50 protein-coding genes (2 of these 50 running past the window's edge) are annotated in these 56,475 nt (G+C 73.7%); 22 read left to right on the top strand and 28 right to left on the bottom strand.

Annotation, left to right across the window (positions count from 1 at the left end; translation table 11 throughout):
• On the top strand, positions 1-93 hold the 3' portion of the coding sequence (locus ABTY15_RS09310; protein ID WP_350578662.1) for an AAA family ATPase. Its footprint begins 2,955 nt before the window's first position; 93 of the gene's 3,048 nt are visible here — the last part of the coding sequence; its start codon lies beyond the left edge, outside the window; the stop codon is at positions 91-93.
• A 220-nt stretch (positions 94-313) separates the two neighbouring features.
• Here ABTY15_RS09310 and ABTY15_RS09305 read toward each other — a convergent pair whose 3' ends face one another.
• Positions 314-712, bottom strand: a complete 399-nt coding sequence (locus tag ABTY15_RS09305; protein ID WP_350578733.1) for a VOC family protein — start codon at positions 710-712, stop codon at positions 314-316.
• 93 nt (positions 713-805) lie between these two features.
• Here ABTY15_RS09305 and ABTY15_RS09300 point away from each other — a divergent pair, with 93 nt between their 5' ends.
• A complete protein-coding gene (locus tag ABTY15_RS09300) occupies positions 806-1,816 on the top strand; it encodes a helix-turn-helix transcriptional regulator (RefSeq protein WP_350578659.1) in 1,011 nt (336 codons plus the stop codon).
• A gap of 109 nt (positions 1,817-1,925) precedes the next feature.
• On the opposite strand, the gene ABTY15_RS09295 is transcribed toward ABTY15_RS09300, so the two are convergent.
• The gene (locus ABTY15_RS09295) at positions 1,926-2,153 is read right to left on the bottom strand and encodes a hypothetical protein (RefSeq protein ID WP_350578656.1); all 228 of its coding nucleotides are present in this window, start codon (positions 2,151-2,153) and stop codon (positions 1,926-1,928) included.
• Positions 2,154-2,162: 9 nt separating this feature from the next.
• Positions 2,163-3,284 carry a TetR/AcrR family transcriptional regulator C-terminal domain-containing protein gene (locus ABTY15_RS09290; protein ID WP_350578653.1) on the bottom strand — a complete coding sequence of 374 codons (1,122 nt, stop codon included), beginning with the start codon at positions 3,282-3,284 and terminating at the stop codon, positions 2,163-2,165.
• Positions 3,285-3,493: 209 nt separating this feature from the next.
• Here ABTY15_RS09290 and ABTY15_RS09285 point away from each other — a divergent pair, with 209 nt between their 5' ends.
• Together ABTY15_RS09285 and ABTY15_RS09280 are read left to right on the top strand one after the other, a co-directional pair.
• Positions 3,494-4,633, top strand: a complete 1,140-nt coding sequence (locus tag ABTY15_RS09285) for an FAD-dependent monooxygenase (protein ID WP_350578650.1) — start codon at positions 3,494-3,496, stop codon at positions 4,631-4,633.
• A gap of 108 nt (positions 4,634-4,741) precedes the next feature.
• The gene (locus tag ABTY15_RS09280) at positions 4,742-5,305 is read left to right on the top strand and encodes a DUF1990 domain-containing protein (RefSeq protein ID WP_350578647.1); all 564 of its coding nucleotides are present in this window, start codon (positions 4,742-4,744) and stop codon (positions 5,303-5,305) included.
• Between the two features lie 108 nt (positions 5,306-5,413).
• Here the strand turns inward: ABTY15_RS09280 and ABTY15_RS09275 are convergent, their stop codons facing one another.
• The gene (locus ABTY15_RS09275) at positions 5,414-5,860 is read right to left on the bottom strand and encodes a YjbQ family protein (protein WP_350578644.1); all 447 of its coding nucleotides are present in this window, start codon (positions 5,858-5,860) and stop codon (positions 5,414-5,416) included.
• Positions 5,861-6,110: 250 nt separating this feature from the next.
• Entirely contained in the window at positions 6,111-6,377 is a 267-nt protein-coding gene (locus tag ABTY15_RS09270) for a hypothetical protein (protein ID WP_350578641.1), read from the bottom strand.
• A gap of 823 nt (positions 6,378-7,200) precedes the next feature.
• Here ABTY15_RS09270 and ABTY15_RS09265 point away from each other — a divergent pair.
• The gene (locus tag ABTY15_RS09265) at positions 7,201-9,399 is read left to right on the top strand and encodes a bifunctional glycosyltransferase/CDP-glycerol:glycerophosphate glycerophosphotransferase (protein ID WP_350578638.1); all 2,199 of its coding nucleotides are present in this window, start codon (positions 7,201-7,203) and stop codon (positions 9,397-9,399) included.
• 88 nt (positions 9,400-9,487) lie between these two features.
• Here ABTY15_RS09265 and ABTY15_RS09260 read toward each other — a convergent pair whose 3' ends face one another.
• A complete protein-coding gene (locus tag ABTY15_RS09260; protein WP_350578635.1) occupies positions 9,488-9,700 on the bottom strand; it encodes an EF-hand domain-containing protein in 213 nt (70 codons plus the stop codon).
• Between the two features lie 174 nt (positions 9,701-9,874).
• Here ABTY15_RS09260 and ABTY15_RS09255 point away from each other — a divergent pair, with 174 nt between their 5' ends.
• Positions 9,875-10,543: a lysophospholipid acyltransferase family protein gene (locus ABTY15_RS09255; RefSeq protein WP_350578632.1), complete on the top strand. Its 669-nt coding sequence runs from the start codon at positions 9,875-9,877 to the stop codon at positions 10,541-10,543.
• Between the two features lie 99 nt (positions 10,544-10,642).
• Here ABTY15_RS09255 and ABTY15_RS09250 read toward each other — a convergent pair whose 3' ends face one another.
• From ABTY15_RS09250 to ABTY15_RS09240, 3 genes are all read right to left on the bottom strand, one after another.
• A complete protein-coding gene (locus tag ABTY15_RS09250) occupies positions 10,643-12,466 on the bottom strand; it encodes an ABC transporter ATP-binding protein (protein WP_350578629.1) in 1,824 nt (607 codons plus the stop codon).
• A 192-nt stretch (positions 12,467-12,658) separates the two neighbouring features.
• Positions 12,659-13,432, bottom strand: a complete 774-nt coding sequence (locus ABTY15_RS09245; RefSeq protein ID WP_350578626.1) for an SDR family NAD(P)-dependent oxidoreductase — start codon at positions 13,430-13,432, stop codon at positions 12,659-12,661.
• A 127-nt stretch (positions 13,433-13,559) separates the two neighbouring features.
• On the bottom strand, positions 13,560-14,222 hold the full coding sequence (locus tag ABTY15_RS09240; RefSeq protein WP_350578623.1) for a LysE family translocator: 663 nt from the start codon (positions 14,220-14,222) through the stop codon (positions 13,560-13,562).
• Between the two features lie 158 nt (positions 14,223-14,380).
• Here ABTY15_RS09240 and ABTY15_RS09235 point away from each other — a divergent pair, with 158 nt between their 5' ends.
• Positions 14,381-15,736 carry an aminotransferase-like domain-containing protein gene (locus ABTY15_RS09235; RefSeq protein ID WP_350578620.1) on the top strand — a complete coding sequence of 452 codons (1,356 nt, stop codon included), beginning with the start codon at positions 14,381-14,383 and terminating at the stop codon, positions 15,734-15,736.
• Positions 15,737-15,822: 86 nt separating this feature from the next.
• On the opposite strand, the gene ABTY15_RS09230 is transcribed toward ABTY15_RS09235, so the two are convergent.
• The 3 genes from ABTY15_RS09230 to ABTY15_RS09220 are packed head-to-tail and all read right to left on the bottom strand — an operon-like array spanning position 15,823 to position 19,393.
• Positions 15,823-16,734, bottom strand: a complete 912-nt coding sequence (locus tag ABTY15_RS09230) for an SDR family oxidoreductase (protein ID WP_350578617.1) — start codon at positions 16,732-16,734, stop codon at positions 15,823-15,825.
• Positions 16,731-17,708 (bottom strand): alpha/beta fold hydrolase, encoded by a 978-nt coding sequence (locus ABTY15_RS09225; RefSeq protein ID WP_350578614.1) that lies wholly within the window; start codon positions 17,706-17,708, stop codon positions 16,731-16,733. Before ABTY15_RS09225 ends, ABTY15_RS09230 begins: the two co-directional genes overlap by 4 nt.
• Entirely contained in the window at positions 17,705-19,393 is a 1,689-nt protein-coding gene (locus ABTY15_RS09220; protein ID WP_350578611.1) for a flavin-containing monooxygenase, read from the bottom strand. Before ABTY15_RS09220 ends, ABTY15_RS09225 begins: the two co-directional genes overlap by 4 nt.
• Before the next feature lie 164 nt (positions 19,394-19,557).
• Here ABTY15_RS09220 and ABTY15_RS09215 point away from each other — a divergent pair, with 164 nt between their 5' ends.
• Together ABTY15_RS09215 and ABTY15_RS09210 are read left to right on the top strand one after the other, a co-directional pair.
• Positions 19,558-20,337: a MerR family transcriptional regulator gene (locus ABTY15_RS09215; RefSeq protein WP_350578608.1), complete on the top strand. Its 780-nt coding sequence runs from the start codon at positions 19,558-19,560 to the stop codon at positions 20,335-20,337.
• Between the two features lie 263 nt (positions 20,338-20,600).
• On the top strand, positions 20,601-21,878 hold the full coding sequence (locus ABTY15_RS09210; RefSeq protein ID WP_350578605.1) for an MFS transporter: 1,278 nt from the start codon (positions 20,601-20,603) through the stop codon (positions 21,876-21,878).
• A 79-nt stretch (positions 21,879-21,957) separates the two neighbouring features.
• Here ABTY15_RS09210 and ABTY15_RS09205 read toward each other — a convergent pair whose 3' ends face one another.
• The gene (locus tag ABTY15_RS09205) at positions 21,958-22,617 is read right to left on the bottom strand and encodes an NADPH-dependent F420 reductase (RefSeq protein ID WP_350578602.1); all 660 of its coding nucleotides are present in this window, start codon (positions 22,615-22,617) and stop codon (positions 21,958-21,960) included.
• 122 nt (positions 22,618-22,739) lie between these two features.
• Between ABTY15_RS09205 and ABTY15_RS09200 the strand changes: the two genes are divergently transcribed.
• Complete coding sequence (locus ABTY15_RS09200) at positions 22,740-23,177, top strand: winged helix-turn-helix transcriptional regulator (RefSeq protein WP_350578595.1); 438 nt, start codon at positions 22,740-22,742, stop codon at positions 23,175-23,177.
• A 106-nt stretch (positions 23,178-23,283) separates the two neighbouring features.
• Complete coding sequence (locus ABTY15_RS09195; RefSeq protein WP_350578592.1) at positions 23,284-23,676, top strand: VOC family protein; 393 nt, start codon at positions 23,284-23,286, stop codon at positions 23,674-23,676.
• A 219-nt stretch (positions 23,677-23,895) separates the two neighbouring features.
• Here the strand turns inward: ABTY15_RS09195 and ABTY15_RS09190 are convergent, their stop codons facing one another.
• The 8 genes from ABTY15_RS09190 to ABTY15_RS09155 form a co-directional block, all read right to left on the bottom strand.
• Entirely contained in the window at positions 23,896-25,536 is a 1,641-nt protein-coding gene (locus ABTY15_RS09190) for a M4 family metallopeptidase (protein WP_350578589.1), read from the bottom strand.
• A gap of 506 nt (positions 25,537-26,042) precedes the next feature.
• The gene (locus tag ABTY15_RS09185) at positions 26,043-26,693 is read right to left on the bottom strand and encodes a GNAT family N-acetyltransferase (RefSeq protein WP_350578586.1); all 651 of its coding nucleotides are present in this window, start codon (positions 26,691-26,693) and stop codon (positions 26,043-26,045) included.
• Positions 26,694-26,807: 114 nt separating this feature from the next.
• Complete coding sequence (locus ABTY15_RS09180; protein WP_350578584.1) at positions 26,808-27,098, bottom strand: glutaredoxin domain-containing protein; 291 nt, start codon at positions 27,096-27,098, stop codon at positions 26,808-26,810.
• Positions 27,095-29,287, bottom strand: a complete 2,193-nt coding sequence (locus tag ABTY15_RS09175) for a serine/threonine-protein kinase (protein WP_350578583.1) — start codon at positions 29,285-29,287, stop codon at positions 27,095-27,097. Before ABTY15_RS09175 ends, ABTY15_RS09180 begins: the two co-directional genes overlap by 4 nt.
• Positions 29,288-29,558: 271 nt before the next feature.
• Positions 29,559-30,527, bottom strand: coding sequence for an alpha/beta fold hydrolase (locus ABTY15_RS09170; protein WP_350578580.1), 969 nt, complete (start codon positions 30,525-30,527; stop codon positions 29,559-29,561).
• Positions 30,528-30,866: 339 nt separating this feature from the next.
• Positions 30,867-31,625 carry a dienelactone hydrolase family protein gene (locus ABTY15_RS09165; RefSeq protein WP_350578577.1) on the bottom strand — a complete coding sequence of 253 codons (759 nt, stop codon included), beginning with the start codon at positions 31,623-31,625 and terminating at the stop codon, positions 30,867-30,869.
• An 85-nt stretch (positions 31,626-31,710) separates the two neighbouring features.
• On the bottom strand, positions 31,711-32,112 hold the full coding sequence (locus ABTY15_RS09160) for a VOC family protein (protein ID WP_350578574.1): 402 nt from the start codon (positions 32,110-32,112) through the stop codon (positions 31,711-31,713).
• 89 nt (positions 32,113-32,201) lie between these two features.
• Positions 32,202-33,062, bottom strand: coding sequence for a (2Fe-2S)-binding protein (locus ABTY15_RS09155; RefSeq protein ID WP_350578571.1), 861 nt, complete (start codon positions 33,060-33,062; stop codon positions 32,202-32,204).
• A 266-nt stretch (positions 33,063-33,328) separates the two neighbouring features.
• On the opposite strand from ABTY15_RS09155, the gene ABTY15_RS09150 reads away from it, so the two are divergent.
• From ABTY15_RS09150 to ABTY15_RS09105, 10 genes are all read left to right on the top strand, one after another.
• Positions 33,329-34,306: a FecCD family ABC transporter permease gene (locus ABTY15_RS09150; RefSeq protein ID WP_350578569.1), complete on the top strand. Its 978-nt coding sequence runs from the start codon at positions 33,329-33,331 to the stop codon at positions 34,304-34,306.
• Positions 34,303-35,337 (top strand): FecCD family ABC transporter permease, encoded by a 1,035-nt coding sequence (locus ABTY15_RS09145; RefSeq protein ID WP_350578566.1) that lies wholly within the window; start codon positions 34,303-34,305, stop codon positions 35,335-35,337. The genes ABTY15_RS09150 and ABTY15_RS09145 overlap by 4 nt, the downstream gene beginning before the upstream one ends.
• On the top strand, positions 35,337-36,266 hold the full coding sequence (locus tag ABTY15_RS09140; RefSeq protein WP_350578563.1) for an ABC transporter ATP-binding protein: 930 nt from the start codon (positions 35,337-35,339) through the stop codon (positions 36,264-36,266). Before ABTY15_RS09145 ends, ABTY15_RS09140 begins: the two co-directional genes overlap by 1 nt.
• A gap of 88 nt (positions 36,267-36,354) precedes the next feature.
• Entirely contained in the window at positions 36,355-37,356 is a 1,002-nt protein-coding gene (locus ABTY15_RS09135; protein WP_350578560.1) for an ABC transporter substrate-binding protein, read from the top strand.
• A 145-nt stretch (positions 37,357-37,501) separates the two neighbouring features.
• The gene (locus ABTY15_RS09130; RefSeq protein ID WP_350578557.1) at positions 37,502-38,710 is read left to right on the top strand and encodes an ATP-grasp domain-containing protein; all 1,209 of its coding nucleotides are present in this window, start codon (positions 37,502-37,504) and stop codon (positions 38,708-38,710) included.
• Positions 38,707-40,482: an IucA/IucC family protein gene (locus ABTY15_RS09125; RefSeq protein WP_350578554.1), complete on the top strand. Its 1,776-nt coding sequence runs from the start codon at positions 38,707-38,709 to the stop codon at positions 40,480-40,482. The genes ABTY15_RS09130 and ABTY15_RS09125 overlap by 4 nt, the downstream gene beginning before the upstream one ends.
• Complete coding sequence (locus tag ABTY15_RS09120; RefSeq protein ID WP_350578551.1) at positions 40,479-41,702, top strand: MFS transporter; 1,224 nt, start codon at positions 40,479-40,481, stop codon at positions 41,700-41,702. The genes ABTY15_RS09125 and ABTY15_RS09120 overlap by 4 nt, the downstream gene beginning before the upstream one ends.
• The gene (locus ABTY15_RS09115; RefSeq protein WP_350578548.1) at positions 41,699-43,420 is read left to right on the top strand and encodes an IucA/IucC family protein; all 1,722 of its coding nucleotides are present in this window, start codon (positions 41,699-41,701) and stop codon (positions 43,418-43,420) included. Before ABTY15_RS09120 ends, ABTY15_RS09115 begins: the two co-directional genes overlap by 4 nt.
• The gene (locus tag ABTY15_RS09110) at positions 43,417-44,625 is read left to right on the top strand and encodes a type III PLP-dependent enzyme (RefSeq protein WP_350578547.1); all 1,209 of its coding nucleotides are present in this window, start codon (positions 43,417-43,419) and stop codon (positions 44,623-44,625) included. Before ABTY15_RS09115 ends, ABTY15_RS09110 begins: the two co-directional genes overlap by 4 nt.
• 194 nt (positions 44,626-44,819) lie before the next feature.
• On the top strand, positions 44,820-45,617 hold the full coding sequence (locus ABTY15_RS09105; protein WP_350578730.1) for an inositol monophosphatase family protein: 798 nt from the start codon (positions 44,820-44,822) through the stop codon (positions 45,615-45,617).
• A gap of 71 nt (positions 45,618-45,688) precedes the next feature.
• Here the strand turns inward: ABTY15_RS09105 and ABTY15_RS09100 are convergent, their stop codons facing one another.
• The 6 genes from ABTY15_RS09100 to ABTY15_RS09075 form a co-directional block, all read right to left on the bottom strand.
• Positions 45,689-46,891, bottom strand: a complete 1,203-nt coding sequence (locus ABTY15_RS09100) for a cytochrome P450 (RefSeq protein ID WP_350578544.1) — start codon at positions 46,889-46,891, stop codon at positions 45,689-45,691.
• A gap of 41 nt (positions 46,892-46,932) precedes the next feature.
• Positions 46,933-47,727: a tRNA-dependent cyclodipeptide synthase gene (locus ABTY15_RS09095; RefSeq protein WP_350578541.1), complete on the bottom strand. Its 795-nt coding sequence runs from the start codon at positions 47,725-47,727 to the stop codon at positions 46,933-46,935.
• A 451-nt stretch (positions 47,728-48,178) separates the two neighbouring features.
• Positions 48,179-49,774, bottom strand: coding sequence for a pyridoxal phosphate-dependent decarboxylase family protein (locus tag ABTY15_RS09090; RefSeq protein WP_502893455.1), 1,596 nt, complete (start codon positions 49,772-49,774; stop codon positions 48,179-48,181).
• A gap of 128 nt (positions 49,775-49,902) precedes the next feature.
• Entirely contained in the window at positions 49,903-51,270 is a 1,368-nt protein-coding gene (locus ABTY15_RS09085; RefSeq protein WP_350578728.1) for a diaminobutyrate--2-oxoglutarate transaminase family protein, read from the bottom strand.
• Between the two features lie 364 nt (positions 51,271-51,634).
• Positions 51,635-52,333 carry a response regulator gene (locus ABTY15_RS09080; protein WP_350578725.1) on the bottom strand — a complete coding sequence of 233 codons (699 nt, stop codon included), beginning with the start codon at positions 52,331-52,333 and terminating at the stop codon, positions 51,635-51,637.
• Positions 52,334-52,437: 104 nt separating this feature from the next.
• Positions 52,438-54,168 (bottom strand): sensor histidine kinase, encoded by a 1,731-nt coding sequence (locus ABTY15_RS09075; protein ID WP_350578536.1) that lies wholly within the window; start codon positions 54,166-54,168, stop codon positions 52,438-52,440.
• Positions 54,169-54,380: 212 nt separating this feature from the next.
• Here ABTY15_RS09075 and ABTY15_RS09070 point away from each other — a divergent pair, with 212 nt between their 5' ends.
• The gene (locus ABTY15_RS09070; RefSeq protein WP_350578528.1) at positions 54,381-55,796 is read left to right on the top strand and encodes a cation:dicarboxylate symporter family transporter; all 1,416 of its coding nucleotides are present in this window, start codon (positions 54,381-54,383) and stop codon (positions 55,794-55,796) included.
• A 230-nt stretch (positions 55,797-56,026) separates the two neighbouring features.
• On the opposite strand, the gene ABTY15_RS09065 is transcribed toward ABTY15_RS09070, so the two are convergent.
• Positions 56,027-56,475, bottom strand: the 3' portion of a protein-coding gene (locus tag ABTY15_RS09065) for a hypothetical protein (RefSeq protein WP_350578521.1). It continues 529 nt past the right edge of the window; the window shows 449 of its 978 coding nt (coding positions 530-978); its start codon lies beyond the right edge, outside the window; its stop codon occupies positions 56,027-56,029.

The raw sequence follows: 56,475 nt of genomic DNA, 5'->3' as shown, positions 1-56,475 counted from the left end.
GCCGACCTGCGCAGCCGCATCCCCGCCCAGCTACTGGTCCACAAGGGCCGGCGCGGCTCGACCCTGGCCCTGGCCGGACGGGAGGACGCCTAAGGAGTGGTGTCTCAGGACCTCGGTCACGCGAAGTCCTCGAAGGTGAGCTGCTGCGAGATGTCGCGGCGAGGGCGTCAGCCCAGGTTGTGGACCGGTGGCACGCGCCGTTGTCGGTGAGGCAGCGCCGGATCGGTTGCCGGCGCCGGGACGGGTGCGTTTGTGCCGCGTCACCGGGAGCCCTGCGGTCTCAGGGCTCCCGCATGAGCGGCTGTGCGTGGCGTCAGCGGGCGAACTTTTCGATGGCCGCCGGGGTCACGGGGGTGAAGAAGTTGACGAGGTTGCCGTCGGGGTCACGGAACAACAGCGACCGGTTGCCCCAGGGCATCGTGGTGGGCTCGGTGACGAAGTCGGTGACGAAGCCGGTCAGGTTCTGGTGAACGCGGTCCACGTCGTCGACGAGGAACTCGGTGATCACGCTGTGGTTGTCCGCCGGGCGGGCGGAGCCCGGAGCGAACAGCGGGACCGTACGCGTGCCGGCGATCGCGAGAGTGGCGCCCGCAGTCCTGAGTTCGGCGAAGTCTTCGGTGAACCACGTCGCCCGCGCCCCGGTGGCTCGCTCGTAGAACTCGACGAGGCGCGCTACGTCGCCGGTGATGATGCGGATCGAGACGAAGTCCATGGGAATCTCCTTGGCTGTGCTGGTGGCGTGCACGTCGCAGGCTAGGAGAGATAGTGGACAGAATCGGTCCGGTATTCGCACTAGGCTGCGGACATGTCTCGACCCACCGGCCGCGTGCTGACACTCCTGGAGCTGTTGCAGTCGGGCGGCACCCGGACGGTGGCCGAACTCGCCGACCGGCTCGGCGTCGAAGGGCGCACCGTGCGCCGGTACGTGGACCAGCTGATCGACCTCGACGTGCCCGTGGAATCGGTGCGCGGCCGCTACGGCGGGTACCGGCTCGCCCCCGGGTACCGCGTGCCGCCGCTCATGTTCAGCGACGACGAGGCGCTGGCCGTCCTGCTCGGCCTGGTCGCCGGCCGCCGGGCAGGGCTGACGACGGCGGAGCGCACGGCGAACGAGACGGCATCGGCGAAGATCCGGCGGGTGCTGCCCAAGCACATCGCCCGCCGGCTCGACACACTCCTGGAAGCTCTCGCGTTCACGGATCAGCCCGGCGAGTTCGACACGCCGGACGCCGGGGTCCTGCTCACGATCGCCGATGCGGTGCGCCACCGCCGACCGGTCTCGATCCGCTACACCGACCGCGACGGACGGCGCAGCGAACGCACCCTGCACGCGTACGGGATCGTCGCCCATTCGGGCCGGTGGTACGTCACGGGCAAGGACGCCCGGATCGGCGAGGACCGAACCTTCCGGCTCGATCGCATCGAGGACGCGAGGGCCCTGCCCGGCTCGTTCGAAACGCCCGAGGGTCCCGGTCCGGCACAGCGCGTGTTGTCAGGATTCGCCACGGCCGAGTACCGGCATGAGGTGACCTTGCGGATCCACGGGACAGTTGAGCAGATCCGCGCCCACCTTCCCCTCAGTGTCGCGAACGTGGAGGAGCACGAGTCCGCGGCCGGCGAGGACCGCGCGACCGAGCGCTGGCTGCGCGTCGAGCTACGGGCGGAGCAACTCGACTGGTTGCCTCCGGTACTCGCCTCACTCAACCGGCCGTTCGTCATCGAGCGCCCCGATGAACTCCGCGACCTCGTCCTCGCGCTCGCCGATCGCCTCACGTCCTACGCCGCCGAGCCTGACCTCGAGGAGCCGCCTTCATGAGATGGCACACCTTGGACAGGAGCTGAGCCAGAGGGAGGACCTGACCGGGAGGACCTGACCCTGGAGGACCTGATCCACCCGGAGAGCGCCTGGCCGAGCTGAGGGGATCTCAGCCCGAGCAGGCGATGCGCTGGGCCTGCTGCCAGGCGCAGACGGGGCACAGCGTCGTGCCCGGGTGGTCGGCGGGCAGCTCGGTCGGCTCGCCGCACAGCACGCAGTCGGCCCGCGGCCCGGTCGCCGCCGGGTCGTGCGCCAGTGCGGCCTCGGCCCCGCCGTCGTGGGCCAGCTCGCAGACCGTCGTGCCCTCGTCAGACTCCGTCACGCCGTCGCCGCTCATGCCGCCTTCCTACTCCGTGCCAGGGCCCGGCCGCAAGGCGGCCGCAGCGGGGGTGCCGGTGCGGGCGGGACCGCGGGCGGGACCGGCCTCGTCGATCATGACGGCCACCCCGTCGAGGAGCGGGCGCAACCCGAACGCGAACAGCGCGTCCAGGTCCATGTCGTAGCCGTCGCGCAGACCGGCGGTGACCCGGGCGAACACCGGGTGCCGGGTGGTCCCGACGAGCGCCGCGAGGGCGGGTGCCCGGCGGTCCATCCACTCCTGCTCGGTCAGTCCCGTCCTGGCCTCGGCCTGCGTCTCCCGCTCCAGATGAACAGCGATGCCCTGGACGTAGCTGTAGAGCAGCACGTGCAGATCGAGCATGGTCACCGGGTCGAGCCCGTGGCCGTCGAGCGCGGCGAGCGCCCACTCGGCGTGGTCCAGCAGGGCGGGCACCATCAGCGGGCGGGTGAGCGCGCCGACCTGGGCGAGCCAGGGGTGCCGGCGGTAGGTCCGCCACAGCGTGTGCGCACCGAGTTCGAGCCTGGCCCGCCACTGCTCCGGTGAGCGGCCCCCCGCCGGCTCGGCCGGATAGCCCTCCTCGCCGAAGGCCGCGTCCGCCATCAGCAGCACCAGCTCCTCCTTGCCGGCGACGTACCGGTAGGGGGACATCGCGGCGACGCCGAGCCGGGCGGCGACGCTGCGCATGGAGAGCCCGGCCAGCCCCTCGCCGTCGGCGATCTCGACGGCGGCCCGGACGATCCGGTCCCGGGTCAGCTCGGCGGCGGCGGGGTCGGTGGGCGCAGCGGTGGCGGGTACCGCCGGCCCGGCTGGTCCGACCGGTCCCGGCGGGACTGCGCCGGGCGCCCGACGGCGGGGCGCCGCCCGGGGCGGCGTCGCTGCGGGCGTCACCGCGGACGTCACCCGGGTGGCCACCACGGTGCCCACCCGAGGCCGGGCCTCGACCAGCCCCTCCAGCCGCAGCGTGGCGAGCACCTTGGTGGCCGTGGCGAGCGCGACCTTCCACTCCCGGGCGATCTGCCGCGTCGAGGGCACCCGTTCCCCGGGGGCGAGCGAGCCGTCGGCGATGCGCCGCGCGAGCTCGTCGGCGATGCGGCGGTACGGCGGATCGGGCTGGGGGTTCGAGGCCATGCTGCCGGCTCCCTCGCGTCCTTCGGAGAATTTTTACGGCCGTAATTCTGTACTAGCTCAGACCCTATCAGCGCCGACCCGCCCGAAGCGCCCGCTGTACTAGTTCACGACCTCTGCAACAGCACTTTTCAAGGCTGCGCGTACACCGTACATTCAGGGCGCGTACGGCGTACGGACACAGCTGTCACCCACCCACGAAGGAGCATCCGATGCGGACCGTCCTCATCTCCGGCGGCGGAATCGCGGGCTGCGCGCTCGCGTACCAACTGGGCCGGCGCGGCTTCACCCCGACGGTGGTGGAGCTCGCGCCCGGTCCGCGCGGCGGCGGCCAGGCCGTCGACGTCCGGGGGGTGGCCCTCGACGTGGTCGAGCGGATGGGCCTGCTGGAGCAGGTCCGCGCGCACCGGACCCGGATGCGCGGGATGTCCGTGCTGGACGGCGACGGCCGGGAGGTCCACCGCTCCACCGAGAGCACGATCAGCGGTGGACGGCTGGACAACGGCGACGTCGAGCTGCCGCGCGACGACCTGCTCCGGCTGCTGTACGAACGGGCGGCCACCGAGGCCGAGTTCGTGTTCGGGGACGCCGTGACCGGGCTCGACCAGGACGAACACGGCGTCCGGGCCACCTTCGAACGCGGCGCCCCCCGGCGCTTCGACCTCGTCGTCGGGGCCGACGGCCTGCACTCGGCGGTGCGACGCCTCGTGTTCGGGCCCGAGGAGCGCTTCGTCCACCACCTCGGCATGCACCTGGCGATCTTCAGCGCGGACAACTTCCTGGCCTTGGAGGACTGGCAGGTGTGGCTGCGCGACGGCGACGCCGGCTACGGCGTCTACCCGGTGCGCGGCAACACCGAGCTGCGGATCAACCTCGGCTTCGCGGGCGGTTCGCTCAACGCCGACCAGCGCGACCCCGAGGCGCAGCGGCGACTCGTCGCCGACCGGATCGCCACCCTGCGCTGGGAGACCCCGAGGATGCTGAAGGCCCTGCACGAGGCCCCCGACCTCTACGTCGACTCGATGGCGCAGATCCACCTGGACCGCTGGTCGCACGGCCGGGCCGTACTCCTCGGGGACGCCGGCTACTGCGCCTCCCCACTGTCGGGCCAGGGCACCAGCCTGGCCCTGGTCGGCGCCCACGTCCTCGCCGACGCCCTCGCCGACGCCCGTGGCCATGGCCATGGCCGCGCCGGCTCCGGTGGCGATCACCGGGCCGCCTTCGCCGCCTACGAGCGGCGGCTGCGCCCGTTCGTCGCGCTCAACCAGGCGCTGGCGACGGAGAATCCGGGTGGACCGGCCGCCGAGGCCTCGGTCGAGCGCGCCAAGAACGCGATCTCGCTCGACGCCTGAACCGATCGGGGCGGCGCGCAGCTACGCGAGGCCCGCGCCCACCCAGGACCGGACGGGCCGCCCGGGCCCGCCGCCGGGCCGACCCGTAGGCCCGGCTACCGTGGCGGCATGCGTCCCGACCTCCACCAGCGCCTGCTCGCCGCCCGTGCCACCACCCCCTCCTACCCCGAGGTGGGTGCCACCCGGGGCGGCCGACTGCCCGAGGGCTACGCACACCTGCGGCGGCGGGTGCACCTCGGGCGGGGACCGGAGGTGCTGGAGCGGGCCGGGCGGTACGTCCTGGGCTGGGGCAGCCAGTTGGGCACCGGCTTCGCCGTCCACCCGTACGCCCCGGCCGAGGAGGGCGCGACGGTGCTGCTGCGACTGAGCCTGCCCGGCAGTCGGTGGCCGCGGCTGGTGATCCCGTGCCGGGTGGTGTGGACGGTCGACGAGCCTGACCGGATCGGTTTCGCGTACGGGACGCTGCCCGGGCATCCGGAGTGCGGCGAGGAGGCGTTCCTGGTCTCGATGGACGCCGACGGCGAGGTGTGGTTCGAGGTGGTCGCGTTCTCCCGGCTGGCCGCCTGGTACGCGCGCCTGGGCCGTCCGGTCGCCGCGCTCTGCCAGTACCTGGCGATCGAGCGCTACCTCGCCGCGGTGGCCGCCGCCGTTGCCGGCCCCGCCGCGGGGTGAGCCCTGACTGAGCCCGGGTGGTCCCGGACGAGAAGTCCGGTCGGTGAGCCAGTGAGTCGGTGAGTCGGTGAGCCAGTGAGTCATTGAGCCAATGGGTCAGCCAGCCGGTCAGCCGAGGAAGGACAGCCGGACGGTGCGGCGCGGGTTGTCCCCGTTGGTGTCCACGAGGACCACGGACTGCCAGACGCCGAGCGCCAGTTGGCCGCCGATCACGGGCAGGGTGGCGTGCGGGGCGACCAGGCCGGGCACCACGTGGTCCCGCCCGTGGCCGGGGCTGCCGTGCCGGTGGCGCCAGCGGTCGTCGGCGGGGAGCAGGTCGCGCAGCGTGGCGAGGAGGTCGTCGTCGCTGCCGGATCCGGTCTCCAGGACGGCGATGCCGGCGGTGGCGTGCGGGACGAAGACGTTGAGCAGGCCGTCGCGCCCGGCCGCCTTCTCGTTGAGGAACTCGGCGCAGCGGTCGGTGATGTCGAGCGCGACCTCGCGACTGCCGGTGGTGATCTCAAGGGTGGTGGTCTGGAAGGGGCTGATGGGGGTGGAGTGGATGTTGTCCGCCATGGCGCCATCCTGACCCACCCCGACGGGCCGGGCGCACCGCCTCGCCGACTCCGCTTGCCAGGGAGGCAATCTGGCATAGGCTTGCAGGTTCAGACCACTGGGGCAGCCACAGTCACGGCCACAGCCAAAGTCACGGCCCCCGTCCTGGACTCGAGCCCAGGCCCGGACCCAGCCCCCGGATACGCCGAAGACCCGACGGTCCGTGTGGTCCGCCGGGTCGGGTCGCGGTGCGCGGGGCAGGCCGGAGGCCCTAGCCGCGTCCGCCGAAGAGGCTTCGCCGCAGCCGACGCAGTGGCGCCAGCAGCGAGACCCGTGCGTGGCGACGCCGGGCCGCCGGGGCGCCGGCGCCGCGCGGCGTCAGCTCCCTTATCAGCCCGAGCGCCTCGGCGGTGTCCACCGCCGAGAGTGCGGGCGCGCCGAGCACGGCCAGGTGTCGGTCGATCCGGCGGCCGGTCGCGCCGACACCGCACTGGATCGCCGGCACGCGGGGCCGAGTCCGCACTTGCATGTGTTCCATCAGTTTTCCCACCCCTACGAGGCGCCAGGGCCGTGAGGCGAAGACTATCCGTGACGGACGGCCTTCGCGCAACCGTCCTGGTGTTGTGCCACCGTACCGTGCGGCGTCAACTGACGATGCACCAGGGGCCACCCGGTCGATCACGACTAGGCATCAATGATGGTGCACGACCGGCCGTCCGTCAGGAGGGTTCGGAGGTGCGGACCCGGCGCCCGGATGCGGCCTCCACGCCCCGTACACGCCGGGCGCACGGGATCACCTCAGGGACCGCTCCGCAGCAGCCTCGGCGGCAGCCGTGGAGGGGGCCATAGAAGAAAGGGGACGACCCGGTGGAGACCCACGTCACTCGGAGCCCCGCGATCTTTCGGGAAGTGAACGCGAAAGAGGGATTGACTCGGGAGTAAGCTCCAAGCACTATCTCTTCAACACGGCTGGGCCCGCTCGTCGCCCGGCCGCGTGTTCGAGTGGTGAAGAACTCCGGCTCCCCCGAGCCACTGCCCGGCCGCCTCGACGCTGCGGCGGCCAGGCTCGGGCGGGTGCCCGGACCGGCGGCCGGCCGTAGAGGGTCGGCCGGGCCGCCACCAGGCTGCCGGTGCCGCCCCGCACGGGGCCCGGCACCGGCGGCTCCGGCCCCGCACCGGCCGACGATCCACCCTCGCTCCCGCATCGGGCCGGCATTCCGGCCCCGCACCGGCCACCCGCCGACGGCCCCACCCGCGGCCACCCCCGACGGCCCCACCCGCGGCCCGGGCCCACGGCCCCGCCCGTACCCGGCAGCCCGCCCGCACCGGCGGCACCCGGGCCATCGGTAGACTCGGCCAGCGTGTCCCTCCTCCTCAGCATCGTGCTCCCGGTCCACGGCGTGGAGCGGTACCTGCCGCGCTGCCTCGACTCGATCCTCGGCGACACCCCCGCCACGGAGTCCCGCTTCGAGGTGATCGCCGTCGACGACCGCTCCCCCGACGGCTGCGGCGCGATCCTGGACGAGTACGCGGCCCGCGACCCCCGGCTGCGGGTGCTCCACCTCACCGAGAACCAGGGCCTCGGCGGCGCCCGCGCCGCCGCCCTGCCGCAGGTGCGCGGCGAGTACGTCTGGTTCGTGGACAGCGACGACTGGCTGCCCGAGCGGACCGTCGGCGTGATCCTCGACGAGCTGACGCAGGAACGCCGCCGCGAGACGCCCGCCGACGTCCTGCTCACCGACTTCACGCACGTCTACCCCGACGGCGGCAGCGAGCCCAACCCGTGGCGCCACGTGCTGCTGGGCTCCCCGCTCGTCGAGGGCTGCACGCTGGCCGAGCACCCGGCGCTGTTCCAGACCGTGATGTCGGTGTGGAACAAGGTGTTCCGCCGCGCCTTCCTGGAGGGCCTCGGCGTCACCTTCGGGCGCGGCTACTACGAGGACATCTCGGTCACCTACCCGGCGCTGCTGGCCGCCGAGCGGCTGCGCTACCTCGACCGCCCCTGCTACTTCTACCGGCGCGGCCGCGACGGCGCGATCACCGCCACCGCCTCCCCCAAGCACGCCGACGTGTTCGCCCAGTACGACGCGATCTTCGCCTTCCTGGACCGCCCGGACCGCCCCGGCCGGCCCGTCCCGGACGCGCTGCGCACCCTGGTCTTCGACCGGACCGTCCGGCAGGCGCTCAACGTGTACGACACCCCCGGGCTCGTCCCGGTCGACCGGCGCAAGGACTTCTTCCGCCGGATCGCCCAGCACTTCGCCCGGCACCGCCCGGCCGACTACCGCTTCCCCGGCGGCGTGCGCGGGGTGCAGTACCGGCTGGCCGCGCGGGGCGCGCGCGTCGCGTACGCGGAGCTGCGGCGCACCGGGCGGCTTCCGCGCGACCTCAAGCGCGGGGCGCGGGCGGTGGCTCCGGCGGTGAAGAAGGGCGTGCGCAGCAGCGCCCGGTTCACCGCGTACAACGCCTTCCGGCGGCTGCCGCTGGACGAGCACCTGGCGGTCTACGCGGCGTACTGGCACCGGGGTTACGCGTGCAGCCCGGCCGCGATCTACGAGAAGGCGAAGGAACTCGCCCCGCAGATCCGGGGCGTGTGGGTGGTGGAGAACCGCAAGCAGGCCGCCACCATGCCGCCCGGGGTCCCGTACGTGATCGTCAACACCCCCGCCTACCTCAAGGCGATGGCGACCGCCAAGTACTTCGTCAACAACGTCAACTTCCCGCGCACGATGGCGAAGCGGCCCGGCACGGTGCACGTCCAGACCCAGCACGGCACACCGCTCAAGGCGATGGGCATGGACCTGCGCGAGCGCCCCGAGGCGGCGGCCGGGATGGACTTCGACCGGCTCCAGGAGGCCATCGACCGCTGGGACTTCCTGGTCTCCTCCAACCCGCACACCAGCGAGCACTTCGCCCGCGCCTTCCCCGGCCGGTACGAGATGCTGGACACCGGCTACCCGCGCAACGACCGGCTCGCCAACGCCACCCCGACCGAGGTGCGCGCCATGCGCGAGCGGCTCGGGCTGCGCCCGGGCACCACCGCGGTGCTGTACGCGCCGACCCACCGGGGCGACGGGCGCGGATACGTGGCGCTGCTGGACGTGGCGGAGCTGGCCCGGCGGCTCGGCCCCGGCTTCACCCTGCTGGTGCGCACGCACTACTTCCACACCGGCGGGCCGGGCGACCTGACGGCGGGCGAGGACGCCGCCGAGATCGTGGACGTCTCGGCGCACCCGACCGTGGAGGACCTGTACCTCGCGGCGGACGCGCTGGTGACGGACTACTCCTCGATGATGTTCGACTACGCGGTGCTGGACCGGCCGGTGGTGGTCTTCGCCCCGGACTGGGAGGAGTACCAGCGCGAACGCGGGGTCTACTTCGACCTGTTCGCCGAGCCGCCGGGCGCGGTCACGGTGGACGCGGAGGGGCTGGCGAAGGCGCTGCTGGCGGGCGATCCGGAGCCGGCGGCGCGGGCGCGGTTCCGGGCGCGGTTCTGCGTCTGGGACGACGGCGGGGCGGCGGAGCGGGTGGTGCGCCGGGTGTTCCCGGTGCGGGACTGACGCCGGGGCGGCGCAACGGGCCCTCAGAGCCCGTCCGGACGGGGCCGGGACCGCCGGTGCGGCGGCCGGCCCCGTCCGGCGCGCGGGCTCAGCGGCGGCGGGCGGCCAGGAACTCCGCGAAGGTCAGCACACCGTCGTGGTCGGTGTCCATGGTGTGGATCAGCGCCTCGGCCATCGATATGGTCACGTCGTGGTCGCCCATCTCGTTGGCGACCAGCGCGTACTCAGCCGCGGTGATCTTGCCGTCGCCGTCCTTGTCGAACCGGTCGAACATGGCCTTGATGTCCTCGGTGCTCTCCATGCTTTCCCTCCTGGTACTGCGGGTTGTGCGCTGTTCGGACGGCCGTACCCTACCCGGCCGTGGTGCGCGCCACGGTGGCCGGGAGTGGACGGGCGCGGGGGTGGGTGTCGTAGTCTGCGGATCTGATTGCGGGCCCGGGCACCTCCCGGGCGGTCGTTCGTCCAGGGAGGGAACATGCTCGATCTCGTCACCAGGCTGGTGCTGAAACCCGTCTCGCGCGGTATCTGGCGGCCGGTCATCGAAGGTGCCGAGAACGTGCCGCGCAAGGGTGGGGTCATCCTGGCCAGCAACCACCTCTCGTTCATCGACAGCGTGGTGATCCCGCTGACCGCGCCGCGCCGGGTGCACTTCCTGGCCAAGGCCGAGTACTGGACCGCCCCCGGGCTCCGGGGCAAGGTCTCCAAGGGCTTCTTCGAGGCGATCGGCGCGGTGCCGGTCGAGCGCGGCACCTACCGTTCCGCTCAGGCCTCGCTGGAGTCGGCGCTCGAGATCCTGGAGGACGGCAAGGCGTTCGGCATCTACCCCGAGGGCACCCGGTCGCTGGACGGCCGGCTCTACCGGGGCAAGACCGGCGTCGCCTGGCTGGCGCTCACCGCGGGCGTACCAGTGGTGCCGGTGGCGCTCGAGGGGCCGGAGCAGATCCTGCCGGTGGGCAAGCGGGTGCCGCGGGTCAAGAAGGTGACGGTGCGCTTCGGCGAGCCGCTGCACTTCGACGAGCTGCACGGGCAGGCCCGTTCGCTGAAGGCCCGTCGGCAGGTGACCGACGAGGTGATGGCGGCGATCCAGCGGCTGTCCGGCCAGGAGGTCGTGGGGAGCTACAACGAGGTGCCGAAGGCGGCGTAGGGCTTCGCTGCCCTGGTTGACCCGCTGCCGCCGACCCGCCGTCCTGGTCGACCCGCTGCCGTGGTCGACCCGCTGCCGTGGTCGACCCGCCGTCCTCGGTCACACGTGCCCGAGGACGGCGGCCGCCTCCGGCGCCTCCCGGCGCAGCAGCGCCGCGTACCGGCCGTTCAGCTCCACCAGGTCGTCGTGGGTGCCGAGCTCGACGACCTCGCCGTGGTCCAGGACCGCGATCTGGTCGGCGGCGCGGACGGTGGAGAGCCGGTGCGCGATGGTGATGGTGGTGCGGTCGGCCGCGAGGGTGTCGACGGCCTGCTGGACGGCGCGTTCGGTGCGGTTGTCGAGCGCGCTGGTGGCCTCGTCGAGGATGAGCACCGGCGGGTTGCGCAGGATCGTGCGGGCGAGGGCGAGGCGCTGCTTCTCGCCGCCGGAGAAGCGGTAGCCGCGTTCGCCGACCAGGGTGTCGTAGCCGTCCGGCAGCGCGGCGATGGTGTCGTGGATCTGCGCGGCCCGGGCGGCCGCGACCAGTTCGTCGTCGGTGGCCCCGGGCTTGGCGAAGCGCAGGTTCTCGGCGACCGAGGCGTGGAAGAGGTAGGTCTCCTGGGAGACCACGCCGACCGCGCGGGCGAGGGTGTCGAAGGAGAGCTCGCGCACGTCCACGCCGTCGATGGTGACCCGGCCACCGGTGACGTCGTAGAGCCGGGGCACCAGGTAGCTGAGCGTCGTCTTGCCGGAGCCGGTCTCGCCGACCACGGCCAGCGAACTCCCGGCCGGGACCTTGAGTTCGACGCCGGACAGGGTCGGGCGCTCCTGCTCCGGGTCGTAGCGGAAGTCGACGCCCTCGAACCGGACCTCGCCGCGGATCCCGGTGAGGTTGACCGGCCGGGGCTGCTCGGCGATCTCCACCGGCAGGTCGAGGTACTCGAAGATCCGCTGGAAGAGCGCGAGCGAGGTCTGTACCTGCACCCCGGTGGAGAGCAGGCTGACGGTCGGGCGGAACAGGCCCTGCTGGAGCGAGACGAAGGCGACCAGGGTGCCGACCGAGACGATCGGCGCGCCGTCGGCGGCGGCCAGCCCGGCGGCCCAGTAGATCACCGCCGGCATCGCCGCCATCACGATCTGGATGGTGTTCATCCGCCAGCGCCCGGCCATGCTGGCCCGCACTTCGAGGTCGGCGAGCTGGTCGGACTGCTCGGTGAACTCCCGGGCCAGCGAGTCGGAGCGGCCCATCGTGCGGCCGAGCAGGATGCCGCTGACCGAGAGCGACTCCTGGACCGCCGAGCTCATCGCGGCCAACTGCTTCTGCCGCTCGGTGGTGATCTTCTTGCGCTCACTGCCGACCCGGCGGCTGATCCAGACGAACAGCGGGAGCAGCAGCAGCGAGACGACGGTGAGCCGCCAGTCCAGGGCGACCATGGCGACCACGGAGGCGATCACGGCGGTGAAGTTGGAGACCAGGCTGGTGGCGGTGGAGGTCACCGTGGACTGCATGCCGCCGATGTCGTTGGCGATCCGCGACTGCACCTCGCCGGTGCGGGTGCGGGTGAAGAAGGCCAGCGACATCCGCTGGAGGTGGCCGTAGACGGCGGTGCGCAGGTCGTGCATGACGCGCTGGCCGACGGTGGTGGAGATCAGCGTCTGGAGGACGTTGAAGATGCTGTTCACCACGGCGGCGGCGACCATGCCGAGGGCGAGCACGCTCAGCAGCCCGGTCCGGCCCTGCGGGATGGCGGTGTCCAGCACGGCCTTCAGCAGGAACGGCGAGACGACGGACACCACGGCGGAGGCGGCGACCAGCAGGCCGACCACGGTGAGGCGGCCCGTGTACGGGCGGAACAGCGCCAGGATGCGCCGCCACTGGGCCGGCGGGCGGGGCTCGCCCTCGGCGCGCGCGGGCGGGGTCCAGTCGATGGCGTCGGGCCTCAAGGGCGGGCCTCCCAGGGTCGGACGGTCGGGTGGCCGCCAGCATAGCGAGAAAAGCTCATAGTTAGACAAGCTAATAGTGAGATACGCTCTATTCCCGCGGGTGGGGAGCGACTCCCGCCCTGCGAGGACCCGACCGACCGCCCGACCCTTCCGCTGCGTCCGACCCCCTTTTGCTCCGTCCGCCCCTTTCGCTCAGTCCGCCCGGTACGTGCGGGCCGCCTTGGAGGAAAGACCGCCGAGCTTGCCGGACGGCAGCAGACGGGCGACCGCGACCGCGATCTTGTAGCGCTTACCCGGGACGGACAACGAGCGGCCGCGGGCCAGGTCGCGCATCGCCTCGTCCACCACCCGCTCAGCCGAGAGCCAGGACCAGGCCGGGATGTTGCCGGTGCCCATGCCGGCCCGCTCGTGGAACTCGGTCCGGGTGAAGCCCGGGCACAGCGCCATCATCCGCACCCCGGTGCCGCCGAGGTCGCGCAGCACGCCCTGGGTGAAGCTCACCACCCACGCCTTGCTCGCGCCGTACGTGCCGCGCGGCAGGAACGCCGCCACCGAGGCCACGTTGACGATCGCGCCCCGGCGGCGCTCGCGCATCCCCGGCAGCGCGGCCGTCGTCAGCCGCAGGATCGCCTCGACGTGCACCTTCAGCATGTCCAGCTCGTCCTGGAGCGGGACGGTCAGGAACGCGCCCTTGTTGCCGAAGCCCGCGTTGTTGACGAGCAGGTCCACCGGGCGGGCGGAGTCGGCGAGCCGGGCCTCGACGGCACCGATGCCCTCCTCGGTCGCGAGGTCGGCGGTCAGCACCTCCGCCTCCACTCCGTACTTCGCGCTCAGGTCGGCGGCGGCGCGCTCCAGGCGCTCGGTGTCACGGGCCACCAGGACGAGCCGGTAGCCGCTGCGGGCGAGCCGGCGGGCGAACGCGGCTCCGATGCCGGCGGTCGCGCCGGTGATCAAGGCTGTGGTCATGCCCCTGACGGTACCGACTCGCCGCAGCCGCGCCCACACCGAGTGCAACCTCCCTGCTCACGCAACGTGTACGCCGAGGCCGTCGAGCGCGTGGCGGCGCGGATGCTCGGAGCTCCCGGGTGCCCGGTCAGGCCGCGACGGCCTTGGCGCGGTCGGCAGCGATGTGCACGGCGAGGCCGCCGAGAACGGTGCCCATGGCGTAGCGCTGGATCCGCAGCCAGCCGGGGCGGCGGTTGAGGAAGGACGCGATGCTGCCCGCGCTCATCGCGATCAGACCGTTGAAGGTCACCGCCACGGCGATCTGGGTCAGGCCCAGCACCAGACTCTGCACGGCGAGGTGACCGCGCTCCGGCGCCACGAACTGGGGCAGCAGGGAGATGTACATGATCGCGATCTTGGGGTTGAGCAGGCAGGTCAGGAACCCCATCGCGAACAGGCGGCGCGGCGGGTCCGGCGGCAGCTGCTGCGGGGCGAAGACCGCCGCACCGCCCGGCTTCACGGCCTTCCAGGCCAGCCAGAGCAGGTACCCGGCGCCAGCCAGCTTGATCGCGGTGTAGAGGACGGGCACCACCGAGAACACGGCCGCGACGCCCGCCGTGACCGCGGCGAGGTAGACCAGGAAGCCGACCGCGACGCCGATCAGGGACACCAGCCCGGCGCGGCGGCCCTGGGCGATCGAGCGCGAGACCAGGTAGATCATGTTGGGCCCCGGCGTCAGCACCATGCCCAGCGCCACGGCGGCGATTCCGAGCACGGCGTGCGGGTCCACGGCGGATATGAGCACGTCCATGCGAGGAGGCTAGGCCGTGTGACGATCTCGATGCAATGATGACTTTGCGCTCGGTGCAATTTAGGGCCCGCCTGGCCCGGGCGGCCGGAGCCCTGCCCGACCGGGCCCGCGGGATGCCCGCCGAACCGCCGAGCCGCCGACCGTACGGGGGGACACCGATGGACGACTACCGCCTGATCGCCGACGAGATCGCCGCCGCCATCACCGACGGGCAACTACGACCGGGCCAGCAACTGCCCACCCAGCGCGCCTTCGCCCGCAGCCGGGGCATCGCGCCCTCAACAGCGGGGCGTGTCTACCGGGAACTGGTCCGGCGCGGGCTCACCAGCGGCGAGGTCGGGCGCGGCACCTTCGTCCGGGCCGCCGCCGGCCCCGGCACGGGCGGCGGCCCGCACGTGCCACTGACCGAGCCCACCGGGGCGCCGGTCGACCTGGAGCTCAACTATCCGGTGGTGCCCGAACAGTCCGCGCTGCTGGCCGGCGGACTCGCCCCGCTGCTGCGGGCCGACGCACTGGGCGCCGCGCTGCGGCCGGTCGGGGCCGCCGGGACGGACGCGGCACGGCAGGCCTTCGCGGCGCTGGCGTCCGACGGCTCCGCCGGGTGGGACGTGGCCGCCGAGGACGTGCTGTTCGCCGGGAACGGGCGCCAGGCCCTCGGGGCGGCGCTCGCCGCCCTGGTGCCGCCCGGGCGCCGGCTGGGGGTCGAGGCGCTCACCTACCCGGTGGTCAAGGCCCTCGCGCAGCGCCTGGGCATCACGCTCGTCCCGCTGGCGGTGGACGAGTCGGGCGTGCTGCCCGACGCCCTCGCCCACGCCCAGCGCAGCGCGCCGCTGCACGCCGTCTACCTCCAGCCGCGGCTGCAGAACCCGCTCGGCGGCAGCCTGCCGTTCGAGCGGACGGCGGCCCTGGCGCAGGAGCTGCGCCGCCTGGACCTGCCGGCCGTCGAGGACGCGATCTGGTCCTTCCTGCGCCCCGGGCTCACCCCGCTGGCGGCCCTGGCACCGGAGCGCACCGTCCTGGTCGACAGCCTCTCCAAGCGGCTCGCCCCCGGGCTGACCACCGGATTCGCGGTGGCCCCCGCGCCGCTGCGCGACCGGGTGGCCGCGGCGCTGCGCTCGGGCGGCTGGGCGCCGGGCGGTTTCGCGCTGGAGGCCGCCGTGCGCTGGATCGGGGACGGCACGGTCGCCGCCGTGGCGACCGCCAAGCGTGCCGACGCGACGGCGCGCCAGCTGCTGGCCCGCGAAATCCTGACGGGGCAGCGGGTGCGGGCCGACCCGTGTTCGTACTACCTGTGGTGGGAGTTGCCGTCGCCCTGGCGGGCGGAGACCTTCGTCGCCGCCGCGGCGCGCGCCAGCATCGCCGTCACGCCGGCGGCGGCGTTCGCCGTCGACCCGCGCCGCTCCCCCTCCGCCGTCCGGGTCGGACTGGCCTCGCCGTCGATGGCCGTGCTGGGTCGGGCGCTGGAGACGCTCATGGGGATCGCGGGGGGTGAGCCGGAGGTGGTGCTGGGGTGACAGATGACAGCAAACAGATAACAGATTTCGAAATCTGTTATCTGTTCGCTGTCGATTGTCAGCTGCTACCTGTCAGCGGTCGACTGTCAGGCGTTCGCCCCGCTCCCGCTCCCGGTACCGCGCACCGCCGTGTCGGCGGCTCCGCCGGCGCCGACGGCACGCAGACGGGAGGCCGCGGTGGCGGCGAGCTGGGGGGCGATCCGGGCCACGTCGCGGGAACCCACGGCCGCGATCAGGCTCGGCAGGATCCAGCGGACCGGCTGCATGCCGCGCAGCCAGGCCTGGGCGTAGACGTGCGCGGAGCGACGGGCGATGCCGGCGACGATCCGGTCGACCGCCGGCTCCAGCGGGTACGTCTTGTTGGCCGGCCACGGCAGCCTGGTGCGCATCTGCCGGAGCACGGTGTCCTCGTCCGCCCCGCGCACCATGTCGGTGTCGGTCCAACTCAGGTACCCGACACCCACCTTGACGCCCTGGTACGCGACCTCGGCGCGGAGCGAGTGGGCGAACGCCTCCACTCCGGACTTGCTGGCGCAGTACGCGCTCATCAGCGGCGCGGGCGTCAGTGCCGCGAGCGAGGCGATCTGGAGCAGATACCCGCGGCTCTCGGTGAGCGCAGGCAGGAAGGCCCGCGCGGTGGCGACACTGCCGAGCAGGTTGACCTCGATGACCCGGCTGAACGCCCGGTGATCGCTGTCCGTCAGCGGACCGCCGATGGCGATCCCGGCGTTGGCGACGACGGTGTCGATCCGGCCGTAGTGGTCCTTGATCCGGCGGGCGGCGTCGGTGAGCGCGTCGAGGTCGGTGACGTCGACCTCCCAGCTGGTCGCGCCGGCGCCGCACTGCGCCGCGACGGCCTTGAGCTCCTCCGGTTCCAGCCCCAGCAGGGCGACCTTGGCCCCGCGCCCGGAAAGCTTGCGGGCGAGCGACGCACCGACCCCGCGCGCGGCCCCGGTGATGACGACGACCTGTGCGGACAACGGTGGAATGGCGTTCATGCGACGGCGGTCCTCTCGTCAGCGGGGGCGGGGACGGGTACGGGAGCGAGGGCGGGGGCGGGCGCGTCGGACAGGTACGCGACGGCCATCCGGTGGATCTCGGCGGCGACCTCGGCGGGCCGCTCCAACGGCGACATGTGACCGACCCCGGGCAGCATCAACAGTCCCTGGGGGTCGGCCAGTTCGGCGACGATGCGGTGCGCGTGGACCGGCGGGGTCAGCCGGTCGGCGGTACCGACGACGACGGAGGTGGGCGCGGCGAGCCGGGCGAGCCCGGCGTGGACGTCCAGCCGGTCGAGAACACCGGCCCAGTGCGCGCGGACGGCCGTCGGACAGGCGTGCACGATCCGGGCCGTCGCCTCGACCTGCCCCGCCGGCGAACTCGGCCCCATGGTGGCGTACTTGAGCGCGACACGGGTGACCGGCGAGACCGGACCGAGCGGCAACCGGGAGCGCAGCAGCCGCCGGTGCAGGAAGCGGCGCAGGCCCGGGGCCCGCACCGCGTCCGGCAGGACGGCGAGTTCGGCGACCAGCTCACCCGGACCGGTGGAGATCAGCACGGCGGCGGCGGTTCGTTCGGCGACCTCGGGGCGGCCGCCGGCGGCCATGATGGTCATCCCACCCATGCTGTGACCGGCCAGGACGGCCCGCTCCCCCGCCGGGACGGTCCGGGCGAGCACGGCGGACAGGTCCTCGGCGAGCGCCCGGGTGGAGTACCGGGCGCGGCTCGGTGGGATCTCGCTCCGTCCGTGGCCGCGCTGGTCGTAGGCCACCACCCGGTAGCGGTCGGCGAGTTCGCGGATCACCGGCGCCCAGAAGGGGGTTGAGCAGGTCCAGCCGTGCGAGAGGACCACGGTCGGCGCGCCGGGCTGACCGTGGATCTCGACGTGCAGCCGGACCCCGTCGGCCGAGCGGACGCTCAACTCCTCGACGGGCGTGGGCTGGACGTAGTCGGCGGGCAGATGGCGGCTCACCCGGAAACCTCCTCGGCGGTCGGGGTGGCGGCCCCGGCGTCGGCCCGGGCCGACGGGGCACGCATGATCAGCTCGTACTCGCCGAGGTCGACCTTGCGGGTCGCGCGACGGAACGCGCTGGTGGAACCGGGCCAGAGCACGGTGTTCCGGCCGCTCGGGTCCAGGTACCAGCTGCGGCAGCCGCCGGTGGTCCAGACGGTGCGGTCCATCCGGTGCTGGAGTTCGAGGTTCCACTGGCGCTGGGCGCGGACGGTCGGCTGCATCGCGGTGGCGCCGATCGAGCCGAGCGTGGTGAGCGCGTCGATCACGTAGTTGAGCTGGGACTCGATCATCAGGATCATCGAGCTGTTGCCGAGGCCGGTGTTGGGGCCGATGACGAAGAACAGGTTCGGGAAGCCGTGCACGGTCGAGCCGCGCAGCGCCTCCATGCCGTCCTTCCACTCCTCGGCCAGGCTGGTGCCGTTGGCGCCGAACACCCGGGAGCCGATGGGCATGTCGGTGACGTGGAAGCCGGTGCCGAAGACGATGGCGTCGACCTCGTGCTCGCTGCCGTCGGCGGCGACCAGGGTGGAGCCGCGCAGTTCGCGCAGGCCGGCGGAGACGACCTCGGTGTTGGCCGCGGCCAGGGCCGGGTAGTACGTGTTGCTGAGCAGGATGCGCTTGCAGCCGATCCGGTAGTCCGGGGTGAGCCTGGCGCGCAGGGCCGGGTCAGCGACGCCCTGGGCGAGGTGGCGTTCGGCGAGTCGCTGCACCACACGCAGCAGCCCGGGGCGGCGGACGAAGGCGTCGACCTGGATCTCGCGCAGCGCGAACAGCGTGCCGCGGCGGATCTTCCCGGTGATCGGGAGCCGGTCGTGCAGCCACTTCTCGAGCTGGCTGATCTCGCGGTCGCGGCGCGGCAGCACCCAGGCCGGGGTTCGCTGAAAGACCGTCAACTTGCTGGCCTGCGGCTGGATCGACGGAATGATCTGGGCGGCGGAGGCGCCGGTGCCGACCATCGCGACGCGCTTGCCGGTCAGGTCGTAGTCGTGGTCCCAGCGGGAGGAGTGGAACACCTTGCCGGGGAAGGTGTTCAGCCCGGGCAGGTCGGGGATCTGCGGGTCGGCGAGCGGTCCGGCGGCGGAGACGATGGCGTCGGCGGTCCACTGCCCGGCCGAGGTGGTGATCCGCCAGCGGGTCTGCTCACTCTCCCAACGTGCTTCCAGAACCTCGGTGTTGAAGCGCAGGTGCGGGCGGAGGCCGAAGACGGTGGCGACCTTCTCCAGGTAGGCACGGATGTCCGGCTGGCCGGAGAAGCTGCGCGGCCACTCGGGGTTGGGCGCGAAGGAGAAGGAGTAGAGGTGCGAGGGCACGTCGCAGGCACAACCGGGGTAGCTGTTGTCGCGCCAGGTGCCGCCGACCGAGTCCGCGCGCTCCAGGACGACGAAGTCGGTGATCCCGGCCCGGCGCAGCCGGACCGCGGCCCCGAGGCCACCGAAACCGGAGCCGATCACCGCCACCCGGACGTGCGGGACGGCCCGGTCCGCCACGGACCCGTCGGCTTCGTCCGTCGCTGCGGTCGCGTCGGCCACGACGGCCACGGCAGACGCGTCGGTCGCTGCGGACCCGCCGGTCGCACGGGCCTCGCCGGGTGCGCCCGGTGCGCCGGACGTGCCGGAGCGGGGGCGCTTGCTGCTGGATGCCATGCGGCCTCCTCCTGGGGATGGGGCGGGGGTCTTCGCACTTCCGGCCGATCACGCCAGTAATCACTGGCATGATTGGCAGGGTAGCCCTTGCTGACAACGGATGGAAGAAGCGCGACCACCCGATTCGGGGAACCCCCGCCGACCACGGACCTATGCTGATCGCCGTGGACAAGGTCAGAGCTGCTGCGGGCGACAGAAAACGCGAGTACCGGGTGGAGGAACTGGCCGAAGCGGCCGGCATCACCACCCGGACGCTGCGCTTCTACCGTGAACGCAAGCTGCTCCAGCCGCCCCGCAAGGAGGGCCGGATCGCCTGGTACGGCGAGGAGCACCTGGCCCGGCTGCGGATGATCGGCGAGCTGCTGGAGCGCGGCCACACCCTGGGCGGCATCGCCGAGCTGATCGGCGCCGGCGAGAGCGGTCGGGACGTCGCGGAGCTGATCGGACTGGAGGCGGCGATCGTCGCACCCTGGTCGGACGAGACCCCGGTGCGCCTGGACTGGGACCAGCTGGTGGCCGCGTTCGGGGACCAACTCACCGAGGAGAACACCGCCGAGTCGATCGCCCAGGGCTACATCACCATCGACGAGGACGGGATCACCCACATCAGCCGCCGCCTGATGGACGCCACCACCGCGCTCGTCGCGGAGGGCGTACCGCTGTCCGTGGTGCTGGAGACCAGCCGGCGCACCCAGGAGCACGTGGACGCCATCGCGGAGCTCTTCATCGACCTGACCCGCGAGCACCTGCTCGGCGCCCTCGCCGCCGACACCCCACTGCCACCGGGCGAGGCCGCCCGGCTCACCGAACGCGTCCTGCGGGTACGGCCGTTGGCCCGCACGGTCGTGGACGCCCAGTTCGCCCTCGCGATGGACCGCCGGGTGCACGCCGAGTACGACGCGCTCATGCGCCAGCGACGGGAGAACGGCGGCACCGAAGAGTGACGGGCGTCAGGCGTCAGATGACAGCCGACAGATAACGGCTAACAGATGTCAGATGACAGATGTTGAAATCTGTCATCTGACATCTGTTTGTCCACTCCTCCAACCCCACCCCCGCACCCCCACCCACTCCGATGGGTGATCGGACGGTTACCCGAGGTCCCGTCGCGCCCCTACGGTCGAGGCTCACCCGCGGGTCGCTGTCGCCTGGTCGGGCCGGTGACGGGAGGCGGGCGCCCGGGCCGGCTCCGTGTGGGGTCGTACCGATGTCCGTGGTCGTGAAGTTCCGTACGGCGGCACAGCTGACCGGTGGCCGGGTGCTGCTGTGGTCACTGCTGGGCCGCCTGCCCAACGCGATGAGTCCGATCGGCACACTGCTCCTGGTCAGCCGGAACACCGACAGCGTGTGGCGCGGCTCCCTGGTGGCCGGAGCCCTGGCGGGCGGCCAGGCGATCGGCGGGCCGCTGGTCGGCCGGCTGGCGGACCGCCGCGGCCAGCGCACGGTCGGCCTGGTCGCGGCCCTGGTCAACGCGACAGCCCTGGTGGCCCTGGTGGCCGCCTCACAGCGCGGGCTGCCGCTCGGCTGGCAGATCGCGCCCGCCGCACTCATCGGCCTGTCCGTCCCGCTGGTCGGACCGCTGTCACGCAGCCGCTGGGTCCGACTGGCCGCCGGGGACGCCGAGTTGACGTCCTCCATGCTGTCGCTGGACGGGATCGTGGACGAGGTCAGCTTCACCGCCGGCCCGGCCCTGGTCGGCGTCCTCGCCACCCTGGCCTCCCCCGCGGCCGGGCTGCTGACGGCAGCCGCGCTGTCCGGCGTCTGCGCGACGCTGTTCGCGCTGCACCCGACCGCGTCCCCCGGCGTCCCGAAGTCCCACGCCCGCTCCACCGAACACCTGTTGAACACCCCGTACGTCCTGCTGATGCTCGGTATGGCGCTGCTGGGCGCCTGCTTCGGCTCGGTGCAGGTCGGGGTCACCGCGACCACGGAGAGCCTCGGCCGGCCGGGCGCGGCCGGTCTGCTGTACGGGTTCATCGGCTTCACCAGCGCCTTCGCCGGGGTCGCCGCCGCCGGCCTGCCCGCGCGGTGGGAGCTGCCGTCCCGGCTCCGGGCCGGCACGGTGCTGCTGTTCGTCGCGTCCTGCGTCCTGCTCTTCTCCGGCGGGAACCTGTGGACGCTGACCGCCGCCGTCGGCTTCCTGGGGGTGGCGGTCGCGCCGCAGATGATCACGATGTTCGGGCTGGTCGAGCGGACGGTCCCGGCCGTCCGACTGGGCGAGGCGATGGCGGCGCTGGTCAGCGCGCTGATCCTGGCCCAGTCGGCCGGCACCTTCCTGGGCGGCTGGGCAACCGCGCACTTCGCGCCCGCCGCGCCGTTCGCGATCACGGTCGGCGCGGCGGCGGCCGCGCTGCTGCTCGCCGCCTTCACCGCGACCGAGCAGCGCTACCGTCGTCGCGCACCAGCCACCTCCGGACTGCCCGCGACAGCGCTGTCGGAGGCAGCCGGCAGTCCGCGCGACGCCGCCCCCGCGCAGTCCTGCTGAGCACGTCGGACCGGCCCGGCTGGGCACCCCGGACGGCTCCGCGGCAAGGTCAGGCGAGGTCGGGCGGCGACAGGCGAGGTCAGTCGTCCGCCGCCCCGGGCGCCAGCGCCGGGGTCGGGAAGGCGTGGCGGGCCTCGCCGCCGGACCACCAGACGCCGATCGCGTACACGGCGGTCGCCTCCAGCACGGCGGCCCGGTCGAGGCCGCCGCAGGGGACGGGCGTGCACCCCATCGAGGTGACCAGTTCGGTGACCTGGGTGGCGGCCCCCGGGTCGTCCGCGCAGAACGGGACGGCGAGCGGCGCACCCTCGAAGGCCGGCCGGGGCAGCGTCCAGATGCTCTCGTGGCAGATCCCGAACACCTTGGCCACCCGGGCCTGCGGCGCCGCCTCGGCCAGGCGCCGGGCGACGGAGTCGTCCGCCCCCGCCGTGGTCAGCACCGGTCCGGCCGCACCCGGGGCCATCGGCACGGTGCAGTCCAGCAGGGTTCGCCCGGCCAGTTCGGCCGCCAACGGCTCGACGGCCGACACCGCCGCGTCGGCGGGCAGGGCGACCAGGACGGCCTCGCCGAACCGCGCCGCGTCCGCCGGTCCGCCGCTGCCCGCCGCCCCCAGCGCGGCGGCGAGCCGGGCCGCCGCGGCGGTGTCACGCCCGCCGACCAGTACCTCGTGCCCGGCCCGGGCCCAGGCCCCGCCCAGGGCCGCCGCCATGGCGCCCGTACCGAGAATGCCGATCCGCATGATCCATCCACTCCTCACGCTCGACGAACACGACCGAGGTCGACGGCGAACTGCCGTGCCCCGGACGCTATTCGGATCGATGCGCACCGCGCGGTAGGCATCGGGCGGGGCAGGATGTCCCCATGGAAGCCGAAGTCGCCCTGAACGCCACGCTCGACGCCTCCCCCACGACCGCCCCCGAGGACGAGACCGACGACCTCGGCGGAGGCCGGTACGCCGCCGACTGCCGTGCCCGCCTCGCCTTCGACGTCCTCGCCAACCGGTGGGACAGCGTGGTGGTGTACATCCTCGGCGAGCAGGGCCCGATGCGCCCGCGAGCGATGCTGACCCGGATCGGCGGGATCAGCTCGAAGGTGCTCAACGAGGCGCTGCGACGGCTGGAGTACAACGGCCTGGTCGAACGCCACCGCTACGCCGAGGCCCCGCCCCGGGTCGACTACGCCCTGACCGAGGCGGGCGCCGCCCTGCTCGCCCCGATCCGCGCCCTCGGCGCCTGGGCCGCCACCCACGGCGATGCCGTCCTCGCGGCCCAGGACCGCTTCGACCGGGCTTCTGCCTGATGGATTGTCAGTGGTGCGTGCCATGCTCGTTGTTGCCGCCACCACGGGGGGCGCACACATAACGGCAGGCACGGCGGCAAGCACACATCGGCGAAGGGACGGGCGCGTGATCGGGGAGTTGGACGAGGTCGAGGTCATCACCCTCTTCGTGGCGGACGTGCCCGCCGCGAAGGCGTTCTACCAGGAGGTCTTCGGCCTGCCGGTGGTCCACGAGGACGCCGACTCGGCGGTCGTACGGCTGCGGAACCTGCTGCTCAACCTGCTCGTGGCGGACCAGGCGCCCGGGCTGGTCGCGCCCGCGCCGGTCGCCGCGCCCGGCACGGGGGTGCGGGCGCTGCTGACCGTCAAGGTGGCGGACGTGGAGGCGGTCTGCGCCAGGCTGGCCGAGCACGGGGTGAAGCTGCTGAACGGGCCGGTGGACCAGCCGTGGGGCCGGCGGACGGCGGCGTTCGCCGACCCGTCCGGGCATGTGTGGGAGGTCGCCCAGGACTTGCCGTGAACCTGCTCTGAAGATGCCCTGAACCTGCCGCGGACCTGCCCTGAACTTGCCGCAGACCCGCCGCGGACCTGCGGTCACGGCTGCGGCGGGGGCGGCGGTGGTCCGCGCACCGCCGCCCCCGCCGCCCGGCCCTGCCGCCCGGCACCCACGGTCCGGCAGGCCCTCCTCGGACGGCCTCAGAGGCCGGGCCCAGCGGTCCCGGCCCCTGAGGCCGGTGGGTCAGTTGACGTTGACCGCCGTCCACGCGGCCGCGACCGCGTTGTACTCGGCGCTGTCCGCGCCGTACAGGTCCGCCGCCGCGCTGAGGGTGCCGGTGCGGGCGCCCGCGTAGTCGGTGGTGGAGGTGAAGTAGACGGTCAGCGCGCGGTACCAGATCTGCGCGGCCTTGTCGCGGCCGATGCCGGTGAGCGTCGAGCCGTCGTACGTCGGGCTGTCGTAGTCGAAGCCGTTGATGGTCTTGGCGCCGCTGCCCTCGGCGAGCAGGTAGAAGAAGTGGTTGGCCACGCCGGAGGAGAAGTGCACGTCCTGGTCGCCCACCTCGGCCGACCAGTAGTCGGCGGACTTGCCGTCCCGGCTCGGCTGGTCCAGGTAGCGCAGCGGCTTGCCGTCGCCGCGCAGGTTGATCAGCTCGCCGAGCCAGTAGTTCGGCGGGTTGGAGGGCAGATTGGCGTAGAACTCGACCATGGTGCCGAAGATGTCCGAGGTGGCCTCGTTGAGGCCACCGGACTCACCCGAGTAGTTGAGGTTGGCGGTCGCGGCGGTGACGCCGTGCGTCATCTCGTGGCCGGCCACGTCGAGCTCGGTGAGCGGGTGGGTGTTGCCGGAGCCGTCGCCGTAGGTCATGCAGAAGCAGTCGTCGTTCCAGAACGCGTTGACGTAGTTGCTGCCGTAGTGGACCCGGCTGGTGGCGCCGACGCCGTCGTTGCGGATGCCGTTGCGGCCGAACGTGCTCTTGTAGAAGTCCCAAGTGGTCGCGGCGCCGAACTGGGCGTCCACGGCGGCGGATTCGCGGTTGCCGACGGTGCCGTCGCCGAAGCTGTTGGACCGGTTGGCGAACAGCGAGCCACCGCCGGAGGTGCCGTTCTTCATGTCGGTGGTGGACTGGCCGCCGCGGGAGGCGTCCTTCAGGGCGAAGGTCGAGCCGCTCTGGGTGGTGGTCAGCGGGACCTGGCCGACGAAGACGCCCTTGCCGGTGCCGGCGGCGGTCTTCACCTTCTCGTGGGTGGACAGCACCGCGCCGTTAGCCGCGTCGGTGACCAGCACCTGGCTGCTGGGGGTGCCGTCGGCGCGCACGCCCTCCACCGTGGTCCGGTACGCCAGGCGCGGGTTGCCGTCGGTCGCCCAGACCACCAGCTCGGCGGCCCCGGTCCGGTGGACGTCGGCCAGCGGGGACTCGTCGGCGTCGAGGGTCACGCCGACGGTGGCCCGGACGGCTCCGGCGGCGTCCTCGGCGGCCTTGTCGGCGGGGATCCGCGGGGTCGGGCTCGGCAGGCTGAGCCGGGTGCCGACGGCCTTGTTCACCGCCTTGACGGAGCCGTCGGCCTTCTGGTGCACCACCAGGTCGCCGCCGAGCACCGGGAGTCCGGCGAAGGTGCGCTCGAAACGCAGGTGGCGGGTGCCGTCCTGGTCCACCACGGCGTCCTTGGCGACCAGCCGCTCCTGCTCGCCGAGGGCGAGCGCCTGGGCGAGCGGGCCGGACTGGCCGTCGGCGACGGCGAGGACGGCGGCGTGCTGCCCGGCGGCCTGCGCCTGGAGCGCCGGGGCCGGACTGGCCTGGGCGGCGGTGCCGCTCACCTGGATCACACCGGTCAGCAGGGTCGTGGCCGAGAGCACGGCGACGGCTGCGAGCTTTCGCTTCACGTACGAGTCCTTCCGGGAAACCGCGTGTGAGCGCGGTCACGCCACGTCCCGGGGGCCGGGTCGGCACCTGTGGGGCGGAACGGGCGCTGACGTGCTGAATCCCCGTGCGGTCGAGCGGCAGGCCGTCAAGGGTGGGGGTGGCGGCTGCCGTTGGGGGATGCCAAGAAGCATGACAATCCAACAGGTGAATTGACAGGTCTACTTCAGTGATTGGCCAGGTCCCGCCAGCGCGCCCGACCCGCCGAACAGGCGGGCAAATCAGGGCATTTCACCTCGACGAAACGAGAGTTCCTACCCGAACCACAGGCCGCCGCCAGCCGCAACGCCCAACCGCCCGCCAGGCGCACACGCCGAGCCCGGGCCCGAATGGGTCGTGGCCGACCTTTACACGTCTGTAGAACTTCCATACGGAGCCTTCACATCCGCTTGGCGAGGTCCCGCCACCTGCCGCCCTTGTCCCCTGACGGGACGTCTGCTAGGGCGTAGTGCCGGAATCCGGACGGACCTCAAGCCCTCCGGCGCTCCCGAATCCCGGCCAGCCGCCGCTCCATCCCCGCCCGGCAGTCCGGCCACTCCTGCGCCGTGATCGAGAAGATCGCAGAATCCCGCAGGCACCCCTCCTCTCCCGGCGCCCAAGAACGCGACCAGTTCCGCAGCACCCCTTCGAACCGGGCACCGGTCTTCTCGATCGCCGCCCGCGAACGGGCGTTGCGGGCATCAGTCTTGAGGTCCAACCGCGCCACGCCCCACTGCTCGAAGGCGTGCCGGAACAGCAGGTACTTGGCCTCCAGGTTCACGCCCGTACCCTGCGCGGAGGCCGCGAGCCACGTGAACCCCACCTCGATCGCGAACAGCGGGCCGTCCTGCGGCTCCCGGCGCGGATCCCAGAAGGCCGTCGCCCCGACCACCCGCCCGGACGCCCGGTGGACCTGCGCGTACGGTGACAACAACCCCCCGGCGGTACGGGCCAGTTGGGCATCGACGTAGGCGTCCATCCCGTCCGCCGGGGGCACCCAGGTGTAACCGTAGGAGGCGCGGTCCTCCGCCGCGGCAGCCGCGAGGCCTGCCACGTGGTGGTGGCCCAGCGGCTCCAGACGGACGAACTCACCCTCCAGCAGTGGCCGTTCGAGCAGTGGCACCCCGCGTTCCGACTCCACCGTGCTCCCTTCGCGCCGCGATCCACTCCGTCGCGGGTCCGTGCTCGACCCCATGACGACGACGGCAGCCTGGCAGAGCGCTCCCGGTCTGTCGCGGGGTTTTCCGGCGGCCCCTCAGCGGGTACGCCCGGGCAGGGCCTGCGGCGCGTACTCGCGGACGGCGGCGAGCAGTTGGCGGCGCGACGGGTTCACCATCGGCCGTCCGGCGACGGTGACCGTCGGCACGGTCTCGTTCCCGTCCGCCACCGAGCGGACGAACGCGGCGGCGTCCGGGTCCTTCCAGATGTTCACCATGGTGAAGTGCCGGCCGTAGCGCAGGCGGGTGAACAGCAGCCCGAGCCGCAGTCTCATGCAGTACGTGCACAGCGGGCGCCAGTAGAGGACGACCCCGTCGGGAGCCGTCACTGGAACCGCCACTCCTGGGCCTGGTTGCCCGGGGTGCAGGTGACCATGGTGACCTCGGCGCCCGGGCCGTTGTTGGTCATGCAGCTCTGGTTCTGGTAGTCGGCCAGCGTGTAGGAACCCTGCGTCGAACCGTTGCGCACCGTCCAGCGGGTCAGGAAGCTGAAGCCGCCGTTGAGGGTGACCTTGCCGTCCATGGTCTGGACGAGCAGCGGGCCACCGTTGTTGCAGGCGTTGAGCAGGGTCCAGGCGCCCGGGTCGGTCGAGCGCACCCAGCCGTACTGGGCGGCGCCGCCGACCACGATCGGGTTGTCGCCGTTCAGGTTGTCGTGGGCCATCCCGATCGGGCGGCCGTCCTTCACGCTGACGACGGTGGTCCAGCTGGTGCCGCCGCAGGAGGCGGGGCGGGTCGGGGCCTGCGGGGCCGGCGGGTTGCCGCCGCCGGACGGGGAGCCGGTGCCCGCGGCCGAGCCGGTGGAGGTGGTCTGGGCCGGGGGCTGCGGCGGGTTGGGGTTGGAGCCGCCCGGCTGGTTGGCGGCGCCACCCGCTCCACCAGCGACTCCGCCGCCCGCCGCGCCCGCCTGACCGCTCGTCTGGCCACCGCCCGCGCTCCCGCCGGTGGCGGCGGCGCCGCCGGCGGCCGAACCCGTGCCGGTGCCCCGGCCCGCCGAGGCTCCGGTGCCGCCCGCCGCCGCGCCGTTCCCGCCCTGCCCGGGGGGCGGGACGGGCAGGCCCGGCTGGTTCGGCTGGTTCGGGACGGCCGGGGGCTGGCCGGCGGTGGGCGTCGCGCTCGGGGTGTCAATCGGCGCCGGGGTGGTCGGCGGCGCCGTCGAGGGCGTCGCCGGGGCGGAGCCGCCGGACGGGGTCGCCGGGGCCGTCACCACCACGGTCGACTGGGCGGCGGGCGGCACGGCCGTGTCCGCTCCGCCGGAACCCCGGTCGACCAGCAGGACCGTCGCGGTGCCGAGCGAGATGACCACGGGGATGACGACGGGCACCAGCAGCGTGCGGCGCGAGCGGCGCCGGCCCGCTTCGGTCACCGGCTGCGGCTCCACCTTCGCGACCTCGTCCGGGGCGGGGCGGTCCGGGGCCTCCTCGGCGGCGGGCGCCGGGGCGGGCACCGGGGCCGGAGCCATTTGCGCGGGTACCTTGGCGGCCACGGGCTCCTGCATGTCGGCCGCCGCCTTGAGGTCGATGGTCCGGCTGTCGGCCACCCCGGCGCTCACCGCCTTCGCGGCGACCACCGCTCCGGCCTCGGCAGCGCTCGCCACGGGCCCACCGGCCTCGGCCCCACCCGCTGGGGCGGCCTCGTCTGCTGCGGCGCCGTCAGCCACGTCCGCCACGTCCGGCTCGTCCGCTTCGGCCCCGATCGCCGCCCGGGCCGCGGCCGCCATCGCGGCGGCGTCCGCGAACCGGTCCTCGGGCCGCTTCGCCAGGGCTCTGGCGACCACGTCCCGCACCGCCCGCGGAAACGTTTCGGCCAGCTCCGGCACCGGCTGGCGAACGTGCTTGAGCGCGACCTCCAGCACCCCCTCACCGACGAACGGCGGCCGCCCGGTGAGCAGTTCGTAGCAGACCACACCGATCGAGTAGAGGTCGGAGGACGGCCCGGTGGCCTCGCCCTCGGCCTGCTCGGGCGCCATGTAGAGCGCGGTGCCGATGATCGCGTGCGAGGCGGTGATCTTGGTGCTGGCGATCGCCCGGGCGATGCCGAAGTCCGTGACGGTCACCCGGCCGTCGGCGCGCAACATCAGGTTGGACGGCTTGAGGTCCCGGTGCACGATGTCCCGCTGGTGGGCGGCGTGCAGGGCGTCCAGGGCGGCCGCGACCACGGCGAGGGCGCGGTCGGGCGGCAGCGGACCGTCGGCGGCGAGCACCCGGTCCAGCGGGCGGCCGTCGATCAGCTCCATGACGATGTAGGCGCAACGGTCCTCGTCCCCGTCCCCGCCGCTCTCGCCGTAGTCGTGGACGTCCACGATGCCGGGGTGGTCGATCGCCGCGACGAGCTGGGCCTCGCGCCGGAACCGCTGGACGAAGGTGTCGTCCTCGAACAGCGCCGAGTGCAGGATCTTGACGGCCACCTGCCGGGCGAGCACCGTGTCATCGGCCCGCCAGACGGCCCCCATGCCGCCACCGCCGATCCGCTCGGTCAGCGCGTACCGCCCACCGAGCACGGTGCCCGGACCCCTCATGCCCCGCCCCCATGTGTCATGGCCCTCCCCAGTGGGCCGTCGGCACACAGTGTGCCAGAGGGTGTCGAAGGCTCAGCACCCGCTGTCCGAGCTGGGGTTGTGCGGTCGAGCCGGGCGCCTTCGGCCCGTCGGGCGAAACCCTGGGCCGAAGGCTCGACGGCGTGTCGTGCGGCCTGTCGGACCGCCGTAGCGGGCTGACGAGCAGCCTGTCGGACCGCCGTAGCGGGCCGGCCTACCGGGCCGGCCCATCCGACAGGCCCATCCGGCCGGCCTATCGGACAGCGTGCTCGGCGACCTCCAGGACGGCCGAGGTGACGGCCCGGGGGTCGTCGGCGTGGACGGCGTGCCCGGCTCCGCGCACCTCGATGTGCGAACCGCGAGTGGCGCCCGCCGCGACGCGCGACTGCAGGATCGTCCAGCGCCGGCGCATGACCCTGGGCAGGCCGTCGGTCGCGCTCAGGACGGTCACCGGGACGTCGGGCAGCCGCCCGGCCGAGCGGCGCCGCCGGATCTCGGGGACGGCGGAGGTCATCAGACGGTTCTCGTCCAGGGCGGTGCGCCGCTGGTGGCGGTGGGCGGCGACGGCCGCCGCGGCCCGGGCGTGCACTCCCCTGGCGCCGAGCGCGGCGGGTGCCAGCGCGCTCCTGACCAGCCACAGCCGCAGCAGGACGGCCTCGGCGGCGCGGGCGGCCGGTGGCTGGAACTCCTCGTGCGCCGGGTCCACCAGCACCAGGCCGGCGACCAACTCCGGCCGCTGCCAGGCGAGGAGTTGGGCGAGCAGTCCGCCCCAGCTGTGGCCGACGAGCAGGGCCGGTCCGGCGTCGAGGTGTTCCACCAGGGCGGCCAGGTCGCCGGTCTGGGCTTCGAGGGTCGGGCCGGGCGTCCGGGCGGGGTCGCTCGCGCCGAGCCCGGCCCGGTCGTACGCCACGACCCGCCGGTGGGCGGCGAGTTCGGGCAGCACGGGGGCCCAGGTCAGCGACGAGGTGCCGCTGCCGGCCAGCAGGACCACCGGCGGACCGTCGGGCCGCCCGGCCTCCAGCCAGCGCAACGTCCGTCCGTCGCAGTCCAGTTCGCCGGGCCGCACCCCGCCCGGGACGCCCTCCGCCAGCGCCGCCGCGAGGGCCGCCTGGGTCTCCCGCAGGACCTGCGCCCTCCGTGCGCTCTTCGTGCTCTGGATGTTCTGGATGTTCTGGATGTAGTGGATGTCCTGGTTGCTCTGGTTGTGCTGAGTGTCCTGCACGTTCGGTCCCCCCCCTGGTTCCGCCCGCGTGGTCCCGGTCTTCGGTGCCGGGTGACGCGGGTCGCTGTGCACCGCTGCCACTGCTTCCGGGCGCCCCCCGGCGCCCCCTGAGGACCGGCCCGTCGGTCCGGCCCTCCCCCGTTCGTCGTCGTTCGCCCGTCGATCACACGGCGTTCGCCCGTCGACAGGTACCAGACCCCGGCCGCCCGCCGACACGGGATCTCCAACGCTCACCGACCGTTGCGTAACCAGACGGTGAACAACAGGAGATGACGGATCCGCACGTACGGACCGCGGTCCGACGGACCGTCGGCGGACCCGGGGGCCCGCCGACCGCGGTCAGGCCGGGAGGGTCCGCTTCAGCAGGTCGAGCAGCGCCTCCCAGTGGCGTGCGTCGCCGGCCGCGTCGTAGCGGGTGGTGTCGGCCTGGGTGTAACCGTGCCAGGCCCCCTGGTAGACCTCCGCGCGGTGGCGGACGCCGGCGGCGGTGAGGGCCTCGGTCAGCCGGGCCATCTGCTCGGGCGGCATCGACGGGTCCTCGTCGGCGTGGCCGAAGTACAGCTCGGCGGTGATCCGGTGGGCGCCCAGGTGCGGGCTGTCCGGGCGCTCGCTGGCGAGCTCGCCGCCGTGGAACCCGGCCGCGGCGGCGACCCGGTCCGGGTGGCTGGCGGCGGTGCGCAGCGCGAGGACGGCGCCGCGGCAGTAGCCGGTGATGCCGACCGGGCCGTCCTCGACCAGCGGGGACTCTGCGAGCCAGCGCAGGTAGGCGTCCGCGTCGCGGGTGGTCACCTCGGGGGTGAGGGTCTGGAGCAGCGGGCCGAGCTTCTCGAAGATCGAGGGGTCGTTGTCCGGGTCGAGCCGCTCCGGCAGCTCGACGACCGGCGTGCGGCCGTGCCGGTAGTAGGAGTTGGGGAGCAGGACGGTGTATCCGGCCGCGGCGATCCGGTCGGCCATGGCCCGGAGGTGGGGCCGGACCCCGAAGGCGTCCATGTAGAGGATGACGGCGGGGTGGGCCCGCCCGTCGTCGGGGTGGGCGAGGTAGGCGTCGGCGATGCCGTCGGCCGTCGTGATGTCCACGGTGGTTCCGCGCACGGTCATAAGTGAGGGCCCTCCTTCGGGTTCGCGCGCAGGGTAACGGGTGGACCGGACGTCGGGCACGGCATTTTCCCGGCCGCCCGACCGGTCAGGCTCCCCAACTACGGGAGCAGAGCGCCAGTTGGTAACCGTCCGGGTCGGCCACGACGACGCCGTGCTCGTCCCAGTAGGGGTTGTGCGCGGCAACCCGGGTGCCGCCGGCGGCCTCCAGCCGGGCGACGAGGGCGTCGTCCACGGGCGCACCGAGGTAGACGACGAACAGGTCGTCCACCGTCGGGGTGGGTTCCAGCGGGTGTTCCGGGTCGTGGGTGAGCTCGAAGTGCCAGGCGCCACCGGGCGGACCGACCATCAGCAGGTCGTGCTCGCCGGAGACCCGCTCGGTGGTGCGCCACAGCACGTCGAGCCCCAGGCCGCCGACGTAGAAGCGCTCGGCCGCCGCGAGGTCCCGTGAGGGGCGGGCGATCCGCACCCGCATCGTCGAATCGATCATGCTCGCGAGCGTAGCGGACACCACTGACAACGAACCGTCCCTGCACGGAAGGGCCGGGTGCACGGAGGTGAGCGGCGACCGACAGGGCGTCAGAACCGTTGCAGGCGTTGCTCGTCGGTGGTGCGCGGGCAGGTGATGCAGGCCTGCGCCTCGGGCTTGACGGCGTAGTAGAGGCAGCAGCCGAGCCGGGTGCGGGTGGGGTGGTCGCGGCCGTCGGGGGTGCGCAGTCGGCGGAAGTCGGCGGCGCCGGGGAGCGGGAGGGTGCCACCGGGCAGCAGCGCGCCGGCGGCGGCGACCGCCGCGCCCTCCCGGCCGAGCATCCGGCCGAGGTACCAGACGGCGGAGGCCAGGTCGTCCGTCACCATGCCCCAGAGGGCGCGGTCCCGGCGCCGGGTGGGGGCGGCGAAGGCGGCGAGCACCGGTTCGACGTGGGCGACCACGGCGGCGCGCAGTTCGGCGCGCAGTTCGTCGTCGCCGGGGCGGGTGACGTGGCCGCGCGGGCGCAGCGCGAGGTCGCCGGTGGGGGCGTGCAGCCAGAGGTCGGCGGGGTCGACGAGGGGGACCCGCCGGGCGAGGTGCCAGGGGCCGGCGATCAGCAGGCAGGCCGACCAGACGTAGTGGTGGAGCAGGCGGGAGGCGGTGACGTGCGGGCGGGGGGCGCGGCCGTGTTCGGCGGCGATGCGCTCCTCCTCGCCGGCCAGGGCGGCGGCCAGGGCCCGGGCGTCGGTGGCGAGTTCGGCTCCGGAGTACCAGCCGTCGGCGGCTGCGGGGGCGGGCTCGGAGGTCGCGGGGGCGCGCTCGGCGACTGCGGGGCCCGGTTCGGCGTCCTCGATCAGGCGCAGGTTCAGGACCGGGCAGAGCTCGCGCAGGCGCCGGTAGTCGCCGTGCAGGGCAGGGGCGGACGGCGCGGCACCGGGCGGCGCGACGGGCAGGGGTGTGCCGGGGGTCATCGGTACTCCCTAGATCAACTCCGCGTGATCGAATAAGGTGAGGCTCACCTTACAGTTCTTCAGCACGCCCGGCGCACGCCCGGGGCGCGACAGGGGCGCTCCCAGGGCAATCCGGGGACACATCCAGGGCGTTCGGAAATCGGTCGAACACCCCAAGGTTGACGAAGTTAGGCAAAGCTAACCTAAGATGTCGACTCGTGTTGAGAACCGATCCACCGGACGCCACGGCCCCCGCCACGGCCCCCGCGACACCGCGATCCCGTGCGGTGCAGCGGCCGTTGCTGCTGGCCACGGGCGTGTGCGCACTCGCGCTGTGCGCCGCGCTGAGCCTCGCGCTCGGCTCCCGATCCATCCCGCTGTCCACCGTGATCGACGCCCTGACCGGTGCCGTCCACGGCGGTGACGCCGACGTGGTGACGGGCCTGCGCGTGCCGCGCACGGTGATCGGGCTGGCGGTCGGGGCGGCGCTCGGCGTCGCCGGGGCGGTCGCCCAGGGCATCACCCGCAACCCGCTGGCCTCCCCCATCACCCTCGGCATCAACCACGGTGCGAGCCTCGCCGTGGTCGCCGCGATCTACGCACTGGACCTCACCCGCCCCGCCGAGTACGTCTGGTTCGCCTTCCTCGGCGCGGCCGTCGCCGCCGTCGCGGTGTACGCGATGTCCCGGCGCGCCGGCGACCTGGACCCGGTCCGGCTCGCACTCGCCGGCACCGTGCTCAGCGTGGTGCTCACCTCGTGGACCTCCGCACTGATGCTGGCCAGTCACCGCACGCTGGACGAGGCCCGGTTCTGGCTGGCCGGCTCGATTGCCGGGCGTCACCTGGACACCCTCCTGCCCGTGCTGCCGTTCCTGGCCGTCGGCCTGCTCGGCGCGTTCGCGATCGCACCCGCCCTCAACGCGCTGGCGCTCGGCGACGAGACCGCCCAGTCGCTGGGCGTCCCGGTGGCCCGGATCCGGACCGCCGGCGGACTCGTCGTCGTCCTGCTCGCGGGCAGCGCGGTCGCCGTGTGCGGACCGGTGGCGTTCATCGGACTGGCGGCCCCGCACCTGGTCCGCCCGCTGCTCGGCAACGACCACCGCTGGCTGCTGCCCGGCTGTCTGATCGCCGGTCCGCTGTTGCTGCTCGCCGCCGACGTGCTCGGTCGGCTGGTCGTCCGGCCCTCCGAGATCGAGGTCGGCATCGTCACCGCCTTCCTCGGCGCGCCGCTGCTCGCGGTGCTGGCGCGGAGGGTGGCCCGATGAGCGCGCTCGTCATGTCCGCGGGCAGCTTCGCCCGCCGTCGCACCCGCACCGCGGCCTGGTCGCTGCTGGCCGCCGCCCTGCTCGTCCTGCTGACCGGCGTCGCGCTCGGCACCGGGCAGGTCCGGATCTCCGCGTGGGACGCGCTGCGCGCCCTCGCCGGGCAGGGCGAGCCCGGGAACGTCCTGGTGGTGCAGCAGTTCCGGGCACCGCGCGTGGTGTCGGCGCTGATCGCGGGCGCCGGGCTGGCGATGGCCGGCTCCATGCTCCAGCGGCTCTTCCGCAACCCGCTGGCCTCCCCCGATACCATCGGTGTCACCGGCGGTGCCTCGTTCGGCGCGGTGCTGATGCTCGCCACCGGCGCCTCGGCGCAGCTGATCCCGCTCGCCGCACTCGGCGGCGGACTGCTCGCGGCGCTGCTGCTCGGCGGTTTCGCCTGGCGCTCGAAGATGGCCGTCACCCGGCTGGTGCTGGTCGGCCTGGCGGTGCAGCAGGGCCTGGCCGCCGCCGTGAACCTGATGATCGTACGGTTCCCGGCCGAACTCGCCTCCTCCGCGATGCAGTGGACCACCGGCTCGCTGTACGGCCGCACCTGGACCGAGGTGACGATCGGCGGCACCGCCATCGCGCTCACCGCTGGCGCCGTCGCGCTCTGCCAGCGCCGGGTCGCCGTCCTCGACCTCGGCGACGACTCCGCCGGCGGCCTCGGCCTCACCCCCGGCCGGGACCGGCTCTGGCTGCTGCTGCTCGGCATCACCCTCGCCTCGCTGGCCGCCGCCCTCACCGGCCCGGTCGCGTTCGTCGCGCTCGCCGTCCCGCACCTGGTCCGGCTGCTCGCCGGGCCGCCCACCCTCGGCACGCTCGGGCTCACCGCGCTCACCGGCGCCGTGCTGCTGCTCTCCGCCGACCTCCTCGTGCTCCACGTGATCCCCGTCCACGGCCTGCCGGTCGGTGCCGTCACCGCCACCCTCGGCGCGCCCTGGCTCCTGGTGCTGATGATCCGCCAGGGCCGGCTTCCCCAGAGGAGCAGCTGATGACCACACCCGCCACCGACGACCTGGCGTCCGGCGACGCGGCGTCCGGCGACCTGGCGTCAGTCGACGCGGCCGCTGGCGCTGCCGATGCCGCTGCCGCTGACACGTCTGGGGACCGGCCCGGGGACCGGCCCGCCAACCGGCTCGCCGCGCACGGGCTCGGGCTGCGCTACGGCGACCGGACGGTCGTCGACGGGCTCGACCTCGAACTGCCCGGCGGCGCCGTCACCGCGATCGTCGGACCGAACGCCTGCGGCAAGTCCACCCTGCTGCGCGGGCTCGTCCGGCTGCTCGACCCGGCCGCCGGCACCGTGACCCTGGACGGCTCCGACATCCACCGGATGCCCGCCCGGGCGCTCGCCAAGCGGATGGGACTGCTGCCGCAGCAGCCCGTCACCCCCGAGGGGATCACCGTCGAGGCGCTGGTGCGGCTCGGCCGGTACCCGCACCAGCGGATGCTCAGCCCGTGGTCCAAGGCCGACCAGGCCGCCGTCGAGGACGCGCTCGCCCGCACCGGCACGGCCGAACTGCGCGACCAGCAGGTCGACCGGCTCTCCGGCGGGCAGCGCCAGCGCGCCTGGATCGCGCTCGCGCTCGCCCAGGACACCGAGCTGCTGCTGCTCGACGAGCCGACCACCTTCCTCGACCTGCGCCACCAGCTGGACGTCCTCGACCTGGTCGCCGACCTGCACGCCGAGGCCGGGCGCACCGTCGTCATGGTGCTGCACGACCTCGGGCAGGCCGCCCGGTACGCCGACCACCTGGTGGTACTCAAGGACGGTCGGCTGGCCGCCGCCGGGGCGCCGTCCGACGTCCTCACCGCCGAGCTGGTCGAGCGCGTCTTCCAGGTGCCGTGCCGGGTGGTGCCCGACCCGGAGACCGGCACGCCGCTGGTCGTGCCCCGCGCCCGGAGCCGGGCCGCGCGCTGATCCTCCTGTCCTGAACTCCCCACTCCTGCTCGTCTCCCGTTCGTCCCACGCCTGCTGTCCCCGTTCGTCCCCGATGCAAGGAACCGCCATGAACCGCCGACTGCCCGTTGCCGTCCTCGCCGTCGCCCTCTCCACCAGCCTGCTCGCCGCCTGCGGCAGCGACGGCGGCAGCAAGTCGGGCGGGGACACCGCCCAGGCCGGCGCCGCCGCGAGCGCCGGTGCCGCCGCCGGCTTCCCGCGCAGCGTCACGCACGCGGCCGGCACCGCCGAGATCAAGGCCCAGCCCAAGCGCGTCGTGGTGCTGGACAGTGGTGAGCTGGACGACGTCACCCTGCTGGGCATCACCCCGGTCGGCGCGGTGTCGCCGCACATGAAGACCGAGGGCGGGTTCCCGAACTACCTCAAGGACAAGATCAAGGACACCAAGGACGTCGGCCCGATGAACGAGCCGAACCTGGAGCTGATCGCCTCCCTGAAGCCCGACCTGATCCTGTCCTCGAAGGTCCGTCACGCCAAGGTCTACGACCAGCTGAACGCGATCGCGCCGACCGTGCTCGCCGAGACCACCGGGTTCCCGTGGAAGGAGAACCTGGCCCTGTACGCCAAGGCGCTCGGCAAGGAGGACGAGGCCAAGAAGGCCCTCGCCGAGTACGAGGAGCGGGCCAAGAAGCTCGGCGAGGCGATCAAGGCGAAGAACGGCGGCACCATGCCGACCGCCTCCGTGGTCCGCTTCGTGGCCGGCCCGACCCGGCTGTACGCGAAGTCCTCCTACAGCGGCGTGGTGCTGAAGGACGTCGGCCTGGCCCGCCCGGCCGCCCAGGACGTCGACAAGAACATCCTCGAGGTCAGCGCCGAGCAGATCAACCAGGCCGACGCCGACCTGGTGTTCGTCACCACTGCTGACGACCCGTCCAAGACCAAGGAGAGCGAGGTCCAGCAGACCCCGGTCTGGCAGGGCCTGAACGCCGTCAAGAACAACAAGGTCTTCAACGTTCCGGACGAGACCTGGATGTCCGGCATCGGTGTCCAGGCCGCCGACGCGATGCTCGTCGACATCGCCAAGGCCACGGGCGTCGACGCGCCCAAGTAACCGCCGTCGACAGCTGACGGCGAACAGATGACAGAAGACAGCGGACAGATAACAGATTTCGAAAGTTGTCATCTGTTAGCTGTCAGCCGTCAGCTGTCGCCCGTGCGTCGTCACCCGTCCGCCACCACCTCCAAGGACCACCCCCATGCGGCTCTACCTGCTCGCCCTGAACCCCACCGACTCGGTCACCGACGGCTTCCTGCCCGCCGCCGCCCGGCTCGGGCTCGACGTCACCGTCCTCACCGACTGCGCCGAACCCCACCGACGGGCCTACGCCGACCTCCCGTTCGCCGCGCCCGAGGTGCTGGAGTGCGACGTCCGGGACTTCCGCACCGTGGTCAGCCTGATCTCCCGGCACCACGCGCCCGACGCGGTGTTCAGCAACAGCGACCACCTCCAGACCCAGACCGCCCTGGCCGCCGAGTACTTCGGCCTGCCCGCCAAGGACTGGAAGGCCGCACTGCGGGCCAAGGACAAGGGCCAGCTGCGCCGCCACCTCGCACTGACCGGCCAGGACACCGTCTGGTCGGCCGAGTTGGCCCCCGGGCAGGACCCGGCCGAGCTCGACCCGCCGTTCCCGTGCGTGGTCAAGCCCCGCGAGGGCGTGGCCTCCGAGGACGTCACGCTGGTCGCGGACGCCACCGAACTCGCCCTGCACTGCAAGGAGATCCAGCACCGCCGGGCCGGCGCCACCCTGGTGGTCGAGGAGTTCCTGGACGGCCGGCTGTGCACCCTGGAGACGCTCGGCGACGGCCGCCGCCGGCACGTCCTCGGCGGCTTCCGCACCCGGCTCTCCCCGCCGCCGGACTTCATCGAGGAGGTCCTGGAGTTCGCCCCCGCCCACCCCGCCGAGGCGGTCGACCAGGTGCTCGCCCAGCTCGACGCGCTCGGCGTCGGACTCGGCGCCTGCCACACCGAGTTCGTCCTCCAGCCGGACGGCCGGGCCCGGATCATCGAGGTCAACTACCGCGCCATCGGCGACCAGTGCGACCTGATGCTCGCCGAGATCCTCGGCATCCCGCTGTTCGAGCACATCCTCGGCGTCCACCTCGGCCGCGAACTCCCCGCCGACCTCACCGAGTCGTGCGCCGCCACCCCCCGGCGGGCCCGCAACGAAGCGGTCTGCGCCGACCGGGCCGGCGTGCTCACCGCCGCCCCCGGACCGTACGACGAGGACCGCGACGGCGTCCGGCTCGCCTACCGGCCGCTGCGCGCCGTCGGCGAGCGGCACGAGCACTACCGCACCAACCGGGACTACCTGGGCGTCATCTGGGCCGTCGGCACCGACCAGAACGCCGTGGACGCCGCCGTCGCTCGCTTCGTCGCCGACCACCACTGGGAGATCACCCCGTGACCGCCGCCCAGCAGCTCACCCTCCGCCTGCTCTCCGCCCTGCTGCGCGAGGACGTCCTCGGCCTGCGCACCCGCGGCACCGTCGAGGACCGGCCGGACGGCCGCTGGATCGTCCTCGCGGACGCTGCACTGGCGCTGCCCGTCACCGCCGAGGGGTTCCAGTGCGAGTACGCCGCCCGGCTGCCGCTGCTGGAGCTGGCCGGCCGCGAACTCACCGACCTGGACGCCGTCGTGGCCGCGCTCGCCGACCTCGCCGACGCCGAGGACCGGCCCGGCTGGGCGGCGCTCGCCGAGGAGTGCCGGCAGACCCGCGCCACCATGGAACTGCACGAGGACGCGCGCGCCGAGGTCCACGCCCGGCTCACCGACCTGTACGGCACCGACCCCGCCGGGTGGACCGGCCCCGCCGCTGCCCTCGGCCACGACACCCTGGCCGCCTACCTCGACCACCCGGTCTACCCGACCGCGCGCGGCCGCTCCGGCCTCACCGAACCCCAACTACGGTCCTATGCGCCGGAGTTCCACCCGGCTTTCGAGCTGCGCTGGCTGGCCGTGCCGACCGCCGCACTCACCACCCACGGCGACCGCCCACTGCCGAGCTGGTGGCCCACCCCAGCCTGGCTCGGCCTGGAATCCGTCTGCCCCGGCGACGGCTGGACCACCCTGCCGGTCCACCCGCTCACCGTCGGCGCACCGCTCGACGAGGCGCTGCGGGCCACCGGTCTGGCCGGTCGCGTGGTGCTCGCCGAACGGCCCTACCTGACCGTCGTCCCGACCCTCTCCATGCGCACCGTCGCCGTCGCCGACGACCCCACCTGCCACCTCAAACTCCCGCTCGCCACCGCCACCCTGGGCCGGCTCAACCGCCGCACCATCAAGCCCGGCACGCTGCTCGACGGCGCCGCCGGACAGCGGCTGATCGAGGCCGTACTGACCCGCGAGCCGCGGTTCGCCGGCCGGATCCTGCACGCCGACGAGCAGAGCTGGGCCCACGCCGGGCACGAGCTGCTGGCCGTCCTGCTGCGCCGCTACCCCGCAGGGCTGGAACGGGCCGTCACCGTCCCGCTGGCCGCCCTGCTGGCGCCCGCGCCCGGCGGCCGCCTGGTGCTCGACCACCTCGCCGACCGCTTCCACGGCGGCGACCCGCTGGCCTTCTACGACGCCCTGCTGGAGCTGCTGCTCGACTGGCAGACCACGCTGTTCGGCTACGGCATCGCCCTGGAGTCGCACCAGCAGAACACCTCGCTGGTGCTCGACGAGGACGGCCTGCGCCTGCTCTACAAGGACGACGACGGGCCGCGCGTCCACACCGCCCGGATGATCGCCGAACTCGGTGAACTCGCCCCGGCAGTCGACGAGTTCGACGACGCCAGGATCTTCGGCGACGACGACCGGGCGCTCACCGACCTCTTCACCACCATCACCGGCCACCTGTGCACCGGCTCCCTCGCCTTCGGCCTCGCCGAGCACGGCCGCGCCGAACTCGCCGACACCCTCACCCTGTTGCGCAAGCGCCTGGCCGAGGCCGTCGACCGGATCGGCCCCGTCGGCGAGCCCCTGCGCACCGACCTGCTGGACGCCGAACGGCTGCCGGTCAAGGCGATGGTGACCGCGGGCACCCTGCTCACCAAGCAGCGCTCCGGCGCCACCGACATCAACAAGCACTACACCACCGGCCCCAACTACCTGCTGGCGGGCGGCGCCGCGAACGGGACCCCGACCGGAACCGCGACAGGAACTGCGAACGGCACCCCGAACCGGACCGCCCGATGACGGTCGACGCGCTCCCGCAGCGCCCCGGCAGCGAGATCGACCGCTCCGGCGGGCTCGGCCGGCGCCAGGTGCACGCCGTCGCCGCCTGCTACTTCGTGGCCTCCTTCGCCGCGCTCGGCCTGCCGCCGTACCTGACCGCGATCCTGCCCACCCTCGGCGACCAGCAGGCCCGGTGGGCCGGCGTCCTCTACATCGTGCCGACGGTGTTCAGCGCGCTCGGCGCCCCGCTGTGGGGCCGGCTCGCCGACCGCTTCGGCCGCAAGCGGCTGCTGCTGCGCGCCCAACTCGGGCTCAGCATCTCGTTCCTGCTCGCCGGCGCCGCCGGAAGCCTGCCCGCCTTCACCCTCGCACTGGTCCTCCAGGGCTTCCTCGGCGGTACCTTCGCCGCCACCAACGGCTACCTCGCCGCCGCCCTCGACGGGCCCAGGCTCTCCCGCGCGCTCACCCTGATGCAGGGCAGCGCACGCGCCGCGCTGGTCGCCGCCCCGATCCTGGTCGGCGCGCTCTCCCCGTGGATCGACCCGCACCGCCAATACCTGGTGATGGCCGTACTCCCGCTCGCCGCCGCGGTGTTCCTGTCCCTGTTGCCCGAACCCGGAGAGCCCGGGGCCGCGACCGCCGACGAACGGGAGAGCGCGCCGCAGACCGCGGACGTACCGCTCCTGCCGCTCTACGTCTTCGAGTTCGTCTTCGTCTTCGCCACCGTCATCTCCTTCCCCTACCTGATCGCACTCGCCGAGCAGCGCCTCCCGGGCGTCTCCGGCACCACCACCGGCGTCCTGTTCGCCCTGCCGCACCTGTGCTACCTGGCGTTCGCCGCCCGCACCCACACGCTGTTCCACGGCCGCCCGCACACCGGGATCGCGCTCGGCTTCGGCTGTGTCGCGCTCGGCCTGGCCGGGCACGCCCTCGCCCACTCCCTGCCCGTGTTCGTCGCCGTCCGGCTGCTGCTCGGGGCCGGGCTCACCCTCGGCCTGGTCAGCCTCGCCGTCCTCGCCGCCGGAGCCGCCAAGGGCCGCCCGCCCGGCCGGATGTTCGGCACCCTCGAACTCGTCTCCAAGGGCGGCGCCGTCGCCGCCGGCGTCGTCGCGGCGCTGGCCAACGGCCGGTTCGGTGCCGCCGCACCCGTAGTGGCCGGCACCGCCGCCGCCCTGCTGGCCGCCGTCGCGGCCACCGCCTTCACTCTCCCGATCCGCCGCCAGCGCTGGAGTCGCCGATGACCCACGAACTGCCCGCCGCCGACGAAGCGGTGGCCCACACCCTGCTCAACTGCCTGCTGCGCGAGGTCTCCGCGCCCGAACACCAGACCGCCGTCACCGACCAGCGGCTGCTGCTGCGCCTGCCCCGCCGCGGCGCCCTGCTGCGGGTCGCGCTGCGCCGCACCTCGCTGCTCGGCGCGCACCGGTTCACCGGCCCGGTCGAGATCGAACACGACGGCGGCTGGCGCGAGTTGGGCTGGCGCGAGCTGGCCGGACACGTCCAGGACGAGCTGGAACTGCGCACCGGCACGGTGAACGAGGAGTTCCTCGACCAGGTGACGTCCAGTCACATCGGCGTCGACCAGAGCCTGATGGACCGGCCGCAGGCCGGTGCCGACCGCTACCTGGAGTCCGAGCAGGCCCTGCTGTTCGGCCACCGCTTCCACCCGGCGCCCAAGTCCCGCTCCGCCGCCCGGGGCGACTGGCGCCGGTACGCCCCGGAGTCCCGGGCCGCGTTTCCGCTGCGCCACCTCGCCGTCCGCGCGGAGCTGCTCGCCGAGGAGTCCCTGGACCAGCGGGCGAGCGCCGCGGTGGACGGGCTCGGCGAGGTGCCGGACGGCTACCGACTGCTGCCCGCCCACCCGTGGCAGTACCAACTGATCGGCGACCACCCGCTGTTGCGCGCGGCCATGAACCGCGGCGACATCCTCGACCTCGGACCGCGCGGCGAGGCGTTCACCGCCACCGCCTCCGTGCGCACCCTCTACGGCGCGGACGCCTTCCTCAAGTTCAGCCTGAACGTGCGCATCACGAACTGCCTGCGCAAGAACGCCGCGTACGAGCTCACCGGCGCCGTCGCGCTCACCCGGCTGCTCGCCCCCGCGCTCGCCGACCTCGCCCGGCGCTACCCGGACGCGGCGATGCTGCGCGAGCCCGCGTTCCGCACACTGGCCCTGCCCGGGGCCGACGGCCGACCGGACCGGGCGCTCTACGAGGGCTTCGGCCTGATCGTCCGCGAGGGCTTCGCCGACGTGCTCCGGCCCGGCGTCACCCCGCTGCTCGCGGCCGCCGTCGCCGACGAGCACCCGACCAGCTCCGCCCACATCTCCCGGCTGCTGCACGGCGGTTCGGACGGTCGGCAGGCCCTCGACTGGTGGCGCACCTACCTGCGGCTGCTCGTCCCGCCGGTGCTGGCCGCCTACTTCGACCACGGTGTGGTCCTGGAGCCGCACCTGCAGAACGTGCTCATCGGCGTCGACGCCACCGGACGCCCCGCCCAGGTGCTCTTCCGCGACCTGGAGGGCACCAAGCTCGTCCCCGAGCAGAACGCCGAACTCCTCACCGCGCTCCCGCCCGAGGTGGCCGGCCCGATGACGTACGACGCCGAGCGGGGCTGGGACCGGGTGGTCTACTGCCTGCTGGTCAACCACGTCGCCGAACTGCTCGCCGCCCTCGCCGACCTCCGCCCCGAGCTGGAGGGCGCGCTGTGGCAGGCCGTCCGGGACACCCTGGAGGAGTGCGCGGGCGTCCACGGGCATCCGCCCCGGCTGCGCGCGCTGCTCGCCGGTGTCCCGCTGCCCGCCAAGGCCAACCTGCTGACCCGCTGGGAGCGCAAGGCCGACCGCGAGGCCGGGTACGTCCGACTGCCCTCCCCGCTGGCCGGCTCCGTCCTCGCCGAGGCCGCCCGGGCGCACAGGTCCGTGGCCGAAGTCGCCGTCCCCGCCGGGAGCACCCGATGACCGAGACCGTCCGCCACCACGTCGCCGCGCTCGCGCCCGACGACCTGCCCGCCTACGTCTACGACCTGGCGGCGCTGCGCGCGCACGCCGCCACCGTCCGGGCCGCGCTGCCCGAGCGGGTCGAGCTGTACTACGCCGCCAAGGCCAACCCGGACGCGCCGCTGCTGGCCGCGCTGCGCGACGCCGTAGACGGCTACGAGGTGTCCAGCGGCGGGGAGTTGGCGCACGTACGGGCGGCCGTGCCGGACGCGCCGCTGGCCTTCGGCGGGCCGGGCAAGACCCCCGCCGAGATCGCCGCCGCCGTCGACGCCGGGGTGCACCGCTGGCACGTCGAGAGCGAGCAGGAACTGCACCGGCTGGCCGCCGTACTCGCGGACCGGCCGGGCGACCCGGTCGTCGACGTGCTGCTGCGGGTCAACCTGCCGGTCGTCACGGGTGCGCTCGATTCGGTGGCGCTCGCCATGGGCGGCCGCCCGACGCCGTTCGGGCTCGACCCCGACCGGGCCGAGGAGTGCGTGCGACTGCTCGGCGGGGCCGACCCGCTGGGCGGCGGCCGGCTGCGGCTGCGCGGGGTGCACGCCCACCTGGCCAGCGGGCTCGCGGCGGCGGAACAGCTGTCCGTCGCCGAGCAGATCGTCGACTGGTCGGCCGCGCTGGCCGAGCGGCACGGCCTGCCGCTGGAGGAGGTCAACGTCGGCGGCGGGATGGCCGTGGACTACGACCGCCCCGAGGACCGCTTCGACTGGACGGCCTTCGGCGAGGGGCTGGCCAAGCTGCTCGACGCCCACCCCGGCCTGACCCTGCGGATCGAGCCGGGGCGGTCGCTGACCGCCTACTGCGGCTGGTACGCGACCGAAGTGCTGGATGTGAAGCGCAGCCACGGCGAGGACTTCGCGGTGGTCCGCGGCGGCACCCACCACCTGCGCACCCCGGCCACCAAGGGGCACTCCCAGCCGTTCGAGGCCCTGCCGGTCGAGGCCTGGCCGCACCCGTGGCCGCGCCCGGCCGTCACGACCGGCCGCGCCACGCTCTCCGGCCAGCTCTGCACCCCGAAGGACGTCCTCGCGCACGCCGCCACGGACGCCGACGGCCTGCGGGTCGCGGACCGGGTGCTCTTCGCGATGGCCGGCGCGTACGCGTGGAACATCTCGCACCACGAGTTCCTGATGCACCCTCGCCCGGGCTTCCACTACCTGGGCGACTGACGGGGCGGGTGACGGGGCACGGCGAACAGTCGACAGGTCACGGATAACAGATGACAGCCGACAGATTTCAGATAACAGATGTTGAAATCTGTCATCTGTAATCTGTCGGCTGTCCCGCACCCCCCGCCCGCCGCAGGTCACCCCCGCACACTCGTGCGAGAGTGGTAGGCAGCGAAGGGAGCGCGAAGGTGCTGATGGACAGGGTGGCGGAGATCCTCGCCGAGGCGTCGGCCGAGGCGGTGGAGCCGCGCTTCCGCGCGCTGGCCGCCGGCGAGGTGATGGAGAAGGCACCCGGCGAGGTCGTGACGATCGCCGACCGCGAGGCCGAGGAGATCATCGCCCGCCGTCTGCGCGAACTGCTGCCCGTCCCCGTGGTCGGCGAGGAGGCCGTCGCCGCGGACCCGGCCCTCGCCCGCGCCCTGCACGACGAGCCCGCCGCCTGGCTGGTGGACCCGGTCGACGGCACCGCCAACTTCGTCGCCGGCCGCCCCGAGTACGCCGTGATGTGCTCACTCGTACGCACCGGGCAGACCGTCGCCTCCTGGATCTGGCAGCCCGCCACCGCCACCTGCTACCGCGCCGAACTCGGCGCCGGCGCCTGGCGCGACGACCACCGCCTGACCCGACCGCCGGCCCCGCAGGACGCCGCCGCGCTGCGCGGATCGGTGAAGAGCCGCTTCCTCGACCCGGAGCACCACGAGCGCCTGCGGGCCAACGTGTCCGTCTTCGCCGAGGTCTCCCCCGGCCGGCACGCCGCCGGGATCGAGTACCCGGACCTCGTCGAGGGCCGCGTCGACTTCATCCTCTACTGGCGCACCCTCCCGTGGGACCACGCGCCCGGCTCGCTGCTGGTCACCGAGGCGGGCGGCGTGTCCGCCCGGCTGGACGGCAGCCCCTACCGCCCCGAGGCCCCCGGCTGCGAGGACGGCCTGCTGGTCGCCGCGGACCCGCAGACCTGGGAGCTCACCCGCAAGATCCTGCTGGCCGACTGACGCCCCGCCGGGCGGGACGGGGCCGGGCCAGGGCGGGGCCGTCAGCGCACGTCAGCGCACCTCGGCGCAGGTCACCACACCACCGGCAGCCGCTCCGGCAGGCGCTTGATGAACCCGGGCCGCCAGGCCAGCTGGTCGACCGGCAGGGCGAGCCGCAGGCCCGGCAGCCGCTCCACCAGGGCGGTGAGGGCGATCTCGGCGTGCGTCCGGCCGAGCGCCGAGGCCGGGCAGAAGTGCCGGCCGGCCCCGAAGGCGAGGTGGGGGTTGGCGGTCCGGTCGAAGTCGATCCGCTCCGGGTCCGGGAAGACCGCCGGGTCGTAGTTGGCGCCCTCGACCAGGACCAGCACCAACTCCCCCTCCTTCACCAGGACATCGCCCACCTGCACGTCCGCGAGCGCGAGGCGCGGCAGCCCGTCGCCGATCGACAGGTTGACCCGCAGCAGTTCGTCCACCGCGCGGCCGATCAGCGCGGGCTCGCGCCGCAGCCGCTCGGCCAGTTCGGGCTGCTCGCACAGGTAGACGATCGCGTTCAGCAGGAACGAGGAGGTGGACACCGCGCCCGCGCCGAACAGCGACAGGGCGACGGTGGCCAGCAGTTCGTCGCTGACCCGGTCGGAGACGTCCGGGGAGCGGCGCAGTTCGGCGAACCGGCCGAGCAGCCCGTCCACCGGCTCCGGGTCGGCGTTGAGCCGGCCGATCATGTAGCCGAGGTCCTTGTACCAGTTGGGGGTCGAGCCCGCGAACGGCACCGGGCTGGTGATGAAGGCGACGTCGATGCCGGCCATCAGCCGCCGCCAGTCGTCGGTGGGGATGCCGAGCAGGCGGCAGTGCAGAGCGGCGGAGTACGGCTCGGTGAAGCCGTCGCGCAGCTCGCCCGGGGCGCCCTGCTCGACCAGGACGTCGATCAGCCGGTGGGCCTCGGCCTGTAGCCAGCCGTCGAGTTGCTTGTCGGCGCGCGGCGAGAGCGTCTTCATGACGGCGTTGCGCAGCCCGGCGCTGTTGATGTTGCCCATGTTGTTGACCACCTCCGGCGGGATGGTCAGCGCGTACTGGCGCGGCACACCGGGGTTGGCGGTGTCCTTGAGGCTGAACCGCTCGTCCTCCAGCACCTGCTTGGCGAGCGCGTGGTTGCTGACCAGCCAGGCGTGGTCGCCGGTCATGGTGCGGACCCGGGCGATCGGCTCCTTCTCGCAGAGCCGGCTCGCCTCCTCGGGCAGGACGTCGCCCCTCCGCGAGAACGGGAAGGTCAGTTCGGGGCTGTGCAGGTCGGTCATGGGAGTGGCTCCTCAGGGGGCGTTGGCGCGGGGAAGGACGATCAGGCGGCGACGGCGGGCGCGACGGCCGGTACCGGCGTTTCGGCGGACGCGGGTGCGGGTGCGGGCGCAGGGGTGGACGCGGCCGCCGGGCGGACCACCGCGTAGGCCTGTCCGGGTGCGGCCCGCAGGCCTTCGTCGCGGCCGAACAGGACGGGCGTGAGCGGCAGTTGCAGGTGGTAGCAGCTGACCGAGGTGGGCACCCCGAGCAGCGCCGGGGTGTCCAGGAAGAACGGCAGCTCGGCGGAGATGTACTGGAGCCCGGCGGCGAGTTGGGGTTCGCTGGGTGCCAGCCCCTCGCCGAGCCGGGCGGCGAGGAAGCCGCGCGCCATCTTCTCGGCGGCGTCCCGGAAGACCCGGTCGGTGCGCAGCGCCTCGACGGTCCGGCGGTGCAGCCGCTGGTAGGTGGCGTCGGCGGTGAAGTCGGAGAGGGCGTGCACCCGCACGTCGTCGCGGCGGCCGCTCTCCTCGACGCCGCGTTCGATCCGGCGGGCGGTGGCCTTGATCTCCTTCGCGGCCCGCCGCTGGGCGTGTTCGGGGGTGTAGCCGAAGGTCTCGAACTGGTTCGTGACGTACAGGTCGGCGTAGACGATGTCGATGCGTTCGAAGAACCCCCTCCCCCACCCGAGGAGTTCGGTGATCCGGCGGTGGCTGAAATAGCTGTTCCCGGGGCTGACGCCGATGAGCAGGTGCTCACCGAGCTGCCAGATCTCCCGGCACCTGCGGGAGTACGGAAGCGCCTCGTAGGGGGCGGTCGGGGTGGCGGTCGGGCTTTCGTCCGGGAGGGTTTCGCGCATGCCTTTCCTCCGCTTCGCAGCAATGGTCACAGGACGGGGTTCACGTGGATTTACCGGGATTCACAGAAGTGCGCGCCGGGTAGGCGGAGTTCACCGGGATGTCAGGCGAGCTCACCACTGGTGGAGGACACGCGCCTGGTCAGACAGCCCACCCTGGATCGGCGTGTGCACAAGGTGGGGCGACGACCACATGAAGTTACCGCCGCTGTTCGGGATCTCCGCAAGCCCTGCCCGGGGGTTGGCGAAATGTGATCACCGGGCGGCCGGAAACAGCCTGTACTCCCTTGCGGAGGTATGTCCACGGAGGTTTTCCGGAGTCGGGCGAATATCGCCCGACCAGCCTCTCACGCCAGTGTCGCTTCCTCCAACACGGCGGCGGAAAAAGGTGTTTGATTTGGAATCAGAAGTCCGGCCGGATACGAACGGCATGTGTCGCGCCCGTGTGCCCGGGTTACCCGGCCCGTTCCCCCGTGATCTTCCGTCCGGCGCGCACGACTTCACGCAGCAGCGCACGGACCTCCCCCGCCGTGGTGTGCGGGTTGAGCAGGGTGAGCTTCAGCCGCACCCGGCCGGGGCCCTCCCCCGGCAGTTCGGTCCGCCCGACCACGGCCCGTCCGGTGCGCAGCAGCAGCCGGCGCAGCGCACCGTTGAGCTCGTCGAGCGCCGCCTCGTCCGCGACCCGCTCGCCTGCGGCCCGATCGCCCGTGGCCCGATCGCCCACGGCCGGCTCCGCCACGACCCGCCCCGCCGCGGCCCCCGCTTCGGGCAGCCCCTCGCCCGCGGCCGACCTGGCCGTTCCCGCCACCGGCCGGTAGCGGAACAGCACCGTGGTCAGGACGGGTTCGGCATGGAGTTCCAGCGCGGGTTCGGCCTCGACGGCCTCGGCGGCGGTGCGGGCGAGGTCGTGGCAGGTGTCGACCAGCCGGCCGAGCCCGTCGCGGCCGAGGGTGCGCAGGGTGACGGCGAGCTTGAAGGCGTCGGCCCGCCGGGTCGTGCGCAGCGAGCGGCCGAGCAGGCTGGGGTAGCCGGCGCGTTCGTCGTCGACGGGGTTGAGGTACTCGGCACGGCGGGCGAGCGAGACGTAGGTCTCGGCGCGGCGGACCAGGAACACCCCGGCGGCGGCGGGCTGCCAGCCGAGCTTGTGCCAGTCGAGGGAGACGGAGTCGGCGCGGGCGATGCCGTCGAGGAGCGGGGCGAGCCGGTCGGACAGCAGCGCCCCGCCGCCGTACGCGGCGTCGACGTGCAGCCAGGCGCCGTAGCGGCCGGCGAGGTCGGCGGCGACGTGCAGCGGGTCGACGGCGCCGGTGTCGGTGGTGCCGGCGGTGGCGACGATGGCGATCGGGGTGCGTCCGGCCCAGCTGACCTCGGCCAGGGTGCGTTCCAAGGCCGCTGGATCCATACGGAGTTGGCGGTCGACGGGGACGGGGGCGACGGCGCGTTCGCCGAGGCCGAGCAGGGCGGCGGCGCGCTGGACGGAGAAGTGCGCGGCCTCGGAGGCGAGGATGCACGGGCGGACCCCGGCCGGTACGCCGTCCAACTCGACGATGCCGTCCAGCTTCTGATCACGCGCCAGCATCAGGCCCATGAGGTTGGACTCGGTGCCGCCGGAGGTGAGCACGCCGGCGGCGCGGGCGGGGTCGTAGCCGACCAGGTCGGCGAACTCGGCGAGGAGCGCGGTCTCCAGGGCGGTGGCGGCGGGGGCCTGGTCCCAGGAGTCCTGGGAGGGGTTGAGGGCGCTGACGGCGAGGTCGGCGGCGGCGGCCACCGCGAGCGGCGGGCAGTGCAGGTGGGCGGCGCAGGCCGGGTCGGCGGGGTCGGCGGCGCCGTAGGCGAGGAGTTCGGTGAGCCGGGCGAGCGCGTCGCGGCCCCGGGCGCCGGCGAGGCCGTCGGCGACGAGGGCGTCGATCTCGGCCGGGCTGCCGGCGGGCAGCGGGCCGCTGCGCCGGGCGACGCCGGCCTCCAGGGCGTCCAGGACGGTGGCGAGCAGCGGTGCGAGCGCGCCGGGCCCGGCGGCGCCGCCGGCGAGGGCGTCCAAGGGGGAATCCAAGGGGGCATCAGCGCCCGGCAGTTCGGGGTTGTCGGCGCGGCGGGGGTCGTCACCGCCGGGGCCCGAGCCGGAACCGGGCCCGTCCCCTTCCGCGAACCCTGAGCCGTCCCCCGACCCGGACCCGGCGCTCATCGGGCATCCCCGGCCCTGGCCCCCGCACCGCTCGCGCCACCCGCGCCCGAACCCGCGCCCGCCGCGAAGGCGATCGCGTCGGCGAGCCGGTCGAGGACGGCGACGACCTGCTCGTCGGTGATGGTGAGCGGCGGGAGGAGCCGGAGCACCGCGTCGTGGCGGCCGCCGAGTTCGACGATCAGCCCGCGCGCGAGGCAGGCCTCCCGGACCCGGACGGCCAGCGCCGGGTCGGCCGGGTGGGCGCCGCAGGAGTCCGGTTCGGCGGTGGGGTCGACGAGTTCGACGCCGAGCATCAGGCCACGCCCCCGTACGTCGCCGACGACCGGCAGTTCGACGGAGAGCGCGCGCAGCCGGTCGGCCATCCGCGCCCCGACGACGGCGGCGCGTTCGGCCAGTCCGTGCGCGGCGACGTGGCGCAGGGTGGCGGCTCCGGCGGCCATGGCGAGGGTGTTGCCGCGGAAGGTGCCGGTGTGGGCGCCGGGCCGCCAGCCGTCGTAGTCCTCTCGGTAGACGACGACGGCGAGCGGCAGGCTGCCGCCGATCGCCTTGGAGAGCACCATCGCGTCCGGGAGGATGCCGCTGTGCTCGACGGCCCACATCGCGCCGGTTCGGCCGACGCCGGTCTGCACCTCGTCGACGATCAGCGGGATGCCGCGTTCGGCGGTGATCCGGCGCATCTCCCGCAGCCAGCCGTCGGGCGCGGGGACGACGCCGCCCTCGCCCTGGACGGCCTCCAGGATCATCGCGGCGGGTGTGACCACTCCGCCGGAGGGGTCGTCCAGCAGGCGTTCGACGTAGGTCGCGGAGAGTTCGGCGCCGGTGTCGCCGCCGACGCCGAACGGGCAGCGGTAGCCGTACGGGTAGGGCAGTCGGACCACCTCGCCGCCGCCCGGCAGCGGTTCCTTGACCGCGACGTTGCCGGTGAGGGCGAGGGCGCCGGCGGTCATGCCGTGGTAGGCGCCGGTGAAGGCGAGCGCGCCGGAGCGGCCGGTGGCGGTCTGCATCAGTTTGAGCGCGGCCTCGACGGCGTCGGTCCCGGCGGGGCCGCAGAAGTGGATCCGGGCGCGGGCGGCGAAGTCGGCGGGCAGGCTCTCGAACAGCGCGCTGGTGAAGTCGTCCTTCTCGGCGGTGGCGAGGTCGAGCAGGTGCAGCGGCGCGCCGCTGTCGAGGGTCCGGCGGATCGCCTCCAGCACGACGGGGTGGTTGTGGCCGAGGGCGAGTGTGCCGGCGCCGGAGAGGCAGTCGAGGTAGCGACGGCCGTCGGCGCCCTCGACGGTCATGCCGTTCGCGCGCACGGGGACGATCGGGAAGGAGCGGGCGTACGTCCGGGCGGCGGACTCGCGCACGCGCTGGCGACGCAGGATGGCCTCGCCGGACGCCGGGGAACCGGCGGCCTGGTCTCCGGGCGCCGGGGAACCAGTGGCCCGGGCTCCGGAGGCCGGAGAACCGGAGGACTTGGCTCCGGCGGCCTGGGCGGGTACGGCGGCGAGCGACAAGGCGAACCCCCAGAAAAAGTTAGGTAAGCCTAACTTTATCGCCCTTGACCTGGCGGAATGCCCCGGGGGCACCCGGAACCACCCGTGCGAGTGAACTTTCCCCGGTCTGCCAACGAGCGCGACGCCGAAAGGTCACGCCCCCACGAAAATTCCGCAGCCCATCGCCGCCCCCGTCACCGGGTCACCCCCGTCACCGCCGCCGCTCGCCCGAACGTCACCGCCGGCACCCCCGTCACCGCCGCCGCTCGCCCTTCCAGCGGTAACAGAGCTCCGGCCGGCCGACGTTGCCGTACTGCGGCTCCCGCACCGCGCGCCCGGTCTCGACGAGGTGTTCGAGGTACCGGCGCGCGGTGATCCGGGACACCCCGGCGGCGGCGCCCGCCGCGGCGGCCGACAGCCCGGTCGCGGCCTCGCGCAGCACGGTGGCGACGGTGTCCAGGGTGGGCGCGCTCAACCCCTTGGGCAGGGTGCTGCGTTCGGGCGTCCGGAGCAGGGCGAAGGCCTGGTCGACCTCGTCCTGCCCGGTCGCCTCACCGGTCCGGCCGAGGCTGTCCCGGTAACGGGCGTAGCGTTCCAGCCGGTCGTGCAGGGCGGCGGCGCTGAACGGCTTCAGCAGGTACTGGACGACACCGGCCGAGACGGCCTGCCGGACCATGGCGAGGTCGCGGGCCGAGGTCACCGCGATGACGTCGGTGGTGTGGCCGGCGGCGCGCAGCGTGCGGCACAGCTGGAGGCCGTGGCCGTCCGGCAGGTAGAGGTCGAGCAGGGTGAGGTCGACGGGGGTCCCGGCGGTGCGGGCCCGCTCCAGGAAGCGCAGCGCGTCGGCGCAGCTGTGGACCGTCCCGACGGCGCGGAAGCCCGGCTCCCGTTCGACGTAGAGGGTGTGCGCGGCGGCAGCCACCGGGTCGTCCTCGACCACCAGCACCGAGATCCCCGGACCGGTTCCGCGCCCGGCCGCGCCGGGGGAAGCGCTGGAGGGGACGCCGGGGGAAGTGCCGGAGGGGACGCCGGAGGGCGTGCCCGAGGGGACGCCGCTCACGACACCGCCCCTTCCCGCTGCCGGGGCAGTCCCGCGAGCGGCAGGCGGACGGTGAGCACCGCGCCGCGCTCCCGGCCGACCTCGACGGTGCCGCCGTTGCGCCGGGCGGCCTGGGCGACCAGCGCCAGGCCGAGGCCGTGCCCGTGGCCGTCCTGCTTGGTGCTCCAGCCGCGCCGGAACACGTCCGCGACGGCGGCGGGGTCGATCCCCGCCCCGGTGTCCGCGACCCGCAGCAGCAGGCACTCCCCGTCGGATCCGTCAGGTCCGTCAGCAGTACCACCACCACCGCCGTCGATCCGCGCGGTGACGGTGACCTCCGGCGGCACGGGGCTGTGCGCGGCCCCCGCGATGGCGGCGTCCACGGCGTTGTCGATCAGGTTCCCGAGCACGGTGATCAGGTCGCGCGCGGACAGCCCGGGCGGCAGCACCCCGTCGTCGATCCGGCTGTCCTCGGTGAGGGTCAACTCGACGCCTCGCTCGGCCGCTTGGGCCGCCTTGCCGAGCAGCAGCGCGGCCAGTACCGGTTCGCTCACCGCCGCGACGACGCGGTCGGTGAGCTGCTGGGCGAGCGCGAGTTCGGCGGTGGCGAACTCCACCGCCTGTTCGTGCCGGCCCAGTTCGATCAGCGAGACGACCGCGTGCAGCCGGTTGGCGGCCTCGTGGGCCTGTGCGCCGAGCGCCTCCGTGAAGCCCCGGACCGAGTCCAACTCGCCGCTGAGCGCCTGGAGTTCGGTGTGGTCCCGGAGGGTGACGACGCGGCCGAGGCCGGTGCCGATGGTCGAGGTGTTGAGCACCACCACGCGCTCGGCGGTCAGGTGCACCTCGTCCCGGACCGGCTCCTCCCCGAGCACCGCCGCGACCAGCGCCTCCGGCAGCCCGAGTTCCGCGACCGGCCGGCCGTCCAAGTCGCCGTCCAGCCCGAGGAGTTCGCGGGCGGCGTCGTTGCACAGCACCACCCGGTGCTGCCGGTCGAGCAGGACCAGCCCCTCGCGCACCGAGTGCAGGGTGGCCTGGTGGTACTCGTAGAGGTGGCTGAGCTCGGCCGGCCCCATGCCGTGGGTGTGCCGCCGCAGCCGGGAGTTGGCGAGGTACGTGCCCACGCCGCCGACCGCGAGCGCGGCGACCGCCACCCCGACCAGGGCCAGCAGCGGTCCGCTGAGCTGCGCGGAGATCGAGTCCAGCGTCAGGCCCGCGCTGACCAGGGCGACCACCTGGTGCCGGTCGTCGAACACCGGCGTGACCACCCGGACCGACGGGCCGAGCGTGCCGGTGTACGTCTCGCTACGCGTCTCGCCCGCGAGCGCCCAGTCGATGTGTCCGAGGGAGCGCTTGCCGATCTGTTCCGGCAGCGGATGGGTCCAGCGCACGCCCTTGGTGTCCATCACGGTGATGAACGAGACGCCGGTGTCCACCCGGACCTGTTCGACGTACGGCTGGAGCAGCGCGGTCGGGTCCGGCGCGGTGACGGCGGCGCGGACGGACGGCGTGTCGGCGACGACGTGCGCGACGGTCGTGACCTGGCGGCGGGCCGCGTCCTCGGTGCGGTCGGCGGTGACGAGGTACGCGAGCACCGCGCCGCCCGCCACCACGGCGGCGACGATGACCACCTGGACGACGAACAGCTGCCCGGCCAGACTGCGGACCAGGCTGCGCGGGGCGGGGAGGAACCGGCGCCGCCGGGCAGTGGAGGCGCCACGCCGGGCGGAGGGGGCGGTGCGCACGGACATGCCTGCCAGTGTGCACCACGCCCGGCATCCCCCGGCCCCCGTGCACCACGCCCGCCCGGCATCCCGGGCCGCCGCGCACCACCGCGTTCGCGCGCTCCGCCGCCGACCGTGAACTCTATGAACGCAAACGTGACCTGCATCACGCCCAGGCCCGATAGTCGGAGCGGCCCACCACCCGGGGCCGCCAGGACTGCAGGGCGAAGGAGCCGCAGATGTCGATCGCTGGAGCCGCACCGGCGGGGGGACCCAGACGCCAGGACCGCACCCACTACCTCTACCTCACCGTGATCGCCGCAGTGGTCGCGGGCGTGGTGGTGGGGCTGACCGCCCCCGGCTTCGCCGTGGAGCTCAAGCCGCTCGGAACCGGCTTCGTCAACCTCATCAAGATGATGATCAGCCCGGTGATCTTCTGCACCATCGTGCTGGGCATCGGCTCGGTGACCAAGGCCGCGAAGGTCGGCAAGGTCGGCGGACTCGCCCTCGGCTACTTCCTCGCCATGTCGACCGTCGCCCTGGCCATCGGCCTCGTGGTTGGCAACCTGCTGGAGCCCGGCGGCGGCCTCCACCTGACCGCCGCGCTCGCGAAGTCCGGCCACGCCCAGGCCGCCGCCGGCGGCGCCCAGTCGACCACCGACTTCCTGCTCGGCACGATCCCCACCACCATGTTCTCGGGCCTCACCGAGGGCAAGGTGCTCCAGACCCTGCTCGTCGCCCTGCTCGTCGGCTTCGCGTTGCAGGCGATGGGACCGGTCGGCGCACCCGTGCTGCGCGGCGTCGAGCACGTGCAGCGGCTGGTGTTCCGGGTCATGTCGATGATCATGTGGGTGGCGCCCATCGGCGCGTTCGGCGCGATGGCGGCCGTGGTCGGGGCCACCGGCACCGCCGCGTTGAAGAGCCTCGCCGTCATCATGATCGGCTTCTACGCGACCTGCGTGCTGTTCGTCGTGGTGGTGCTCGGCACACTGCTGCGCCTGGTCGCCGGGGTCAACGTGTTCGCGCTGCTGCGCTACCTCGGCCGCGAGTTCCTGCTGATCCTCTCCACGTCCTCCTCCGAGAGCGCGCTGCCCCGCCTGATCGCCAAGATGGAGCACCTGGGCGTCAGCCGCCCGGTCGTCGGCATCACCGTGCCGACCGGCTACAGCTTCAACCTCGACGGCACCGCGATCTACCTCACCATGGCGTCGATCTTCATCTCCGAGGCGATGGACAAGCCGATGTCGCTCGGCGAACAGCTCTCCCTGCTGGTCTTCATGGTGATCGCGAGCAAGGGCGCGGCCGGGGTCACCGGCGCCGGGCTGGCCACCCTGGCCGGCGGACTGCAGTCGCACAAGCCCGCGCTGGTGGACGGGGTCGGCCTGATCGTCGGCATCGACCGCTTCATGTCGGAGGCCCGCGCGCTCACCAACTTCGCGGGCAACGCCGTCGCCACCGTGCTGATCGGACACTGGACGGGCGAGCTCGACGCGCAGCGGGCCCGGCAGGTGCTGGCCGGCGAACTGCCCTTCGACGAACGGACGCTGGTCGACACGCACGACCCGGTGCCCACCGCACCGGTGGAGGTCCCGGCCCCCGGGGCCGTCCCCGAGGCCGTCCCGCTCCAGGGCGAAGCGGCCGCGAAGGCCGCCTGAGCCCCCACCCACTCCCCCGGTCCGGCGCATCACCAACCCCCGGCACTGCGCCGGACCCGGGGGCCAAGCTGTTCGCCGGGGCCCACGGCGGGGCTGTCCGCCCGGGCCCCGGCGAACAGTCCTTTCCCGCGCGCTTCCCGCAGGACCTTCCCGAACACGCGACGCCAACGCGCAGCACGAACACGCAGCACCAACGCACGACGCCAACGCGGGGCGCTCTCAGGGTGCGTTCACAGCTCCTCCGACCCGCGGACCGCCCAGGCCAGCCCGCACGCCGGATCCTCCAGCGCGACGTGCAGATGGCGCAGCCCGGCCGCCGGTTCCAGCCAGGTGAAGCACCGCATCCGGGCCACCAGCGCGTTCACCTCGGCCCGGTCCGGACCGCCCGCGCCCGCCATCGCCGCCAGCGCCCGCCAGAGCGCCAGCCGTCCGTGCGCCGAACCGTGTGCGCGGTCCACGGCGGCGGCCTGCACCAGCGCCGGGTAGACCAGCGCGAACGGCACGTAGCCGCCGGTGACCCGGGTGAACCCGCCCGCGACCCGGGTGCCGCGGGCCAGTTGGGCGGCCGCCTGCGGCGCCGGGCCACGGACGCAGGCCACCTCCGCCCAGGGCGCCAGCGCGCCGAGCGCCCGGGTGGCCCGCTGACCGCGCAACCCCATGCCCGGATCGGGCAGTTCCA

Origin of the sequence: Kitasatospora sp. NPDC097643, assembly GCF_040302625.1 — a bacterium.
In the GTDB taxonomy this organism is placed as follows: domain Bacteria; phylum Actinomycetota; class Actinomycetes; order Streptomycetales; family Streptomycetaceae; genus Kitasatospora.
The sequence above is the reverse complement of the archived record's forward strand: the minus strand, read 5'-3'. Positions and strand labels throughout refer to the sequence as shown.

Bases quoted from the DNA above. Each gene is read 5' to 3' on its own strand.
- ABTY15_RS09305 (WP_350578733.1), bottom strand. From the start codon at position 712: ATGGACTTCGTCTCGATCCGCATCATCACCGGCGACGTAGCGCGCCTC.
- ABTY15_RS09300 (WP_350578659.1), top strand. From the start codon at position 806: ATGTCTCGACCCACCGGCCGCGTGCTGACACTCCTGGAGCTGTTGCAG.
- ABTY15_RS09295 (WP_350578656.1), bottom strand. From the start codon at position 2,153: ATGAGCGGCGACGGCGTGACGGAGTCTGACGAGGGCACGACGGTCTGC.
- ABTY15_RS09290 (WP_350578653.1), bottom strand. From the start codon at position 3,284: ATGGCCTCGAACCCCCAGCCCGATCCGCCGTACCGCCGCATCGCCGAC.
- ABTY15_RS09285 (WP_350578650.1), top strand. From the start codon at position 3,494: ATGCGGACCGTCCTCATCTCCGGCGGCGGAATCGCGGGCTGCGCGCTC.
- ABTY15_RS09280 (WP_350578647.1), top strand. From the start codon at position 4,742: ATGCGTCCCGACCTCCACCAGCGCCTGCTCGCCGCCCGTGCCACCACC.
- ABTY15_RS09275 (WP_350578644.1), bottom strand. From the start codon at position 5,860: ATGGCGGACAACATCCACTCCACCCCCATCAGCCCCTTCCAGACCACC.
- ABTY15_RS09270 (WP_350578641.1), bottom strand. From the start codon at position 6,377: ATGGAACACATGCAAGTGCGGACTCGGCCCCGCGTGCCGGCGATCCAG.
- ABTY15_RS09260 (WP_350578635.1), bottom strand. From the start codon at position 9,700: ATGGAGAGCACCGAGGACATCAAGGCCATGTTCGACCGGTTCGACAAG.
- ABTY15_RS09255 (WP_350578632.1), top strand. From the start codon at position 9,875: ATGCTCGATCTCGTCACCAGGCTGGTGCTGAAACCCGTCTCGCGCGGT.
- ABTY15_RS09245 (WP_350578626.1), bottom strand. From the start codon at position 13,432: ATGACCACAGCCTTGATCACCGGCGCGACCGCCGGCATCGGAGCCGCG.
- ABTY15_RS09240 (WP_350578623.1), bottom strand. From the start codon at position 14,222: ATGGACGTGCTCATATCCGCCGTGGACCCGCACGCCGTGCTCGGAATC.
- ABTY15_RS09235 (WP_350578620.1), top strand. From the start codon at position 14,381: ATGGACGACTACCGCCTGATCGCCGACGAGATCGCCGCCGCCATCACC.
- ABTY15_RS09230 (WP_350578617.1), bottom strand. From the start codon at position 16,734: ATGAACGCCATTCCACCGTTGTCCGCACAGGTCGTCGTCATCACCGGG.
- ABTY15_RS09220 (WP_350578611.1), bottom strand. From the start codon at position 19,393: ATGGCATCCAGCAGCAAGCGCCCCCGCTCCGGCACGTCCGGCGCACCG.
- ABTY15_RS09210 (WP_350578605.1), top strand. From the start codon at position 20,601: ATGTCCGTGGTCGTGAAGTTCCGTACGGCGGCACAGCTGACCGGTGGC.
- ABTY15_RS09205 (WP_350578602.1), bottom strand. From the start codon at position 22,617: ATGCGGATCGGCATTCTCGGTACGGGCGCCATGGCGGCGGCCCTGGGC.
- ABTY15_RS09200 (WP_350578595.1), top strand. From the start codon at position 22,740: ATGGAAGCCGAAGTCGCCCTGAACGCCACGCTCGACGCCTCCCCCACG.
- ABTY15_RS09175 (WP_350578583.1), bottom strand. From the start codon at position 29,287: ATGAGGGGTCCGGGCACCGTGCTCGGTGGGCGGTACGCGCTGACCGAG.
- ABTY15_RS09165 (WP_350578577.1), bottom strand. From the start codon at position 31,625: ATGACCGTGCGCGGAACCACCGTGGACATCACGACGGCCGACGGCATC.
- ABTY15_RS09160 (WP_350578574.1), bottom strand. From the start codon at position 32,112: ATGATCGATTCGACGATGCGGGTGCGGATCGCCCGCCCCTCACGGGAC.
- ABTY15_RS09155 (WP_350578571.1), bottom strand. From the start codon at position 33,062: ATGACCCCCGGCACACCCCTGCCCGTCGCGCCGCCCGGTGCCGCGCCG.
- ABTY15_RS09145 (WP_350578566.1), top strand. From the start codon at position 34,303: ATGAGCGCGCTCGTCATGTCCGCGGGCAGCTTCGCCCGCCGTCGCACC.
- ABTY15_RS09140 (WP_350578563.1), top strand. From the start codon at position 35,337: ATGACCACACCCGCCACCGACGACCTGGCGTCCGGCGACGCGGCGTCC.
- ABTY15_RS09135 (WP_350578560.1), top strand. From the start codon at position 36,355: ATGAACCGCCGACTGCCCGTTGCCGTCCTCGCCGTCGCCCTCTCCACC.
- ABTY15_RS09130 (WP_350578557.1), top strand. From the start codon at position 37,502: ATGCGGCTCTACCTGCTCGCCCTGAACCCCACCGACTCGGTCACCGAC.
- ABTY15_RS09120 (WP_350578551.1), top strand. From the start codon at position 40,479: ATGACGGTCGACGCGCTCCCGCAGCGCCCCGGCAGCGAGATCGACCGC.
- ABTY15_RS09115 (WP_350578548.1), top strand. From the start codon at position 41,699: ATGACCCACGAACTGCCCGCCGCCGACGAAGCGGTGGCCCACACCCTG.
- ABTY15_RS09110 (WP_350578547.1), top strand. From the start codon at position 43,417: ATGACCGAGACCGTCCGCCACCACGTCGCCGCGCTCGCGCCCGACGAC.
- ABTY15_RS09105 (WP_350578730.1), top strand. From the start codon at position 44,820: ATGGACAGGGTGGCGGAGATCCTCGCCGAGGCGTCGGCCGAGGCGGTG.
- ABTY15_RS09100 (WP_350578544.1), bottom strand. From the start codon at position 46,891: ATGACCGACCTGCACAGCCCCGAACTGACCTTCCCGTTCTCGCGGAGG.
- ABTY15_RS09095 (WP_350578541.1), bottom strand. From the start codon at position 47,727: ATGCGCGAAACCCTCCCGGACGAAAGCCCGACCGCCACCCCGACCGCC.
- ABTY15_RS09075 (WP_350578536.1), bottom strand. From the start codon at position 54,168: ATGTCCGTGCGCACCGCCCCCTCCGCCCGGCGTGGCGCCTCCACTGCC.
- ABTY15_RS09070 (WP_350578528.1), top strand. From the start codon at position 54,381: ATGTCGATCGCTGGAGCCGCACCGGCGGGGGGACCCAGACGCCAGGAC.